Origin of the sequence: Pontibacter harenae (assembly GCF_020907245.1) — a bacterium.
Taxonomy (GTDB): domain Bacteria; phylum Bacteroidota; class Bacteroidia; order Cytophagales; family Hymenobacteraceae; genus Pontibacter; species Pontibacter harenae.
In genome coordinates, this window is record NZ_JAJJWH010000012.1 from 57,672 (window position 1) to 115,342 (window position 57,671).

The 57,671-nt window shown below is 45.1% G+C and carries 43 protein-coding genes (2 of these 43 cut by a window edge); 22 read left to right on the plus strand and 21 right to left on the minus strand.

Annotated elements, in window-relative coordinates:
- The 15 genes from LN893_RS08510 to murI form a co-directional block, all read right to left on the minus strand.
- On the minus strand, positions 1-1,019 hold the 5' portion of the coding sequence (locus LN893_RS08510; protein ID WP_229969386.1) for an amidophosphoribosyltransferase. 880 nt of this gene lie to the left of the window's left edge; 1,019 of the gene's 1,899 nt are visible here — the first part of the coding sequence; the start codon lies at positions 1,017-1,019; the stop codon falls past the left edge of the window.
- Between the two features lie 8 nt (positions 1,020-1,027).
- Positions 1,028-2,542 (minus strand): NADH-quinone oxidoreductase subunit N, encoded by a 1,515-nt coding sequence (locus LN893_RS08515; RefSeq protein ID WP_229969387.1) that lies wholly within the window; start codon positions 2,540-2,542, stop codon positions 1,028-1,030.
- 61 nt (positions 2,543-2,603) lie between these two features.
- Positions 2,604-4,349, minus strand: coding sequence for a complex I subunit 4 family protein (locus LN893_RS08520; protein WP_229969388.1), 1,746 nt, complete (start codon positions 4,347-4,349; stop codon positions 2,604-2,606).
- Between the two features lie 269 nt (positions 4,350-4,618).
- The gene (gene nuoL / locus LN893_RS08525) at positions 4,619-6,805 is read right to left on the minus strand and encodes an NADH-quinone oxidoreductase subunit L (RefSeq protein WP_229969389.1); all 2,187 of its coding nucleotides are present in this window, start codon (positions 6,803-6,805) and stop codon (positions 4,619-4,621) included.
- Positions 6,806-6,917: 112 nt separating this feature from the next.
- Entirely contained in the window at positions 6,918-7,235 is a 318-nt protein-coding gene (gene nuoK, locus LN893_RS08530) for an NADH-quinone oxidoreductase subunit NuoK (protein ID WP_255709948.1), read from the minus strand.
- Positions 7,236-7,748 (minus strand): NADH-quinone oxidoreductase subunit J family protein, encoded by a 513-nt coding sequence (locus tag LN893_RS08535; RefSeq protein WP_229969390.1) that lies wholly within the window; start codon positions 7,746-7,748, stop codon positions 7,236-7,238. It lies immediately after the preceding gene.
- Between the two features lie 188 nt (positions 7,749-7,936).
- The gene (locus LN893_RS08540) at positions 7,937-8,356 is read right to left on the minus strand and encodes a DUF1493 family protein (RefSeq protein WP_229969391.1); all 420 of its coding nucleotides are present in this window, start codon (positions 8,354-8,356) and stop codon (positions 7,937-7,939) included.
- 12 nt (positions 8,357-8,368) lie between these two features.
- The gene (locus LN893_RS08545) at positions 8,369-8,968 is read right to left on the minus strand and encodes a NuoI/complex I 23 kDa subunit family protein (RefSeq protein ID WP_229969392.1); all 600 of its coding nucleotides are present in this window, start codon (positions 8,966-8,968) and stop codon (positions 8,369-8,371) included.
- 79 nt (positions 8,969-9,047) lie between these two features.
- Positions 9,048-10,154, minus strand: coding sequence for a complex I subunit 1/NuoH family protein (locus LN893_RS08550; RefSeq protein ID WP_229969393.1), 1,107 nt, complete (start codon positions 10,152-10,154; stop codon positions 9,048-9,050).
- A 166-nt stretch (positions 10,155-10,320) separates the two neighbouring features.
- Positions 10,321-11,340 (minus strand): aldose epimerase family protein, encoded by a 1,020-nt coding sequence (locus LN893_RS08555; RefSeq protein WP_229969394.1) that lies wholly within the window; start codon positions 11,338-11,340, stop codon positions 10,321-10,323.
- An 85-nt stretch (positions 11,341-11,425) separates the two neighbouring features.
- A complete protein-coding gene (locus LN893_RS08560; RefSeq protein WP_229969395.1) occupies positions 11,426-13,024 on the minus strand; it encodes a family 43 glycosylhydrolase in 1,599 nt (532 codons plus the stop codon).
- A gap of 121 nt (positions 13,025-13,145) precedes the next feature.
- On the minus strand, positions 13,146-14,210 hold the full coding sequence (locus LN893_RS08565) for a glycoside hydrolase family 43 protein (RefSeq protein WP_229969396.1): 1,065 nt from the start codon (positions 14,208-14,210) through the stop codon (positions 13,146-13,148).
- A 200-nt stretch (positions 14,211-14,410) separates the two neighbouring features.
- A complete protein-coding gene (locus LN893_RS08570; RefSeq protein ID WP_229969397.1) occupies positions 14,411-15,592 on the minus strand; it encodes a glutathionylspermidine synthase family protein in 1,182 nt (393 codons plus the stop codon).
- Positions 15,593-15,682: 90 nt separating this feature from the next.
- Positions 15,683-16,234, minus strand: coding sequence for a Cj0371 family chemotaxis-regulating polar lipoprotein (locus LN893_RS08575; RefSeq protein WP_229969398.1), 552 nt, complete (start codon positions 16,232-16,234; stop codon positions 15,683-15,685).
- 181 nt (positions 16,235-16,415) lie between these two features.
- Positions 16,416-17,231, minus strand: coding sequence for a glutamate racemase (gene murI / locus LN893_RS08580; protein WP_229969399.1), 816 nt, complete (start codon positions 17,229-17,231; stop codon positions 16,416-16,418).
- 320 nt (positions 17,232-17,551) lie between these two features.
- Between murI and LN893_RS08585 the strand changes: the two genes are divergently transcribed.
- Positions 17,552-18,046, plus strand: a complete 495-nt coding sequence (locus tag LN893_RS08585) for an RDD family protein (protein ID WP_229969400.1) — start codon at positions 17,552-17,554, stop codon at positions 18,044-18,046.
- An 81-nt stretch (positions 18,047-18,127) separates the two neighbouring features.
- Positions 18,128-18,517 (plus strand): SPW repeat protein, encoded by a 390-nt coding sequence (locus tag LN893_RS08590; protein ID WP_229969401.1) that lies wholly within the window; start codon positions 18,128-18,130, stop codon positions 18,515-18,517.
- 92 nt (positions 18,518-18,609) lie between these two features.
- Here LN893_RS08590 and LN893_RS08595 read toward each other — a convergent pair whose 3' ends face one another.
- On the minus strand, positions 18,610-19,929 hold the full coding sequence (locus LN893_RS08595) for a peptidoglycan DD-metalloendopeptidase family protein (RefSeq protein WP_229969402.1): 1,320 nt from the start codon (positions 19,927-19,929) through the stop codon (positions 18,610-18,612).
- Positions 19,930-20,208: 279 nt separating this feature from the next.
- Here LN893_RS08595 and fabG point away from each other — a divergent pair, with 279 nt between their 5' ends.
- The 6 genes from fabG to LN893_RS08625 all read left to right on the plus strand — a co-directional run bounded on the left by fabG (position 20,209) and on the right by LN893_RS08625 (position 27,354).
- Complete coding sequence (gene fabG, locus LN893_RS08600; protein ID WP_229969403.1) at positions 20,209-20,955, plus strand: 3-oxoacyl-[acyl-carrier-protein] reductase; 747 nt, start codon at positions 20,209-20,211, stop codon at positions 20,953-20,955.
- Between the two features lie 287 nt (positions 20,956-21,242).
- Positions 21,243-23,279, plus strand: coding sequence for a vWA domain-containing protein (locus LN893_RS08605; protein ID WP_229969404.1), 2,037 nt, complete (start codon positions 21,243-21,245; stop codon positions 23,277-23,279).
- Positions 23,280-23,378: 99 nt separating this feature from the next.
- Positions 23,379-24,596, plus strand: coding sequence for a dienelactone hydrolase family protein (locus tag LN893_RS08610; RefSeq protein WP_229969405.1), 1,218 nt, complete (start codon positions 23,379-23,381; stop codon positions 24,594-24,596).
- A 103-nt stretch (positions 24,597-24,699) separates the two neighbouring features.
- Complete coding sequence (locus LN893_RS08615) at positions 24,700-25,314, plus strand: pseudouridine synthase (RefSeq protein ID WP_229969406.1); 615 nt, start codon at positions 24,700-24,702, stop codon at positions 25,312-25,314.
- A gap of 171 nt (positions 25,315-25,485) precedes the next feature.
- On the plus strand, positions 25,486-26,775 hold the full coding sequence (locus LN893_RS08620; protein WP_229969407.1) for an LVIVD repeat-containing protein: 1,290 nt from the start codon (positions 25,486-25,488) through the stop codon (positions 26,773-26,775).
- Positions 26,776-27,354, plus strand: coding sequence for a hypothetical protein (locus LN893_RS08625; protein ID WP_229969408.1), 579 nt, complete (start codon positions 26,776-26,778; stop codon positions 27,352-27,354).
- 385 nt (positions 27,355-27,739) lie between these two features.
- On the opposite strand, the gene LN893_RS08630 is transcribed toward LN893_RS08625, so the two are convergent.
- Together LN893_RS08630 and LN893_RS08635 are read right to left on the minus strand one after the other, a co-directional pair.
- Positions 27,740-28,519 carry a ThuA domain-containing protein gene (locus LN893_RS08630; RefSeq protein ID WP_229969409.1) on the minus strand — a complete coding sequence of 260 codons (780 nt, stop codon included), beginning with the start codon at positions 28,517-28,519 and terminating at the stop codon, positions 27,740-27,742.
- A gap of 187 nt (positions 28,520-28,706) precedes the next feature.
- A complete protein-coding gene (locus tag LN893_RS08635) occupies positions 28,707-30,083 on the minus strand; it encodes an HTTM domain-containing protein (protein ID WP_255709954.1) in 1,377 nt (458 codons plus the stop codon).
- A 283-nt stretch (positions 30,084-30,366) separates the two neighbouring features.
- Here LN893_RS08635 and LN893_RS08640 point away from each other — a divergent pair, with 283 nt between their 5' ends.
- The 6 genes from LN893_RS08640 to LN893_RS08665 all read left to right on the plus strand — a co-directional run bounded on the left by LN893_RS08640 (position 30,367) and on the right by LN893_RS08665 (position 42,609).
- Positions 30,367-31,593 carry an exonuclease SbcCD subunit D C-terminal domain-containing protein gene (locus tag LN893_RS08640; protein WP_229969411.1) on the plus strand — a complete coding sequence of 409 codons (1,227 nt, stop codon included), beginning with the start codon at positions 30,367-30,369 and terminating at the stop codon, positions 31,591-31,593.
- 144 nt (positions 31,594-31,737) lie between these two features.
- Positions 31,738-35,385, plus strand: coding sequence for an AAA family ATPase (locus LN893_RS08645; protein WP_229969412.1), 3,648 nt, complete (start codon positions 31,738-31,740; stop codon positions 35,383-35,385).
- Between the two features lie 165 nt (positions 35,386-35,550).
- Positions 35,551-37,578, plus strand: a complete 2,028-nt coding sequence (locus LN893_RS08650; RefSeq protein WP_229969413.1) for a tetratricopeptide repeat-containing sensor histidine kinase — start codon at positions 35,551-35,553, stop codon at positions 37,576-37,578.
- Between the two features lie 140 nt (positions 37,579-37,718).
- Complete coding sequence (locus LN893_RS08655; protein WP_229969414.1) at positions 37,719-41,144, plus strand: amidohydrolase family protein; 3,426 nt, start codon at positions 37,719-37,721, stop codon at positions 41,142-41,144.
- 166 nt (positions 41,145-41,310) lie between these two features.
- Positions 41,311-42,162, plus strand: a complete 852-nt coding sequence (locus LN893_RS08660; RefSeq protein WP_229969415.1) for a thermonuclease family protein — start codon at positions 41,311-41,313, stop codon at positions 42,160-42,162.
- 42 nt (positions 42,163-42,204) lie between these two features.
- Entirely contained in the window at positions 42,205-42,609 is a 405-nt protein-coding gene (locus LN893_RS08665) for a hypothetical protein (protein WP_229969416.1), read from the plus strand.
- A gap of 44 nt (positions 42,610-42,653) precedes the next feature.
- Here the strand turns inward: LN893_RS08665 and LN893_RS08670 are convergent, their stop codons facing one another.
- Positions 42,654-43,511: a universal stress protein gene (locus LN893_RS08670; RefSeq protein WP_229969417.1), complete on the minus strand. Its 858-nt coding sequence runs from the start codon at positions 43,509-43,511 to the stop codon at positions 42,654-42,656.
- A gap of 224 nt (positions 43,512-43,735) precedes the next feature.
- Positions 43,736-44,800, minus strand: coding sequence for a DUF6687 family protein (locus tag LN893_RS08675; protein ID WP_229969418.1), 1,065 nt, complete (start codon positions 44,798-44,800; stop codon positions 43,736-43,738).
- Positions 44,801-45,256: 456 nt separating this feature from the next.
- Between LN893_RS08675 and LN893_RS08680 the strand changes: the two genes are divergently transcribed.
- The 5 genes from LN893_RS08680 (at position 45,257) to LN893_RS08700 (ending at position 53,867) form a co-directional block, all read left to right on the plus strand.
- Entirely contained in the window at positions 45,257-49,507 is a 4,251-nt protein-coding gene (locus LN893_RS08680) for a hybrid sensor histidine kinase/response regulator (RefSeq protein ID WP_229969419.1), read from the plus strand.
- A gap of 194 nt (positions 49,508-49,701) precedes the next feature.
- Positions 49,702-51,168 carry a nicotinate phosphoribosyltransferase gene (locus LN893_RS08685; protein ID WP_229969420.1) on the plus strand — a complete coding sequence of 489 codons (1,467 nt, stop codon included), beginning with the start codon at positions 49,702-49,704 and terminating at the stop codon, positions 51,166-51,168.
- 187 nt (positions 51,169-51,355) lie between these two features.
- Positions 51,356-52,201, plus strand: a complete 846-nt coding sequence (locus LN893_RS08690; RefSeq protein WP_229969421.1) for a DUF3575 domain-containing protein — start codon at positions 51,356-51,358, stop codon at positions 52,199-52,201.
- Between the two features lie 93 nt (positions 52,202-52,294).
- Positions 52,295-52,945, plus strand: coding sequence for a hypothetical protein (locus tag LN893_RS08695; protein WP_229969422.1), 651 nt, complete (start codon positions 52,295-52,297; stop codon positions 52,943-52,945).
- 337 nt (positions 52,946-53,282) lie between these two features.
- Positions 53,283-53,867: a hypothetical protein gene (locus tag LN893_RS08700; RefSeq protein WP_229969423.1), complete on the plus strand. Its 585-nt coding sequence runs from the start codon at positions 53,283-53,285 to the stop codon at positions 53,865-53,867.
- A 52-nt stretch (positions 53,868-53,919) separates the two neighbouring features.
- Here the strand turns inward: LN893_RS08700 and LN893_RS08705 are convergent, their stop codons facing one another.
- Entirely contained in the window at positions 53,920-54,210 is a 291-nt protein-coding gene (locus LN893_RS08705; protein ID WP_229969424.1) for an HNH endonuclease family protein, read from the minus strand.
- A 136-nt stretch (positions 54,211-54,346) separates the two neighbouring features.
- On the opposite strand from LN893_RS08705, the gene LN893_RS08710 reads away from it, so the two are divergent.
- From LN893_RS08710 to LN893_RS08720, 3 genes are all read left to right on the plus strand, one after another.
- Positions 54,347-55,603, plus strand: a complete 1,257-nt coding sequence (locus LN893_RS08710) for an MFS transporter (RefSeq protein WP_229969425.1) — start codon at positions 54,347-54,349, stop codon at positions 55,601-55,603.
- A gap of 76 nt (positions 55,604-55,679) precedes the next feature.
- Positions 55,680-55,985, plus strand: coding sequence for a thioredoxin (gene trxA / locus LN893_RS08715; RefSeq protein WP_229969426.1), 306 nt, complete (start codon positions 55,680-55,682; stop codon positions 55,983-55,985).
- A 654-nt stretch (positions 55,986-56,639) separates the two neighbouring features.
- Positions 56,640-57,671, plus strand: the 5' portion of a protein-coding gene (locus LN893_RS08720; protein ID WP_229969427.1) for a M61 family metallopeptidase. It continues 843 nt past the right edge of the window; the window shows 1,032 of its 1,875 coding nt (coding positions 1-1,032); the start codon lies at positions 56,640-56,642; its stop codon lies beyond the right edge, outside the window.

Sequence of the window (57,671 nt, forward strand, 5' to 3'; positions counted from 1 at the left end):
CGCTCGTTGTAAATCTCAGGATCATTACCACGGGAGAAATAGATCCGCTCAAAGCTACATGAAGTCTTTTTACCTGCTGGCACAACTTCTTTTAAAGAAGGATTACCTGCTTTGTCAACAATAAGGGCATGACCAGGCGCTAACTCTTTTATGTCGGCTGTATAGTCTACATCAAAAGCGGTTTTAATGGCAGGTTTTTCAGAGGCTACTACGATAACCTCGTCATCAATATAATAGTAAGCAGGACGGATGCCATTCGGGTCGCGTACAACAAAAGAGGCACCATAACCAGTAAGGCCAGCCATAGTGTAGCCACCGTCAAAATCTTTACAAGCACGCTTCAACACGCGGTGCATGTCCAGATTTTCCTCAATCAGCTGCGTAATTTCCTGGTTGTTATAATTGTCGGCTTTGTAAGCATCGAACTCACGCTGGTTCTCCTCGTCCAAGAAATGGCCGAATTTTTCCAGCACTGTTATGGTGTCAGATTTCTGCTTCGGGTGCTGCCCCAACTCCACCAGCTTCTGGAACTGCTCGTCCACGTTGGTCATGTTAAAGTTACCCGCTACAGCCAAGCTTCGGCTGCGCCAGTTGTTCTCACGCACCATTGGGTGGCAATTGTCTACGCTGTTTACACCGTGTGTACCGTAACGCAGGTGGCCCAGGTATACATCGCCTAAAAATGGCATTTGCTCTCCTACCCACTTGGCATCATTCGCCTTCTCAGGATATTCTTCTTTGAGCTTTTTATACTCTTTGCCGATTTTCCCGAAGATACTGTCGATGGCGCGGGTTTTAATAGAGCGGAAACGGCTGATATACTCCATGCCTGGCCCCGCATTTACCTTGATACTGGCTACCCCAGCACCATCCTGACCACGGTTGTGCTGTTTTTGCATGAGCAGGTACAGTTTGTTTACCCCATACATGGGCGTACCATACTTCTCAGCGTAATATTCGATTGGTTTTCTCAGCCTAATTAAGGCTATACCACATTCATGCTTAATTGCTTCGCTCATGAGTTCTGCTAAAGTGTCTGTGCCAGCATTTGTTCTATCCACAACTGCAGCAGGTCTGGCTTAAAAAAGAAGACCAGCAGCGGCAAGGTAAAGAAAACTAACAGCAGCTTATTTGACAGTGAAATAACTAAATTTTCTTCACTTTGATTCCTTTTAAGGAAAAGGAAATAAGGTATCTTGATATAGTAAAATAAAGCCACTCCAGTAAGTAGAATCCCCGCACCCAGCAGCAGCAGCAGCATAGGATTTTGAGATAAGCTATAAGCCTCCCACACGTTACTAAAAATAAGCAATTTGCCCATAAAACCAGCCAACGGCGGCAGGCCTGTCAGCGAAAATAAGTATATAAGGGCCATCACCCCCAGAAAAGGATAAGCACGCCCTAATCCACTGAAGCCTGGCAGTGTTACCACCCTGAGTTCATCCTCGAATATCTGCAGAAACAGGAAAATACCAAAGTTCATGAACAGCAGTATTGTCATGTAGAAAAGCACACTGCCGCTGTAGTCGGTTCCGAAGGCTAACAAACCTGCTAGTAGAAAACCTGCATGCGATACAGAAGAGTATGCTAAGAGTCTGCGTGGCGTTTTTTGCCAGATGGCGGTAAAATTTCCGATTATCAGCGTTGCCAGTGCCGCCAACCCCAGAAACAGGTATAGATCACTGTAAAAGTCTACCATGCCAGGTTCTGCAAAAGCATTCACAAAACGTAGTATAACGATAATGCCTGCCATTTTTGGCCCCGTTGAAAACAAGGCCACCACAGGCATAGGAGCCCCTTGATACACATCGGGCACCCAGAAATGAAAAGGCACTGCCGATATTTTAAAGAAGAAGCCAGCAAAAACAAGTATAGCCGCTACGGTTACCATCAAAGTATTTGCCTGTAGCAGCGTACGCCAGAATATAACTGTGGTAAACTCCAAAGAGCCCGTAAGGCCATAGAAGAACGACATGCCGTACAGCATAACGCCAGCTGAAAGTGCGCCATACAAAATGTACTTTATACCAGCCTCTACAGAGGATTTGTTGTATTTTAGCGTAAGTGTCAGGATGTAAGAGGCAATAGAGACCGTTTCGATGGCCAAGAACAGCATGAGCAGATTGACAGACTTTGCCATGAGGTTCAGCCCCAGCACTAGCATCAGAATAAAGGCAAAATACTCCCCTCGCCCCTGCTTCAGTTGCTCTAGAGCCTTGTTGTGCAACGACAACAGGACAGTAAAAATGCCTGCAGCACTAAACAAGATGCCTCCATAGCTTGCCAACCCATCGGAGCGCAGCAGGTTCAGAAACTGCACACCGCCCGAGGTATAGCCACCGAGTATTTGTGTAACCAGAGCAGCAAAAAGCCCTGTAACAGCTATCCAGGGCAGCAAACGTTTTATTGTTTCCGATTTAAACAGATCGAGGAAAACCAGCAACAGGAAGAAGAAGGCCAGCATAAACTCGGGCAGCAGAGAGCCTGCGCCTGCTACAATAGCATCGATGGCTTCGGATAAGTATGCTGCCTGTTCGTTCACGTAATTTATATTATGAAGTAGTCTTTCCTTCTCTAATTTAGTCCTGCTATATCCGCAACTCCTACTTATTCATCATCAAGAGCACACGCCCAAGTTGCTCCTCCCCGTTCTGTAGCACCATTTCAGTAAAGCCAGTCACGGCAAATCCTGTTTTATCGAGTAACAGGTGCGGAAAAAGGCCAAACAGCAAAGCCAGTATTGCCAGCGGCACCAGCATCAGGTACTCTCTGAAGTTCAGATCCGAAAGAATGGCATCTTTACGCAAATCAGGGTAAATCCAGAACTTGCCAAAGAACATGCGCTGCAAGGCCCACAGGTAATAAGCAGCAGCCAGCAACAGGCCAAACACCGCCACAATGGTAAGCCAGCGCGGCAGCATGCCCGTAGCCTCAGGAGAACTAAACCCTCCTACCAGCACCAATAACTCAGCAATAAATCCTGAAAAACCAGGTAATCCCAAAGAGGCGAAAAAAGCCACGACCACAAAAGATGTATATACAGGCATGCGTTTAGCAAGTCCTCTAAAGTTCAGGATCATACGGTTATGAGCACGGTCGTAAATAACCCCAACAAGTAAAAAGAGCATTGCCGAGATAATACCATGACTGAACATCATGTAGATTGCCCCGTTCACGCCTTCTACCGTTAAAGAAGCCAGCCCCAGCAACACAAAGCCCATGTGCGACACCGAAGAGTAGGCTATCAGCTTTTTCAGGTCGTTCATGGCCAAGGCACAGAGCGCAGCGTAAATAATAGAAAGCACCCCTAGTCCGCCAACCAGCACCGCAAAATAAATACCTGCATCTGGAAAGATAGGGTACACTATTCGGATCAGGCCATAACCGCCGACTTTTAGCAATATTGCCGCCAGCAGCACCGAAATTGGTGTAGGAGCCTCTACGTGCGCATCAGGTAGCCACGTATGCACAGGCACCGTAGGCACCTTGATAGCGAAACCCGCGAAAAGCAGCAGAAAGGCTACAAAACGTATCGGTAAATTCCACAACTCTACCCCCGACATTACATGCAGCAAGCTATTGGGTACAAAGTTGGCAGGTTCCGTCATGGCAGGAATACTGAAAGTGTGTACCATATCGGCACTCACAATAGCATTCTGCTGTAACAACTGCCGCACCTGCTGTATCACATCAAAGTTTGCAGGCATTCCTCTTTCTAATAAGCCTAATTGCCAGGCAGTGGCTTGCGGATCCACAACAGAAGTATACAACCCGATCATAACGATCAGGATAAAAAGCGAACCTACTAATGTGTAAATAAAGAACTTAAGCGCAGCATATTCGCGTTTCGGACCGCCCCAGATACCTATAAGGAAGTACATTGGCAGGAGCATGAACTCGAAGAAGAGGTAGAATAAGAAGAAATCGAGCGCCAAAAAACACCCCATCACGCTGGTGAGCAGCAGCAGGTAGAGCAGGAAATAGCCCTTTACGTTTTGGGTGATCTTCCAGGAAGAGACAATTCCGATCACCCCCACAATCCCTGTCAGCAGCACCATACTGATACTGATGCCATCAACACCCAGGAAATACTCTATTTGGAAACGCCCAAGGCTACCGAGCGAAAGGCCGATCCAATTAAGTTTCTCAACAAACTGATACCCTCTTTGGCCATTAGCCACAGCTGCACCCTGGAAATTTAGGTACACAACTATAGCCAACACCAGTTGTGCCAGCGCCCCTAAGAGTGCAACCGCTTTTATCGGCTTCTGCAAACGGATGGGCATCACTAAAACAACCAGCGCCGCTAGCAAGGGTACAAAAATGAGGCTACTTAGTATAAGGTTCATCAAATTTTAAAGACACAAGTATCACGACACAAGACACTAGACTTTTCTTAATTATAAATTCATTATATTATACAGAATGCAGATTAATGCTTCTGAATTTCGACTTAACCTCCCTACAAACAAGATTCTTCCAGAATGACAGAAGTAGACGGTGAAGACAAGCAGGAAAGTGTATTCTATTTATTGATACACACAGCCACATCAGTACATTAAAAGCATCTCCACATTTTCAAATCTCCAAATCGTCAATCCAGATCGCGAAATTAACATCAAATCAGGAGGATATATAGTATTACTAAAATAAATCCGAAAAGAGAGTAGGCTACATACGACTGCACTTTGCCGTTTTGCAGGTTCCTCCCGAAAAGCCCCAACACCTTCGACAGCGCCCCCACCAGCCACACTGTACCGTCAACCATTAGCCTATCGAACCAGGCTACTATTTTGGATAGCACCACCAGCCATTTGCTGCCATAGTTCAGGGTAAAGTCAATCACGCGCTTATCCACACGATACAGGGCTCGAGCCAGCAGCAGCGTTGGCTTTATAAAAGTATTGCTGTAAAACTGATCCAGATAGAAATGGTTGAAAGATAGCTTTGCCAAGGCTCCTTTAGGCGCTTCCTGTAGCAAAGCTTCGCTGCTTTTGTTTTTATACATGCTGATGGCCAAACCTATACCTGCCAAACCTAGCAGCGCAGAAAGCACACCTATTACGATATGTGTTGTATGATTTGCCTCGTCCTGAGCCGCCACCAACTGCAGCATCCCTGTTGCCAACACCTTGCCCCCTTCGGCCAGTTTTTCTAAGCTGATGCCCTGCATAAGCCAGCTGCTGCCGAAGCTCAGCGGGTTGACGGAAAAGAAAATGCCCAGGGAAAGTATAGCCAGCAACAGTACAGGCAACGCCATCACCTGCTCCACCTCCTGCCTTGCCGACAGCCGCAGTGCCTGCACATCAAACGGCAACCTAAAGCTTCCGAAGAACATAAACCACAGGTGCCGCCCCATGTAGTATGCCGTGAGCAACACTACCGTAAAACCAATGATTGGAACTATAAAGTATATATAATTCCCCCTGCTGCTCATAATTTGGGCCCAGGCCCAACTGCCAGAAAGTATCGCATCTTTGGAAAGGAAACCTGAAAATAGCGGTAATCCCACCAGTGCAGCAGCTGCCAGCAAATACGTATAGAACGTCAGCGGCATGGCTTTGCGCAGGCCGCCCATGTTTCGGATATCTTGCGGATCTACATGGTGTGGTTGGTGCGTGTGGTGCAAACCCCGATGCATTGCGTGGATAATGATACCTGCGTTCAGGAAAAGAGCCGCCTTGAAAAAAGCGTGCGTGGTAAGGTGGAAAAGTGAAGCATCGTGTGCGCCTGTGCCCATACCCATCACCATATAACCTAACTGCGAAATGGTAGAGAAAGCAAGTACCGCTTTGATATCATATTGCGTAAGGGCAGCAAGGGCACCGAGCAAAGCGGTAATGGCACCAACTATAGCAATAACTGTAAGCGCATCTACGGTAAAAAAGGCATAACACCTGGCCAGCAAGTATACGCCCGCTGCCACCATCGTTGCGGCATGTATCAGCGCGGAGACTGGCGTAGGACCTTGCATGGCATCGGGTAGCCAGACCTGCAGCGGAAACTGAGCCGATTTACCCACACAACCCATAAACAGGCCTAATCCCGCCAGAGTCAACAGCACTGGACTAAGTTCCACCAGCCACAGCTGTCCGTTTAAGGTATAATCTACGGTAAAGCCAGCTGCTGCCCAATTGCCAGCACTAACCAAAGCTCGTAGCGCGGAAAGATCAAAAGTTCGGAAGTAAGTATAGAACGTGAACAGGCCGAGCAGCAACCCTATGTCTCCGACTCTATTCACCAGGAAAGCTTTTTTGTTGGCTGCTACCGCTGCTGGTCGCTGGAACCAGAAGCCGATGAGCAGGTACGAAGAAAAAGCCACCAGCTCCCAGAACATAAAGAGCAGCAGCAGGTTGTCAACCAGCACAATGCCCAACATGCTAAAAGTAAACAGCCCAAGGTAAGCGAAATAGCGGCTGTAGCCTCTGTCGCCGTGCATATAGCCCACCGAGAACAGCTGTACAAGTGTAGATATAAATGTAACGATTACCAGCATCAGCACTGCCAGGTTGTCCAACAGCACACCAGCCGTAAAATCGGCAAAAGTGCCGCTGAGGGTGTGTAGGCTAAACCAAATGGTACGGGTATGGAAGGTAGCGGTGTTCCAGGTTGAAGCAAAAAGCCAAACCGAGAGCAGAAAAGCCAACACCGTAAAAGCTATACTTAGCCAATCGCCTTTGCGTGGCAGCTTTCTACCAAAAAAGAACAAGCTCACGAAGCCCAACAGCGGCAGCAACAGCACCACCAAGGCAAGGTTGGTTTCGGCTGTACTTCCTAAGGGCTCTAAAAGTGAAGTTAACTCCAAGGTATAGATTGTCTTTTGCTCTATGCTGATGAGGTGGCAAGCATGGCCTGTACCTCTTGAGCCGCCAAAGTTACATATATTGGTTTAATTTTATAGGCATAGTTGCTGTAGCCTAACTTTTATGCTCATCCCCCACGATCTGGTTTAGGTATGCGGTTTTGAAGTGCTGGTAGACGCGCAGTACAATAGCCAAGGCTACGGCAGCTTCGGCGGCTACCACTATAATCACGAATAGCGAGAAAAGCTGACCTTGCAATAGACTTGAGTCGTGGCGGCTAAAAGCGACCAGGTTAAGGTTAGCAGCGTTGAAGATAAGTTCTATACCCATCAGCACCACCACCGCATGGCGTTTGGTAATTACAGCCAATATACCTAAGCTGAAAAGAACAGCGCTCAGGATTAGGATATGTTCTAACGGAATCTGCTCCATTTATACTTTCGGTTTATCGGTGGCAATATAAGCGGCTCCCATCAAAGCGATCAGCAACAGCAACGAAGCCACTTCAAAAGGCAACACAAAGTCAGTCATTAGTTTGATGCCAATACTTTGAACGGTGCTTTTCTGTAGCCCCAGCACATCATCCGCATTACCTTGCAGCCAGGGTAAGGTATTGAAACTCGTTTGCCCAATACTATAAACTAGCCCCACCAATAGCAGCAGCGCAATGGAAATTCCCCAGCCTTTATTAACACTTTCAGACAATACCGACTTATCGTGCACCCGACTGCTGAGCATGATGCCGAATAAAATTAGCACCAACACGCCTCCCACATATACCATCAGTTGCACCACCGCCACAAAATCTGCGAACAGCAACACATAAATGCCCGCCACGCTCAGCAAAGTAACCAACAGCGAAAAACCTGCATATAACAAGTTGCGCGTCAACACCAGGTAAGCGGCAGAAAGTATAGCGAGTAAGGCGAATATGTAAAAAAGCATTATTTTAGGTTAATTACTCTCTTCAATAATTTATGGATACTACACCTATAAGAAGATACAGTTCCCAGGTTTTGTCTTCCTGAAAGTATTTTGTGGTCTAGTAGTATCTGCTTAACCTTCTTTCTACCAAAATTCTTCTAGAAGAACAATTCTTCTTTTCCAATTCAGAAGGCAAAGAGCAAATAAACCTATCTTGTATATTTACAAATAAGCAAAACCCCTAGCCCTAATAATAAAACACCTGATATTATCAGGTTAATCAGGAGGTGATATCGTCTTTCAGGAATATGATGCGCTGGATAATCAATTTTCCACTTCGTATTAGCAGCAAAAACAGCCAATAATTCAGGTGTTACAGGAATCCGTTTTACTCTAGCATATGGAGGTTCGAAAAACATTCCTCCCAAACTTATTCCTTCCTCATCACCATGAAAATACCATAGATACTCAGACATATCTACTTCATATTTTTGGGCATAGACATGTATGAAATCATGAAAGTCATCTCCCACTAAGTGTAAATCATCATAAATATCGGTGTCCGCCTTAACTTCCTTTACAGAAGTATAATCAATGACAAATTCGATCATATCATCAATTTGGCTCATCCATGTCAGCTTTTATGCCTTCTTCCTGGCTGCCAGCGCTGCTGCTTTAGCCGCTGCCATTTCCTCCTGCTGCTTTTCGAACAGCAGTTGCTTTTCCTGGGCCTGCTCTGGCGAGAGATCGGAGAAGTGATAGATCATGTTTTTGATGTTCACTTCGCTGAAATCATACACAGGTGTCATGGTAAGGCAATCAGTTGGGCAAACAGTGGTGCATAAGCCGCAGTAGCAGCATTTAGCCATATCGATATCGAACACAGGCGCATAGAGGCGCTTCTTGGTACCGTCTGATGTCACACCAATATCCTCCGTTGCCTTAACCGACTCGATGGTTATGCAGTTGACAGGACATATTTTGGCGCAAAGGTCGCAGACAATACAGTCTTCAATTTCGTTGTGCAGGCGGTAACGACCGTTGTCGGGCACAGGTATGGCTTCGTACGGATACTTGAGCGTTGCCATTCCATCGGGCTGCTTAAAGTAATCTTCAGCTGCAACGTGGCTCGGCCTGCGTCGATTCTTGGCGCTCAACAAGTGCTGCCAGGTTAAGCGCGCACCACTCACCAGCGACTTCACCACATCCCAAAAACCGTGTTTATATTTTACTACTTCCATTCTTTTCAGTTAGAGGGTTAGAGCGTTTAGGAGTTAGAGAGTTGCTGACTTTTAACGCTCTAACTCCTAAACGCTCTAACTACATTAATAGTCTCCAAATTCCTGCCAGCAGTACAACTCCTAAAGCAATAGGCGTTAATACTTTCCAGCAGAGGTACATCAGTTGGTCTACGCGCAGGCGCGGGTACGTCCAGCGGGCCCACAGTTGCACAAACAGCAGCACCAGTGTTTTTGAGATCAGCCAAAAGCCTCCCCAAAGTATAGCCGTCCAACTGCCGATTGTTCCTGTGGTCCAATCAGCGAGGCGCAATGGTCCGAGGTTTGGCAGCGCTGTATTCCAACTTCCAAGGAACAAGATTACCGCCACCAAGCAAACCAGCACCATCATGGCATATTCTGCCAAAAAGAACACAGCAAACCGAAAGCCTGAATACTCTACGTGGAAGCCTGCCACCAGCTCCGACTCCGCCTCAGGTATATCGAACGGAGCACGGTTACACTCGGCCAAGGAGGCGATAAAATAGATGATAAAGGCAACGAACATAATCGGCACTCTGAAAATATTCCAGGTGGTGACACCGCCAATATAAGTTGTATTTATACCTAAAGCCTCGATGCCGAAAAGCCAGTTGCTTTCCCGCTCCAACCCCAGAAATTGGTTCATCAACACACCTTGCTGGTAACTTATCTCCTGGAAATCCAGTGACTGACACACCATCACCACAGCCAGTATAGCTAGCCCTGCAGGTATCTCATACGACACAATCTGTGCTACAGAGCGCATGGCACCTAGCATGGCATACTTGTTATTCGAACCCCAGCCTGCCATCAGCAGCCCGATTACATCCAGAGAAATAATGGCCAACAGGTAGAAAACGCCTATACCGATACCCGCAGGCACCAAAGTAGGTGATAAAGGTACCACAGCAAAACCTGCAAAAACGGCCGCAAAAATAAGAATGGGTGCTATGGCAAAAAGCTTTTTATCGGCAGCTGTGGGAATAATGTCTTCTTTCTGCAAAAGCTTGAGCACATCCAGCATCGGCTGCAGCGTTCCTTCTGGCCCTGCTTCTGTAGGCCCTAGGCGGTCCTGCATAAAGGCCGCCACCTTGCGCTCGGCATACACCACCACTATTACAAGCAGTAGCATGAGCATTAGCGTAAGCACAAAAGCAAGTAAGGCCATTTGTTAGCAGGTTGTTATGAAAAGGCAAAGTTAGAATTTAATTTGGAGATTTGAAGTTGAGGATGTTTGAATACTTTCTGAGCAAGAAAAGACCTTAGGTACCTAAACAAAAATACCACACCCTTTCACCAGGGCGTGGTATCTCAGAATTCACAATACTGATACACTACTGTTGTGCCTGCGCTTTTCCTTCTCTTACTGAGAATTTATAAATTGTGGTTGATTCATACATCTCACCAATTTCCAGTATAGTAGACGGAAATTTTGGCTGATTTGGAGAGTCAGGAAAATGTTGTGTTTCTAACGCAATGCCATAGTTCTTTTTAAAGGTCTTTCCGCCGCTGCCTGTAATGGTGCCATCCAAGAAGTTGCCTGAGTAGAACTGTACCCCAGGTTCTGTGGTAACCACCTCCATTACGCGGCCGCTTGTTGGCTCATACACCGTAGCTGCCTGCTTCAACTCGCCTTCGCTACCGTTTAGCACATAGTTGTGGTCGTAGCCGCCACCATCTACCTGGTTTACACCTGCGCCAATAGTTTGTGGCTCCGTAAAGTCTATTACCGTACCTGACACGTCGCGCAGCTCACCTGTAGGTATCAGCGATTCGTCCACCACAGTATATTTATCAGCGTTCAGCGTAAGCACATGGCTCAAAGCATACTCAGCCTGACCAGCAGACAAGTTAAAGTAGCTGTGGTTAGTTAGGTTTACAGGCGTAGCTTTATTGGTAGTTGCTTGATAGTCGATCCTGATTTCATTATCGTTGGTTAAGGTATAGGTTACATGCGAAGTCAGTTTACCAGGATAACCTTCTTCACCATCTGCACTAACATACGTAAAACGCACAGCATTCTGATCTGGCAGTGGCTCTGCCTGCCAAACCACTTTATCGAAGCCTTTGTTACCGCCATGCAGGTAATTCCCGCCATTGTTAGTGGCGAGCGTGTACTCCTGGCCATTCAAAGTAAATTTACCATTTGCAATCCTGTTGCCGTAGCGACCAACAATGGCTCCAAAGTAAGGTCCACTTTTTAGATATTCTTTGCTCTGGTAACCTGCAAGGCTATCAAAACCGAACACAACGTTACCCATTTTTCCGTTTTTATCAGGAGTTAATAAAGATGTAATGGTGGCACCCATACACCCAATTAAGGAAAGCAGAAGCAGATTCTTACTCAACGCCATTCTTTTCATGCTACGGATAAGTGGCAATTGTTTTGAAATGATTTCACACAGAAAAATAAATCAATAAAGTTAGCTTGATGGCTGGTTAGTCTTTCACGCGGAACCAATCGAAGGCAGCAGTAGCATTGGCTGGACCTTTAGCATTTAGCCCCACGCGCACCCCTCTATCCCATGGCGGCAGGTACGAGGCATCAACAGCCTGGCCGTTGTTCAGCGTGTTCCAGTTAGTCCCGTCGGTACTCCAGGCAAACTGCATCTGGTCCCCATCCTGTGTCTTTAACTGCAACTGTACTGTTTCGCCAGTTGGAGCCGCAGCTTTGTCTATCGTTTTCATGGTGCCTCCACGCACAGACCATAACACAATCTCGTTGTTGCTTAGGGCTACACCCACGGCATTGTCAGGATCTCCGATTGCTGTTAACCCTGCCATGGCACCCTGCGCCAAACCAGACGTGTTAAGCGCAGTAGTTGCAGTATAGTTTGCCTGCTCGGTCCGTTTGCCCAACACTGTACCTAATTTTTCTGGAGAAGCCTGAAGTTTGAGTTGCCCGTTGTTGCTACTGTTTAAAGTATAGCTTGTCTGCTGGCCTACAGGCCATTGCCATGTATTTGAGAGTTCGCCTGTGTTAAACTCTTCGTTTGCGTTAAGGTCTGCACTGCCATTGCCCGTTGGCACTTGTGCGGTAATGGCTGGGGAGTGATTCTCGAAATGCGGCCAGCCATCTTCTCCCCAGTTAATCTTATCTAGCAAACCTTGTCTGCCAGGGTAAACAAAGCTTTTGGTGTTGTAGGCATGGTACAGAAAATAATCGTTGCCGTTCTGGTCTGTCACCACAGTTCCATGTCCAGGACACTTCCACTCCTCGTTTTGCATCATGATGGGGTTATTTTCATATTTCTCCCAAGGCCCTCGCAGGCTCTTAGCACGAGCCACTCCTACTCCGTAAGTACATTCACGACCGCAGCATTTATCGCCAGCATAAAATGTATAAAAGTAGTCGCCACGTTTTACGATGGCAGGGCCTTCTACCAAACCACCTTCCCAAGTACCAGGATCGTTTCGGAACATCTCAAACATTTCGCCTGTCAGCGCTGTGCGCTCCTCATTCATGCGCTGCGCCCAGATAGGCGTTGGTAACCCTTTACTGTTTCCGTCTTCTTTCCATACTAGGTACAAATCGCCGTTTTCGTCCCTTACCTCAAAACCATCTATAGAACCAACCTCCTGGCATACCAGCGGACCATGATCTGTATAAGGTCCAGTAGGACTAGAAGCACTGGCAACGCCTACACAAAGGTTGCCTCCTTTCTTTTTGGCTGTGTAATAAATATAATACCTGCCATCTTCATAGGCTATTTCAGGAGCCCAAAAGTGTGCCTCCGCCCAATCAGGCAATTTGTCAGGAAACACATGCCCTACCGTCTCCCAATCTACCAGGTTAGTTGAGTGTAGGATCGGGTACAGCGGCGCCCACTCCGATGAGGTAGCCGTAGCCCAATAATCGTTTCCCACCCTCACAACCGACGGATCGGCATAATCTCCAGGTAGTACAGGGTTAGTATAACTTATCGTCCGAGTTGCAGCAGGCTCAATGGTTTCGGTATTCTGGCTAGTAGTGGTATTGCTGCTGCAAGAAAAAGCGATAAAGCCAATAAAGCCAAAGAGTAGTGCTTGTATTTTCATATAGACTTATTTTATAGTAGAGATGTAGGTGTTTAGCTAGTATGTTTTAGAATTTTCTAGGATTACATGAGATAATATGTTTAGCATCTTATACTCATTTTTCATGGTTTCTGGCCCAGAATTATTTTTCCTCTCCCGATGGCACTTTGATCGGGACACCAGCAGGAATGGGTTCACCAAAGTCAGTAGAACCGTCTGCATGCCAGGTAAACTCTTGCAACCTGATATCTCTGTTCCATCCAGGAGCCGTGGATTTTTTGGTGTGGTACGCAATCCAATCTTCAGTGCCGTCAGGAGATTTTGTAAAGCTACAGTGCCCGACACCAAACACTTGGTCATTCCCCTGAAAAACTGGCCCAGACTTTACCCAACTGGCAGGCTCCATAGGGCTCAGCGTGGTGTCAGACAACGCAAGCTGTCCTAAACGATACTCTTTTAGCCACGACTCGCGTGTTGAGTAAATAATAAACACTTTACCCTGATGCTTCAGCACCTGCGGTCCCTCATTCAAATCTAATTCCCCGCCTGTTTCCCATGGTTCTGTAGGCGACGAAATCCGTACCCTATTGCTGCTGATAGTCCAGGGGTTGCTCATGCGGGCTATGTACAGGTGTTGCTTCGTCCTATCCGTTTCCGCATTATTCTCCCAACCAGACCAGAGTGCGTAAAGTTGCCCATTCAGACTGAGTGGTGTCAGATCTATGGCCCATTTCACAGAGGAGGTATCCTGTATGTTATCACCTGTATACACCCTGCCCTTATCTAAGTAAGCACCAAATGGATCTTCGGAAGCAGACTCTAACACACCAGACTGCTGATAGAGAAACGGACCACCAGCCTTTTTGGCTGCAGCATAATAGATATACCACTTGCCGTTAAAGAAATGCAGCTCTGGAGCCCAGATGTTATGACTGTTCCAGCTTTCCGCAGGCGGCCTCCACACTACTACCCGCTCCCCTGGTTCTGTTAGCTTCCTTGATTTGGAAATATAAATGCCTCCCATGCCAGAACCACAGTAATAGTAATAGCCATCTTTTTTAATTACCCAAGGGTCTGCACCATCTGTAATCGGATTGGTGAAATAAACATTGGCCGTTGCTGGACTAGAACCTTTTTCAACCGCGCTTGTTGTGCAACCCAGGAAAAAAAAAGTATAAACCATTAATACAGATAAGCCTTTTCTCATTTTCTGAAAGAATGATAAGCGTTGATTGTATAAACAGCTGAACTTGCAAAATCTCACCTTTACCTTTTGCGGAAGAGGGAAAAAAGGCTTTATGTTTTATTCAAATAGAGGAGATTTGAAGAAATGATTGCTAGCAGTAGCGACTGACTAAGCGCAACATGTTCTAATTAGAAATGTAAATGATCTTTAGATACTATCAGCTACTCTACTAAATGCGGTACAAACTGAGATAGGTTTGTAATGATGCCTTTTTCACGGCGGAAACCGATCGCACAGCCTTCTCCTGCCCAAAAAACACCAGCCTGATAAGCATAGCCTTTATTGTCTTCGGGTAAGTCGCACCAGCGTTGGTATACCTGCTGCTGATGGTCATATTCTCCCTCCATTTTGGTGATAGGCACTTTATCTACTACTTCTACACTTTGCCCTTCTCGCCCAAAGTATGGCTTGCGGATATATTTGCCTTGCAAAGGCTCCAGATCAGCTTCTAATAAGAGTGGGTGGTATGGGTAAGCCTTCCAGAGCCAGGCCAGCATACCTTTACTTTGAAATAGCAAAGCATAAGCAGGATTTGCGATAACCACGGTGCGGGTTCTGGACAGTTGCGTCAGACTTTGCAACAGCTCTGGTTCTTCCCAGGCAATCTGCTCCCAAGGCAGTAGCTTAAACAAGAATGGAAATTGTTGCCATTGTTCGGCCCCTACCTGCGCCCAAACGCCTTTTTCGTTTCCTTCTGTTGATACACTTATATCTTCTACAGGGCAAAGGTGGGCATCGAAACCAGCTTCTGTAGCAGCCTGCGCTAGTACAGCACAGTTTGTCTGGTCTTCGGCACTTTCGCCCAGGTAAGTTAGCAGCAACGCTGGCGGCAGATCATCGTTGAGCATACGCCAGGTCTTCAGTTGTTCTACCAATGCCTCGTAAAGCCCCGAATATTGATTGGCATCTTTTTTACCAGCCGCCGCCAAACTTGCCCACTGCACCACAGCTGTTTCAGGTATAGAAGTGGCAGTGTCGGCATTAAATTCAAGCAACTTTGGCCCTTCTGTTGTCTGTACCAAGTCGAATCGGCCATAAATGTGCCAATGCTTGTCATTGTTCCAAGACTGGCGCACCAGGGCCCAAAGGTTCTCGGGTATACCTAGCACCTGCAGAAAAGCATCAGGCAACTCGTCTGGCACTGCCTGCACCATCATGTTATACAAAGTATCTGTGGCCTCCAGCAAAGCATCGGCTTCTGTTTCAGAGATGACCACAGCTTCGCCAGGTACATAGTTCGCACAACCATCTTCTACACACCAATCCCAGCCCAAGCCACGTAAAGCGGTTTCTACATCTCCTGCATGAGGCTCCAGTTGTACACTTTTTTTATTGCTGCTCATTTTTATTTAGCACAAGTATTAAAACACAAGACAATGGGCTTAGCAGTTTTCCAGCCCCTGCTATAAAGTAGAATAGATTTAAGACAGGGCTTAGGCACCAGCACCACCGCTTCGGCCTCTGAAGAAACCGCTACGGCCAGAGCTCGGAGCTGCACTACGCTGGCGATAGGTTTGCACATTTTGGCGCCAAGCCTGGTTGCGGTTAATCAGGTTAGGGTTAGCATAATAAGCAGCCCTGGGCCCTGACATACGCCCAGCCATAAACCCTAATCCACTCCACCACAATACACTCCCCAAGCCATAACCACCCTGGTTATAACGACTCTGGTTATTAGCCACATCTTGCATGCGGTTTTGCAGTTCCAGCCCTTGCAGTGTGTCTATGCGGCCATCGTTGTACTTAAGGATAGCCATACTTTGCCCTGGTGCCGTGGTGCGCTCATCCGTGATTTTCCATTCATCAGGAGCTTCTTCAGTCATTTCTGTAATGATGCCATCAGGCACGGCCACTTCTTCATCCGAATTCCAATCGTTGTTGGTTCGGGTAGTGTTGTCGCAGCCTGTCAGCCCCATACAAGCAGCGGCTGCCATAATAAAGGCATTCCGTTTAAAATCGCCAATTGTAAGGTATTTCTTCTTCATATGCTCGCTGTGCTATAAGGTTAAAGGTATTTGCTTTACGGAAAAGCCTCTGTTTATGGTCTAAACAATACTTATTTGGGCTAATAAGAAGATTAAAAACTATCTGCCACTCTTTTACCACAAAGGATAAAACAACTTTTTATCTTTTTAACCCTCTAACTCTCTAACTTCAAAAGCTTTCTTATTCCCACAAAGGATAATGCTCCAGGTATACCTGACGCTTAAAAAAGATGCGGGTACTTTCTTCAAAAGAGCGGGTGAAATCGGACACGTAAAATTTATGATCGCCCAGCAGTCGCTCCGACGCTAGGTTATTTTCGTCTAAAAAAGCCTTCACATACTCTGCCACAATCTGGCTGGCATCCAGCACATCTACTTTCCCCTCATAGTATTGCTCTATTTGCTTTTTGATCAGTGGGTAATGCGTACAGCCCAAAATCAGCGCTTCAATTCCCTGCAGACTATCATTAGAAAGATAAGCTTCGATGACGCTCTCCGAAATGGAGTCGTTGAAAAAGCCTTCCTCAATCATATCAGCCAGCAAAGGTGTCGCATGCGATTTTAACTGAATATCTAACTCCAGGTCGTCTACCTTTTTCTTGTAAACATTGGAGTTTACGGTTTGTTTGGTACCGATCAGGCCAATGGTTTGGCTTGGATAAGTTTGCCCGATGTACTGAATAGTAGGATCAATTACATTCAGCACTTTGGCCTTGCTACCTACATATTCCTTTACCAGTTCGTAAGCAGCCGCCGAAGCCGAGTTGCAGGCAATAAGAATAACCTTACACTGCTGCTTTATGAGCAGATCGCAAATTTTAACGGCATAAGCCTGAATAGCAGCCGTTGATTTATCACCATAAGGTAAGTGTGCAGTATCGCCGAAATAAACAATACGCTCATTAGGCAATACATTTATAATAGCTTTTGCAACTGTAAGTCCGCCAATGCCGCTATCAAATATACCGATTGGCTGCGTTTTTTTGTCCTGTACCATGTGCGGCTAAATTAGGGCAAATTGTCAACATTAACATACTCCATCCTGAAAACAATACGCTCATGCCACCTGTGGCTTGACCGCGAAAAAAATTAAATATTTTCCTCATATAATTAATTCATATTTTTATATATTTAGCAAAACATATGTAATTAATTATAAATTTTGTTACTTTAAAACAAAAGCATAACTTTAGAAACGGCTCCACAATTGGCTACAAAGCTATAGCCAACCTTTACAGGAGATACTTGTGCATTTTGTGACGAAGAACAGGAATTATAAAACCCTGTTAAGACTGAAAACAACTTATTTGAACCCTTATGCTAACCACAGTATCTGCACATGTATTTCAAAAAACCTCCCATTACGGTAGTTTAAACAGCCGATTGATTTCTCTGTTGGTCGATACCACCATTATTGTTTTCTGCTACTCTATTATCTTTTATTCTGCAACAGAAGAAGATGCAAAGCTTTTAAATTGGAAGCAGATGGTCCAAAACGGCTTTACGTGGCAGGAAATCCTTTTTGTTGGAAAGGCACTCTTCTATAACCCCTACTTCCTTATTATGCACTGGCTTTATTATACGCTGCTAGAGGCTTCGCCAAGACAAGCTACTATCGGTAAATTTACGTTGGGCCTACGGGTATGTGATGTAAAGCGCAGGCGAATAAAATTTGCACAGGCAAATGCACGCTATTTTGCAAAGGTCCTCTCTCTTGCTACACTTGGGCTTGGCTTTTTATTGGTACACTCTACCAAACGAAACCAAGCGCTGCACGACTACCTTTCAGGAACCCTGGTGGTATCGGAATAATAAAAAAATTGTACAGTTTTTTAGATCATATTGATTCTACCTCGTATAAGGAGCATATAACCAAACGAAAGGAGGATTATTATGAGATTTATTCCGACCCGTTTTCACGGGATATTAGACTATATAGTAGGTATTGTTGTAATTGCATCGCCTTGGCTATTTAACTTCTCTGATGTAACGTATGCTACATGGGTAATGGTAATAGCTGGTATTGTAGTTTTACTACAAACTATTATGACAGATTTTGAGGTAGGTGTGGTAAAGAAAGTGCCAATGCCGACTCACTTAATGATGGACTTTGGTATAGGTGTTATTGTAGCACTGTCGCCATGGATGTTCGGCTTTGCCGATGAAGTTTACTCGCCACATCTTATTTTTGGTGTGTTTTCTATCTTGGCTTCGCTTACAACACATCGTTATCCAAGCGAGTCTTACCGCTCTAGAACTACAAGTAGCGAGACAGTAAGATAATATTGCATTTTCTAGCTTTTTAAGAGCTACCATAAATACAAAGGCTGCGAAGGTTTTCCTCGCAGCCTTTGTATTTATGGTTATGATGATTTTTATGCGCCTGCTGGCTCTTTCTGCTCTCCTGTTGCTAACAGACCCTGCTTTGCACTTTTCACGTCAATGGCATTAAACTGGTTTATGGTCTGCTCTTTCAACGCAGCAAATTCCTCCTGGTGCTTTTTTTCTACAGGGTTAGCTGATGGTAATTTCACCCCAAGGGCATCTACCTGCTTTCCGTTCTTCCAAAAGCGGTAGCAAAGGTGTGGGCCTGTTGCCAAACCAGTACTACCTACGTAGCCTATGGTTTGGCCTTGCTTTACACGGGCTCCCGCTTTAATACCTTTAGCAAACTTAGACATATGCAGGTATTGTGTAGTGTAGGTCTTATTGTGTTTTACTTTAACATAGTAGCCGTTTCCACGGGTGTATCTTGCCTCTAACACCACTCCGTCTCCAACTGTTCTGATGGGAGTTCCGCGTGGGGCTGCAAAATCGGTACCCAGGTGCGGCTTATAACGCTTCTGCACGGGGTGGTAGCGGTTCATTGTGTAGCGAGAGCTGATGCGACTATACTCCAGGGGCTCTCTCAGGAAAGCTTTTTTAAGGCTTTGGCCTTTCTGGTCAAAGTAGCCTAAGCCGTTGCCCTCGTCGAAACCGATAGCATAAATAGAATCTCCCTGATGTTCGAAGAAAGCGGCTTTCAACTGGCCAAAGCCGATGGTGGTACCGTTTACCTCTTTCTCCTCATAAATTAATTTAAACTTATCGCCAGGCTGAATGCGGTTCAGGTCGAGACGCCAGGCATAAATGTCTGCAAACTTGTTCACCAACTGCGGAGAACCACCCGCATCTACGATAGACTGAAACAAGGAATGCTTTATTTCACCAGCCAGCGCACGTTCAGAAACCTTTACCTCACGCTTTTCAAGTGTTACATTTAAGTCGCCTCGCAAATCGTAAATAACATACTCTACATTATTTGGCTCATAAATAAAGTACTGGGCTGTTTGAGCTGAGTCGCGAAGATGCAGGATAGTATAAGGGCGATTAGCAGAAATGCGCCTTACGTTGTAAATGTCTTTTGATTTACTTGCCAACAAGCTGACAGTTGTTGGAGAGATGTTGTAACTGGACAGAATTTCCGATAATGTCTCGCCTCTTTCTATCACAGTCTCCACTATTTCGAAGGAATCTGTTGCGATACCATAAACAATGGGGGCAGGCATTTTAACTTCTTCTACCACCTCTGGTTGAGTGGTTTCTTCTGGCTCTGTAAACCGATCTGTGTTAAAGTGTAGCGTTTGTGCTGCCGTAATAAAAATAAACAACGACAGAGCGATCAGGATGGCTAGTCCTTTACTGCTTTTGAACATTACTAAGTGGCTTTGGTTGAAAATCGTCACGAAAATAGGCTTTAACCCATAGAAATAAAAATTAAAGTTTACACAATAATCAGACTATAAACAGGTTACAATCATTTTATAAAAATATTATCATAGCACAAATACTATTTTTAGGCTGAAACAAATGCTACTACTCCTTTACCTTTTGCCACTTAACTTCCTAAACAGTAGAAATTTCGGCCGCTCAGCAAGCCACAACTCTGCACCTGTATCAGCGGCATATAAAAAACTTTTATAACTTTGGCACCTATGAAAGCACTAGAAGGAAAAGTAGCTCTGGTAACTGGAGCATCAAAAGGAATAGGCCGCGCCATTGCACAGAAATTTGTGGAAATGGGAGCCCAGGTAGCGTTCACCTACCTGTCGAGTGTAGAAAAAGGCCAAGCATTGGAGCAGGAACTGTCGGCCAACGACGGCAAAGCCAAAGGCTACCGCTCCGATGCAGCCGACACAGCTCAAGCCGATAAACTGATTGAGGATGTGATAGCAGATTTCGGAAAAATAGACATCCTGGTAAACAACGCAGGTATTACACGCGACGGTTTGCTCATGCGTATGACTGAAGACCAGTGGGATGCTGTAATCAACACCAACCTGAAGTCAGTTTTTAACCTGACCAAAGGCGCTACCAAGCACATGATGCGTGCCAAGAGCGGTTCTATCATCAACATTACTTCTGTAGTTGGTATAAAAGGCAACGCGGGCCAAGCAAACTATGCAGCTTCTAAGGCTGGTATTATCGGCTTCACAAAATCAGTTGCTTTAGAGTTAGGTTCTCGCAACATCCGTAGCAATGCTGTTGCCCCAGGTTTTATAGAAACAGAAATGACTGGTGAACTAGACCAGAAAGTGGTGGACGAGTGGCGCAAGGCAATTCCGCTGAAGCGTGGCGGCACGCCTGAGGATGTGGCAAACGCAGCTGTATTCCTTGCCTCCGAGCAATCGGCTTATATTTCTGGTCAGGTACTACAGGTAGACGGCGGCATGCTTACTTAATTACGAATTAATAATTACGAATTACAAATGGTGTAAATTGTAGCTCTATAACATATAATTAGTTTTTAAAGACCAATGCTACAACTTTTGCGTTAGTAGCATTGGTCTTTTTGTTTTATATTTAAGTATCTGTGTGTTTGGGAGCAGCGCTGAAAAGCTCAGCACCTGCATTGCCTATAAGAAACTGCAAACAGTTTCCAACCCACAGCCAATTCGTAATTATTAATTCTTAATTGATATAAGTGTCTTCGTTCCGACTGATAACTGCTACATCACCCTGGCTAATTTTGGCTTGTATTGCTGCTGGCATACTTTATGCCTGGCTGCTGTATAGCAAGCGCACGCCCTGGCCAAAGTCTATCAACTATTGCCTTGCCTTTTTGCGGTTTCTGGTAGTTAGTATCCTGAGCTTCCTGCTGCTGGGTCCGTTAGTTCGCTACATCAACAACACCTCGCAAGAGCCTACCATTGTTTTTGCGCTTGATAATTCACAGTCTGTTTCGCTTTTTACTGATTCTGTGCAGCTGCAGCAAACGAAGGAAGGTCTGCGGAACCTTCTTTCTGCTTTGCAGGATAAAGGCTACCATACCGATGTTCGGCTTTTAGCCTCAGAGCAGACACCACAAGAAATTTCACAGGTACAGTTTACAGCCCAAACCTCTAACTTAAGCCAATTATTGAAAGACGTTCAGCAAGATTATGCTGATCAGAACCTGGCAGGTGTGGTATTGCTATCCGATGGCATTGTAAACCAAGGTATGTCCCCTACCTATGCTAACTATAATTTTACTTTGTATCCAGTGGCCGTTGGTGATACCGTACCCAAAAAAGATGTTATCCTCACGTCGTTGCGCTACAACAAAGTAAACTATAGCGGCAACCGCTTTCCGCTACAAGTAGAGTTGCAACAGGAAGGTTTCGGAGGCGCTTCTGCAACCATCCTTCTAAAAGAAAACGGCAGAACGATAGACAGGAAAACCGTTAACCTGAAACCAAACCAGCCTGTGCAGCAAGTGCCTTTCCAGATAATGGCGGGTGGCCTTGGAAAGCGCCATTACGAGGTGCAGGTTGTCCCGCTTCAAGGGGAGTTCACAGAGCTTAATAACACCAAGCATGCTTATATAGATATCGTAAAAGGCAAAATAAAGGTGTTGGTGGCTGCCGCGTCACCGCATCCAGATATAAAAGCCTTGCGGGCTGCCATAGAATCGAACGAAAACTATGAAACAGATCTTTTTATACCTGGCCTAACTCAGCTAAAGCAGCAGGATTACGATGTGGCGGTGCTGCACCAGTTGCCAGGCAGGGTGTCGGGTGGTGAGGCAGCCATGAACCTAGTACGCCAGAAAAACCTGCCAGCCTTGTTTATACTTGGTCCTCAAAGCGACCTTGCTGATTTCAATCGACTAGGTGTAGGCATCACCGTAAATGCTTCAGGACAGACAGATGAAGTTACCAGCACCACCAACCCTAGCTTCAGCAATTTTCAGCTGCCCGAAGAAGCACTGGAGCGACTACAGCAGTACCCGCCCGCGCAGGTGCCGTACGGCGACTATCGTTTAGCCCCTAACACACAAGCTGTTTTATACCAGCAGGTGGGCCGCGTGCGCACGAATAAACCGCTGTTGGCTGTACAAACTGCTGGCGATAATCGCAATGCAACGCTCCTGGCCTCTGGCACCTGGCAGTGGCGCATTACCGAGGCCGCCAACCATGAGCAGCCAGCCGTATATGATAAACTCATCACAAATCTGATTCAGTTACTGAGCGCACCACGAAACAAGAAGCGCCTGAATGTATATCCATCCCAGGAAGAGTATACCAGTGCCGAAGAGATACGCTTTGTGTCTGAGACGTATAACGAGGCGCTTGAGCCAATTTATGGGCAAAACATAAGCTTAAAAATTGCAGGCGAAGACAGCATCAGCAGAAACTTTAACTTTGCTAATGGTGAGAACCAGACGGGGGTAAACATCGGCAGCTTGCCTGGCGGGCGTTATACCTATACTGCCTCCGCCAGAATTGATGGACGCTTACAGCAGGATAAAGGAGAATTTGTGGTAGAGGAGCTACAATTGGAGGCATTAAATGCAGTGGCCGACCACAACCTGCTTTTCCAGCTGGCAAACAACACGGGCTCTAAGCTATACTTCCCAAACCAGTTGCAGCAGCTACAGGAGGATGTACTAAACGCAGAGCACAAGAGTGTAATCTATAGTTCAGAAGAACTGAGCGACCTGGTGGATATGAAATGGCTGTTCTTCCTGATTCTGGGCCTGATCTGTATTGAATGGTCTGTGCGGAAGTATAATGGGAGTTATTAGATCACAGCTCAAGTAAAAACACTTTTGCCGAACCAGCTTCAACAGAAAACAGCATTTTGCTAACTTAGCTTCCGAAACTTATTTTCAGTATATCTATAAATGAAAGCATTTCAGAAGCTTCCGCTTTTTCTTCTATTCTTACTCCTTACTCACACTGTTTCTGCCCAGGTTGTAAAGGAACTGCAGCAGTGGTTGGCGCTAGAGCGAGAAGCAAGACCTGCTTTAGCCGATCAGCCTTTCGCCACCAAATCCATCAGCAAAAAAGAGGCGCAACAAGCTATGCTTTTGCTTACCCAAGACAGAGATAAATACATCAGGGAAAATTGGGCGGATGATTGGCAAAATAAAACCTTTACCGACGACACCTATACTTTCAAATTTGATTATAAAACCTTTGGTGAGAAACCTGCTGATGGCCATAGTTTATACATTTCGCTGCACGGCGGTGGAGGCACCACCAAAGAAGTTAACGACCAGCAGTGGCGCAACCAGATTGGTTTGTACCAACCCGCCGAAGGCATATATGTAGCACCGCGCGCGCCCACAGATTCGTGGAATATGTGGCACCAGGAGCACATTGACCATTTTTTGGAAAAGCTTATACAAGCCGCTGTGGTGTTTGAAGATGTTAACCCGAACAAGGTATACATAATGGGTTACTCGGCTGGCGGCGACGGTACTTTTCAGCTGGCCCCGCGCATGGCAGACCACTGGGCTGCCGCTGCTATGATGGCTGGTCACCCAGGCGATGCCAGTGCTGCCAACCTCCGCAACATTGGCTTTACAATACACATGGGAGGAAAAGACGCAGCTTACAAGCGCAACGAGCTGGCACAGGTGTGGGAAGGTTTACTAGATAGCCTGAAAGCCAGCGATCCCAAAGGTTATGCGCACGAGGTACAGATACACGAAAACCTGCCACACTGGATGAACCGACGAGACACTGTGGCTGTCCCCTGGATGGCCAAATTCACCAGAAATCCGCTTCCTGAAAAAGTAGTGTGGCAGCAAGACGATGTACTGAAGGAAAGTTTCTACTGGTTAGCCGTACCCCAGTCTGCTATGGAACGAGGCAAAAAACTAACCGCCACCCATCAGCTTGGTGAAATCAACATACTAGAAAGCGACTACGATACTGTGCTCATCAACCTGAACGACACAATGCTTGACCTTAACAAGAAGCTGACAGTGAAGTACCAGGGAAAAGAGATATTTAAGGGCAAAGTTAAAAGAAGCATCCTCCCAATCTGGCAATCGTTAGAGGCCAAAGGCGACAAGTACCTGCTGTTCAGCGCACAGCTTAAGGTTGTTAATTGAAAGCATGTAGTGCAATCTGAAAACCATTTGGTTAATTAACTCAAACTGCAAAACCCCAAAGAGCTCTCATTTATAATTCAGCATTCAAAATTCATTATTCAATTTGACTTACATCATCCTAAATAAACCATACGAGGTGCTCACGCAGTTTACAGACGAGACAGGCCGTGCCACCTTGAAAGACTATGTGAAAGTGCCCAATATTTACCCCGTCGGTCGCCTCGACTACGACAGCGAAGGACTTGTTTTGCTGACCGATGACAAAGCGCTGCAGCACCGCCTCTCCGATCCGAAGTTCAAGATTGAGAAGACTTATTGGGTGCAGGTAGATGGCATACCTACAGATGAAGCACTAGAAGAATTGCGCCGTGGGGTGTACATCAAAAACATAAAAACAGCCCCTGCCAAGGTACGGCTGCTGCCAGAAGAGCCACAGGTTTGGGAGCGTTCCAAACCGATCCGTTTCCGCAAAAACATACCTGTTTCATGGGTCGAGATCAAGATATCGCAGGGTATGAACCGACAGGTGCGCCGCATGACAGCTGCAGCGGGCTACCCCACGCTCCGACTTATCCGCCCCGCTATCGGGCCGCTTACTTTAGCAGCATTACAACCTGGCGAGTACAGAGAACTTACCCCAGATGAAGTAGCTAAGTTAAAGGGACTAACTGCAGGAGGAACCAACAGAAGCTTTGTTGGGAAGAAAAGAAGATTTTAGCGGTAGAGGTAAATATTATCAAACCAAAACAGCTTATTAAGTTGCTACAAATTTATTTTCAAGCCCTTACAACCTTTCCTACCTTTTTGGGGTCATCAGAGCAGAAGGCAATAACAGTAAGCACCATAAAAGCTGCTGCACTTTGTACTAGTAACCATTAAAACTATTTGTATGGAAAAGAAGGCTCTACTCCTGTTAAGGTTCATCTTAAGTTTTTTGTTTCTCGTGCCACTTCTGATGCTGAACGCCTGCACAGATGAATGCGAGACTACTATTACCTATAACGTGCAGGAGCCAGTATACATGATGCGGGCAGCGCTCCGAAATGCTGTACAGGTAAAACCCGCCCGTACACTTACAGAACCAGGTAAGATCTATGCAAAGGACCATTTCTTGTTCATCAATGAGATAGACAAAGGCATTCACATCATAGATAATTCAAACCCAAGCTCTCCTCAACCTGTCAGTTTTATAGAAATACCAGGCAATGTGGACATGGCTGTTAAAGGCAACATCCTTTATGCTGATAGCTACATTGATTTAGTGGCTTTGGATATAAGCAACCCACAGGATGTGCAACTGGTGAAACGAATAGAAAATATTTTCCCCACCAATGGCATGCTGGTAAATGATACGGCTAGCGTTTTTGTGGCTTCTTACGAAACCAGAACTGTTACACATGCTGTAGAATCTGATTGCAATGGCAATGTGCGTAACCCCTCTCCCGTGTTTAATGATGCAGGCAGTTTCGTTCGCCAGTCTAACACGGCAGGCAGACCTGGCAATGCAGCTGGCAAAGGAGGGTCCATGGCAAGATTTAGTATCGTAGGAGATCAGCTTTATACCGTCAGTATTTCTGATATGCAGCTGTTCGATATCAGCAATGCAGCCGAACCACGGGAAGGAGCGAAAATTAGTTTAGGCTGGGGCATAGAAACCATTTTCCCTTACGAAGACAAGCTTTTTATCGGTTCTACCACAGGTATGCACATCTACGACAACAGCAACCCCACTAGCCCTGTGCACCTATCCAGCTACGCCCACGTCAGAAGCTGCGACCCTGTAGTAGTGGAAGGTGACTTGGCTTGGGTTACACTCCGCTCTGGCAATGCCTGTGCAGGCTTCACAAACCAACTGGATGTCATTAACATAAGCAACCCAAGAAACCCACAGCTGGTAAAAACTTACCCTATGCAGAACCCACACGGTTTAGGTATTGATAACTCAGCCTTATTTCTGTGCGAGGGCGAGTACGGTTTAAAAGTTTTCGATGTGAAAGACCACCTGAAGGTAAGTGAAAATCTAAAAGCGCATATGAAGGAGCATGATGCTTACGATGTCATTCCGTTAGGAAATACGTTGCTTATGATTGGTAAAGATGGCTTATACCAGTATGATTACAGTGATCTTAACCAAATAAAGCTCCTCAGCAAAATTCCTGTCATACGCCAAATCAGCTAAATGAAGAAGCTACTACCCCTGCTCATTACCATACTGTTTATAAAAAACGCATTTGCCCAAGATGCTACTACTCTACAAAAATCCGAAGCTACAGGTACATCTCATTATAGAGGCATAATAGAATTCGGGTACTTGTACGGTAAAAGCAGTAGCAACGGATTCAACTCATATGCTGCTACTCCTACGGTGCAAGTTTTTAACGGCTATCAATTCCATAGAGCCTTTGCTTTGGGGGCAACCATAGGAGCCGACTTTTATAACAATGTGTTGATAACTCCCATAGCTTTGGGTATTCGGGGCGAGCTTCTGAAAACCAGAGTCAGCCCCTTTTACAGCTTAGATGCTGGCTACGGCTCCGCTGCATTTAGCAATGAGGGTAACCAACGAGACAATGAAGGAGGATGGATGTTTAGCCCAGCAGTAGGCATGCGCGTAAGTACAGGTACTAGTACAGCCTTTGCATTTAGCATTGGCTACAAAACGCAGCGGGTAAGAACACAAGACATCTTCTGGGGTACCACTTTGGAGCAAAAAATAAACTATAAACGCCTCACATTACGCATGGGGTTCATGTTCTAAAGGACGAAGTATTTTTATTATAATCATCAAGTACCTAGGCATGTATTGTACAACGTTCTGTACAAATCTGCAAGTCCCTCTGCAACTGGTGAAGTACACTGCTCTCTGCTGGCTTTTCGCCTCGCCAGCGGGGCCTTACTTTTCTCCTTGATGAGAAAAGTAAGCAAAAGAATCAAGACAATTTTGAACTCGCTGAACGCTCAAACAAAAAATCGTCCTTTTGTGCACTTGGCAGAAGTTTATTGTCCTATAGCAGGAATAGAAAATCGCACTAATTATAATGATATGAAAGCAACTAAACATTAGCTATACATTATTTAGCTGCTTCTCTTTTAAACAGAAAAAGCAGGCTTGCAGCCTGCTTTTTCTGTTTAAAAGAGAAGTCTTATTTCCCCATGGCATATTCAATTCCGCCCCACAGATGTTTCAGAAACAGAGAATCGCTGTAGCTTTCATGTGTGTGCCCAAGGCCTGTATAGAACGCCTTACCGCCATCAAACTCATGGTACCAAGCTATAGGATGGTTATCAGCGTTGGCTCCTCCTTTGTAGCTTGTCTCATCCAGCCTCGCCACCACAGTTACGTTAGGGTTTAAGTCCTTGTAGTTGTACCACTCATCGGTATGCTCCCATCGGTCGGGCAAGTGGCTGGTAGAAGCATGGCTTTTATCTACTACATCAATGGCAGCTTTCTGGATTTCAGGGTGGCTTAAAAAGTAAGCTCCTACCAATTGGTTATACCATGGCCAATCATATTCTGTATCAGCAGCAGCATGTATACCCACGTAGCCACCTCCCCCACGAATATACTCCTCAAAAGCAGTTTCTTGTTCTGAGTTTAGCACATCTTGTGTAGTGCTCAAGAAAATAACAGCTTTGTAGTTTTTCAGCGTATCTGCCACAAACATTGTAGAATCTTCAGTGGCTCTAACCTGAACCCCATTTTGCTGCCCCAACCGCTGCAATGCCGCTATACCCTCTTCTATGGATTGATGGCGATAGCCGTTGGTGTTCGAATAGACAAGTATTCGGTCGGCAGCTGTTGCTTCTGCTTCCGCTGTTCTAGTCGCAGTAGCTTCTCCTCCCTGAGTGGAGGCTTGGTTACAAGCTGAAAAACCGCAGGTGGCGAAGAGCGCTAAAGCACAGAAAAGGTGATTTTTTTTCATGATTTTATAGTTAGTCATTAAAGGCAAACCTAAATATAGCCTTTTTAGGGTATAAATTGGCATTCGCTGGCCTTTTTTTGTTTATTGGAATACTAGTTGCTGTTAACAAATGAGGAATGAAATAATAAAAGCCTTCCCTTTGCATCCTATAGCACATTTACTAGCCAGCGCCAATTCATCTGTTCTTCTAATTTTTTATTTCTGAAGCGTTTGTACTTAAGCGTTTAGACCAAGGCCACCCATCAGCCTCTGGCCTGGGAGTAACCCAGAGCTTAGCACCCCAGGCATAAGACACATCAGCCAAATTTACAGATTCGTCCACAATGGAATGGCGAGGATACCCGTTTAAACTTAGACTGGAATGGGCATATACCTCTGGGTTATCAATTCCTTTTTGCTGATACTCTTCCTTAAGAACCTGTGCAAACTGCCAGATCATATCGGGGTGTTTTGCCAGTTCTCTCCGCTGATCTGGCGTTAGATAATCATCTAACCACACCACATGCTCTTCTTGGATTACAGGATCTATTACTCTGTAGTACATAGAGCCAGATTTCGTGCGCAGCATCATACGCCACGAAAAGCGGTGGCCCTCTTCGGTCCAGTTTACATCGCCTGGTATAAAGAAATGTCGCAGCGGAAAGGTCAGTTGAAAGAAAAGGTAAATCCAGAAGAAGTTAGCAGCCAATTGGCGCTGTGGCATCGGTACCCGTATGTCAGCAATAGCTACAGCCCTAGTATCTATTTTTTGACGAAAGAACCACCTGGCTATTTGCTCTGGCGCGAAGAACAATACATTAGCCGCTATCATAAAGTACGGAAACACGCCCACATGAAACACTGCCGAATTGAAGATATGAAAGGCAAAGGCTACCCAAAAAGCGACCATACGAGTGCGTGGCCACAACAAAGCAAAGCCAATCGTTAAGTCAAACAGAACACCGCCCCAGCACACCAGCCAGATCATTAAATCGGTATTCAGATAAGGCCCTATCACATAAAAATGGGTTTTATGCGACATCCAGATGCTCATAGATTTTGTTGCCAGCCAATCGGGCTGTATTTTGGCAATGCCTGCATAAAAGTATACAATCAGGAGCTGCACCCTAAACAGCCACAGCGTCCATTGCGGCGCTACATCAATTTCCAGGTCTGGTTTCCGCCGCACATCCAACGAGAGCTTGCGGTGGGCAGGCAGTAGTACCATTAAGCCACTGATTAGGAATATCAGGTAATGATGGTTCAGGTAATGCGTTTTCTCGCAGAAAAAACTGTAGCCGAAAGCCAGGAAGAACAGAAAAGAGGTAATTTTATACCGCCAGCCAACCATAATACAGAAACCCAGCAGCGCCATCAGTAGGTACAGATACACCATACCGTAGCCAGGCAAAGGTTTTATCCATTCCAGCCCGATGTAGCCGAAGTTATACTTTGTTTCTATATAATGCTCCTGCACCCATCCAATAAGCACCGCACCGACTCCTTCGCAAAACATAAGTAAGCCAAAGAGAATTCGAAAGTATATAAGCGGGTAAATTGAGATTGGTTTGAAAAGTTGTCGCATGCTCTTATCGGATTAGCCTTGCTCCATGAAGGCTTCTATGAATCAGGTAAATTCTATATATAAATATCAGCTTTTCCTATCAACGCTCAAGTTAATAAATTAACTAACGACACTATCATTAAAAAATCAGCAAACTTTGCAATCAACAGTACTCATTTACAAGACCTTGCTACTTTAGTAACAAAGATTTCGTAAGCCTGTTCTCCTTAAATTTATATAAGTAGTTTGCAGTATAGTGAGGCAATAATGTAACTTAGGGCAGTAAAGGAGAAAGGACTGGGACATGCGCATATTACACACTTCAGATTGGCACCTCGGCCAGCGACTCGTTAACCTCGAACGAACAGAAGAACATCAGTTTTTTTTTGATTGGCTCCTGCAAACAATAGAGCAAGAGCAGGTAGACGTGCTGCTAATGGCAGGTGACGTTTTCGACAACGGTGCCCCTTCCAACACAGCCCTGAAGCAATATTACAACTTCCTGACAAAGGTTTGCGCCACTTGCTGCCGCCATATTATTATTACAGGCGGTAACCATGATTCTGTTTCCACGCTTAACGCCCCCAAAGAACTACTAGATTGCTTTAATATAAAAGTAGTGGGTGGTGCCAGCACGAACCCACTAGACGAGCTGCTGGAACTACGCAACAAGCAGGGCGAACTGGAAATGATTGTATGTGCCGTACCCTTCCTCCGCGACCGCGACGTTCGGCTTTCGGTGGCAGGTGAAACCTCTGAAGCACGGGAAGCTCGCATAAAGGAGGGTATAGCTGCGCATTACGAAGCCTTTGTACCGCACGTGCAGCCATACAAAGAGCAAAATATACCTGTAGTAGCCACAGGTCATTTGTTTGCCGCTGGTGGTTCTGCCTCCGAAAGCGAAAAAGAAATTCATGTTGGCAACCTCGGTCAAATCGGAGCCGATCAGTTTCCGAAGGAGTTTGATTACGTGGCGCTAGGGCACCTGCACCGTCCGCAAAAAGTAAACAACTGCCACCACATCCGCTACTCTGGCTCTCCCATTCCGCTTAGCTTTAGCGAGGTAACAGACAAAAAAGTAGTTTTTAAACTTGATTTCGAAAACGGAAAACTGGCCAACCTGCAGGAGTTGGAAATACCGTGCAGCCGCAAACTGGTTAGGTTTAAAGGGACACTGGAGAAAGTAAAGCAGCAAATAGCAGCATTCGATAACAGCAGCTATAAACTAACTGCCTGGGCCGAGGTACAGGTAGAACTGGAAGCTCCCCTCCCCGACTTGAACCAGCAGTTAGAAGAAGTAGAGGCCCTAAAGCCTGAAATCCAGGTGCTCATACATCGTCCCCCAATAGTTAAAACTGCCAGGCAAACGCTGGAGCAACAGGTACAGGAAGAAGTAGACCTGCACGCACTTCGAGAGAAAGATGTGTTTCTGAAGCGCTGCGAGAGCGCTTTTCCAGAGAGTGACCACTTGGAGCTACTGGCAACTTTTTCGGAACTACTGGAGCTGATGGAACAAGGCGAGGAAAGTTGAAAAGAGTCTAAAAAGTAGAAAGTCAAAGATGGCGGCATGCCCCACAGTGTCTTTCGGAACTGTGAGTGTCTTATGTGCTACAAAGGAGCTACAATACTACATGGCCTTTTTAGAAATAGAGATAGCTATCAAAACAACAATAATATGAAAATCCTGTCTGTACGTTTCCAGAACCTGAACTCGCTGAAAGGCGAGCATGAGATTCGCTTCGACCAGAGCCCTTTGGCGGAGGCGGGCTTGTTTGCTATTACGGGCCAGACAGGTGCAGGCAAAACCACTATTTTAGATGCAATAACAGTAGGTCTATACGGTTTAGTGCACCGCCACAACAACCAAAAGCCGCTAGAACTGATGACGCGCCACACTGCTGAGAGTTATGCAGAAGTAGAATTTGAGGCAAACGCCCAACGCTACCGTTCTAAATGGCAAATTCGTCGTAGCCGTGGCAAAATTGATGGCAATATCCAACCCATCCACATGGAGCTTTACAGCTTTGCGGAGGACTCGCTTTTTGATTTGAAACCGAGCCAGGTACCTGACAAAGTAGCGGAGTTGTGCGGCTTAGACTACAGTCAATTTCTGCGTTCCGTCATGCTCTCGCAAGGAGATTTCGCCCGCTTCCTAAAAGCTGATCCGAACGAACGCAGCAGTCTTCTGGAGAAAATAACTGATACAGGCATTTATTCTGATATTTCTCGATTTGCCTACGAAAAAGCAAAAACCGAGCGACTGAAAAAAGAGGAACTTGAACACAGACTTCAAGATAGCAAGCTACTGCCAGAAGAGCAGCGGCTGGCTTACCAAGAAAAGATAAAAGAGCTGACAGCGCAGGAAGCGCTACTTCAAAAAGAAGCCAACACACTACAAGAGCAGGTGCAATGGCTACAGCAGCTAACTCTACTTCAGCAGAAGCAAGAACAGCAACAAAAAGCGTTAGCAGAGCAGGAAACAAAACTAGCGCAGCTTCAGCCTGATTTTCAGAAGCTGGAACAGCACGAACAGGCACGCCAGTACGAAGGCCAGCTGACAAGAATAGAACTAGCCAATGGGCAACTAGTACAGGTGCAAACGCAACTGGAAACGCTCGTGAAGCAAGTACCGCTTTTAGAGGCTGAGTTAGAAGCCGCTGGATTTATGGCTACGGAGGCAGGCAAGGCACATCAGCAGCAGGAAGAGACTGTTCAGAAGCTAGAGCCCCTGCTAGATAAAGTTATAAAGCTAGACCAACAGAAAGCTTCGGTGCGGGAGCAGTACCTAAAAGGCAAAGCGGCTTATGTGCAGTTTGATGAGGCGCTAAAGCAAGAACAGGCGCAGTTGCAACAAAAGCAGGAAGAGCTGAACGCCCTCACCCAAAAAGCTAACCTGCACAAAGACTGGCTACAGCAAAACCAGCGGCTACAGGACCTGCCCGAAAACCTGTACATTTTTAGACAGGCAGTTAAAGATCTAAACGATGCCGAACAAAGTATAAAAAAACTGCAGCAGGAGCAGCAAGCTATACAGGGGCAACTGCAGCAGGATGCACAGCAATCTAAGGAGCATCGGCAACAGCAGGAGCAATTACTAAAGCAGCAGGAAAACACAGAACAGCAGAAAAAAGAAAAGCTGGCGCAGTTACAAGCTGTTTTAGCTGATAAATCTATGGAGCAGTTAGAAGCTGCCGCCCAGGAACAACCTCATTTGCTTAGTCGCTACGAAAAGCTACTAGATCTTGCACAACAACATCATACACAACATAAAAAGCAGGAACAGCTCAGTACACAGCTAACGCAGCAGGAACAAGAAGCAGCTCATAAAAAGAAACAACAACAGGAGATTCAGCAGAAATATGCTGAGGGTACTGTACGACTGGAGGAGCTTCAAAAGCTGGTCCTATTGCAGCAACGCATACAGGAATATGAGCTGGCGCGCCTGAACTTGCAGCCACACCAGCCGTGCCCACTCTGCGGTTCTGAGCACCACCCTTATGTAGATGGCGACTATACCTCTACCTTATCCGAGGATGAGCGGAAATGCGACCAGCAGCAAAAGCTTGTAAAAGAACTTGAAGTAGGTGTAAACACTTTGAATTTAGAGCTACACAGACTACAACATCAGCTCGAGACAACGGCACAACAAAAAAAGGAAACAGCCCTGGAACTAGAGCGCCTACAGCAGTTTTACACACAACAATCTGCAGGCATAAACTTTACCATTTTAGACTTAGAACAACTCGCACAGCAACTGCAGGCACAGAAAGAGAAGGCAGGAGTGCTGGACAACATCCTTAGCCAGGCTCGCTCCTGCAGCAAAGAGTTGGAAGGCCTAAACCAGCAGCTTCAGCTTTATCGGGAGGAAAACCTGAAACAAGAGGCAAAGCTAAACCAGCTAACACAGTCTGAAAAGCATTGGCAGGCACAGCTTTCTAAAGTAGAGTTTCAGCTACAGGACCTGCAGGAGCAACAGCTAGCGCACACCGAAACACTTGAATCGTTTGCTGCCAGTTATGGTTTGAAGTATAGTGCCGAAACACGCCAGGAAAACTTAAGAAAGCTGGAAGATTTGGCAGCTACTTATCAGCAGAAGCAGCAGGCGCTAGACCAAATGCGTGACGCATACATCAATCTGAATGCTGAAGTAAAAAACCTGGATATTAAAGTAAAGGAAAAGCAAAAGGAGCAGCAAGAGCGTCAGCAGATGCTGAAGGAAGAGCACCAGCAGCTTACCCAACTAAAGGAAGAGCGTGCACAACTTTTCGGTGATAAAGACCCACAACAGGAGCGGCAGCTGGCCCAGCAAGAGTTAAGAGCTAAAGCTACCCAAGCCGAAACAGCCAGAGCCAAATTACAGCAAAAGCAACAGGAGCTACGCGAAAGCCAACAGCGCCAGCAACAATGTAAGGAAACGCACCAACAGCATAAATCCGCTTTAGACGAGCTGCGCGATGGATTACTGCAGGTGTTACGGCAACAGGGCATCGATACAATTGAGGCACTAAGCTTGATGCTGCTTCAGAAAGACGAAGCAAACCGACTGGCAAACCTTAAATCGCAGACAGAAAAGAGCCTGACTGAAATGCGCAGGAGCCTTACTGATGTGCAGCAGGAGCTGGCACAAACCCAGGCGAAAAAGCTGACAGAGGAAAGCATAGATGTTTTAGTAGAACAGCAGCAGCAGAAAACGCAGCAAAAGCGTGTTTTGATAGAAGAACAAACGCGCTGCAAGCAGCTTTTGGAACAGGATGAAGTGGAACGAGAGAAAAATCGTTCTCTGGCGGAGCAACTTAAAACGCAGCAGCAGGTGTGCCAGCGCTGGGCACAACTATCGGACCTGATTGGCTCATCCAGCGGTGATAAGTTTAGTCGTTTTGCGCAGGGACTTACACTGGCAAGGCTGGTGGAACTGGCTAACCGCCACCTGCAAAAACTAAACGACCGCTACCGCATCCTGAAGTCTTCTGAAGATGATTTGGAACTGCTGATTGTAGATACGTATCAGGCAGAAGCTATCAGGCCAATGAATTCCTTATCGGGTGGCGAAAGCTTTCTGGTAAGCCTGGCATTGGCACTGGGCCTTTCCGACCTAGCTGGCCGCCGTACGCAAATAAATTCTTTGTTTATAGACGAAGGCTTCGGAACACTGGATGCAGAGACACTGGATGCCGCTATTTCGACCTTAGAGAACCTGCAGGCCAACGGCAAAATGATTGGCATTATTTCACACGTAGAAGCCCTGAAAGAACGTATTGGCACGCAAATAAAAGTACAAAAAGTGGCAGGCGGAGTGAGTAAGATAATGGTTGTCGGTTGGTAAAGAAAAAGGCCTGGGCGTGTTTTAAACAAAAAAATAGCATTACTTCTATATATTTTACTTAAACCTGTTTTCTTTTAGAGAAAAAGTACTATTTTGCATCTATATTCGAACCAATGCTAAAAAACTGTGGCTTTTGCTTTATTTTAAACTTTCAGTAACGCCTCTATGAACATCCTGGCGCTCATTTTTTCTTTGTTTGTTTCCGTTGCAGCAGTTTTGCAAGATGAAGCCAGAGTTGAAGAACTAGAGGCTAAATTAGCACAACCTCCTACCGATGAAGAAAGAGCCGCTACGCTTGCAGAACTCAGTAAAACCTTCTGGACAAACAATCCAAAAACCTCTATCAATTATGGTAAGCAAGCCATTGAATTAGCCCAAAAAACGAAGAATAAAAATATTTTAGCCGAGGCAATCAACAACACGGGTGGGGGCTACTACTTTTTAGGTGATTATGAGAATGCGGCCAATTATTTTTACCAGTCGCTGAGGCTAAGAGAACAGCTAAAAGACACTGTAGGTATAAGCCAGATTTATAATAATATCGGCAATCTTTTTAGCGTTCAGAACAACCACTCCCAGGCTTTTAAACTATACAATCAATCGCTGGAGCTGTCTGTATCAGTTAAAGACACTTTTAATACGAGCCGCACATTGAATAACATTGGCTTTACTTTTCAGCAATTAGATAGCCTGGACTTATCGCTGAAATACTTTTTCCAGTCACTTGAACTAAAGGAGGCAATCAACCATCAAATAGGCATCGCCAATACCTTTAATTACATAGGCAATACTTATCTCAAGAAAAAAGATTATAAGCAGGCGAACTCGTACTTCAATCAAGCTTTAACTCTTAGCGAGCAGATAGACCGCGCTCAGAGTAAAACAATAGCCTTACGAGGGCTTGCCGAAACGCATTTGCAAACAGGAGAAGCTATCACTGCCTTAACCTATGGTAAAAAAGCTCTGGAAGTAGCAACTAAAACTCAGGCAAAGGATGAAATTAGATTAACGGCAGAGGTTCTAAGTAAAATATACACCCAGCTAGGTAACTTTGAACAGGCGCATCACTTCTTAAGCGTTTTCACAGCCTACAGCGACACCATTCGGAACGAACAAGCCGAGCATCGCATAACAGAGATGCAGGTAAAGTATGATATTCAGAAAAAAGAAACTGAGAACATACAGCTTAAAGCCGAGCGAGATTTGCAGGCAAAGGAATTAGCCTATAGAAACATAAGCCAGTACTTAACGGCTACACTATTAATTTCTGTTGTCGTTATAGCTATTATCTTTTTTAAGGGCAGAAAACATTTGCAAAAAGTGAATGCTATGCTTTTGCAGAAGAACAAAGAAATTACGCAGAGCAGCCTAGTGCTGGAAGAACAGAAAGAGGCGCTGGCAGCGCAAGCCGAAGCGCTGAATAACCAAAAAGACGAGCTTGAGCGAATCAATAACCTAAAGGACAAGCTTTTTTCTGTTGTAGCGCATGACCTTCGCGGGCCTTTTGTCTCTTTGAAATCTATCGTGCAGCTTATGCTATCTGGTGCCTTGCCTGAAAATAAGAAGGTTCACTTTTTACGCATTGTAGAAGCCGATCAGCAGAACGCTTTGTGGCTGCTGGAAAACTTATTGACTTGGGCCAAGGCTCAGATGAAAGGTATGGAAGTGCTACCTGTGGTGGTGGATATTCATAAACTTACAGAGGAAAACATGAAGCTACTGCGTGCTCAGGCTGACCAGAAAAAGGTAACATTGGAGAACAGTGTTGCTCCATTTACTTATGCTGTGGCAGACAAAGAGATGATAAAACTCGTGTTCAGGAACCTCATCTCCAATGCCATTAAGTTTTGCAAAGCTGGGGATAATGTAACCATAGCTGCTTCGGAGCACAAAAGTGATGTGACCATTGCTGTAAAAGACACAGGTATAGGCATGAGTCCAGAGCAACTAAATCAGCTCTTTAGCGACAAGAACTTTACGAGCCGTGGTACCGCCAATGAAAAAGGTAGCGGGCTTGGCCTACAACTCTGCAAAGACTTTGTAGAGCTGAACGGTGGCATGATTTGGGTAGAAAGCACTCCTGGCTACGGAAGCGAGTTTAAGTTTACGCTGCCTTGCACAAAAGCAGCTGCCTCCAGCCTAGAGCAGGAACAACCTTTATCATGGCAAAATAAAGCAGCCCTTGTAAGCTAACGTATTACCCCAAGCCTTCTGAAGTTCGCCTCAGTTATACCGAATTTATATCCCCGTTAACAATTCCCTCCTCTGCTGCTCAAGCAGATTGATTTTTTTGTATTTTAGCATCATCCTAATCAAACTACCTAATTTACTAAATGAAAAAATCACCTAATGGCAATGGTGGCTACTGGAAAAAGCCACTGTTATTGCTGTGTTCGCTTGGTATGCTGCAAGTACCAGCCTTAGCACAGGATGCCCCCAAAGTCACAAAAACCGACGCTAAAAAGGAGGAAAAGAAAAAAGATCTTCCTCTTGAGGCTGATCGAACTATAAAAATCAAGACAAACGAAGGTTCTTGGTTAGCACTTGATGTAAGCCCTGACGGGCAGAAAATTATCTTCAGTATGCTGGGCGACCTGTACCTGTTGCCTATAACAGGAGGTAAGGCAGAGCAGCTGACAGAGGGAATGGCCTTGGATGTGCAGCCGCGCTTTAGCCCAGATGGTAAGTCTATTCTTTTCCTTTCTGATAGAGACGGTGCCGATAACCTCTGGACGATGGACCTGAGCACCAAAAAGCCAAAGCAAATCAGCAAAAGCAAAAATGAGAATTTCCAGGGTGCTGAATGGACACCAGACGGAGAGTACATTGTAGCGGCAAAAGGCCGTCGCAACCTGAAGCTGCACCTGTACCACAGGGAGAGTGGCAGTGGTGCAGACCTGATCAGCAAGCCTGATAACCTGAAAACAGTAGAACCAGCCTTTGGTAAAGACAGCCGTTACATCTGGTTTTCGAAGCGCAACGGTGCCTGGAACTATAACGCCCAGTTACCGCAGTACCAATTAGCTACTTTCGACCGCGAAACAGGCGAAACTGATACCAGAACCTCTCGCTATGGCTCTGCCTTCAGCCCTACCCTTTCGCCTGACGGAAACTGGCTTGTATACGGCACACGCTACAACAATAACACAGGCCTTATTGCTCAGAACCTGAAAACGGGTGAAGAAAAATGGCTGGCTTACCCAGTGCAGCGCGACGAGCAGGAATCTATTGCTCCGCTAGGCGTATTGCCTGCTATGTCTTTCACACCAGACAGTAAAGAGCTAGTAGCTTCTTACGGTGGTAAGATTTACCGCATTCCAGTGGCAGGTGGGCAAGCAAAGGAAATTCCGTTTGAAGTAGAAACAGAGATTGCTATCGGTCCTCAGCTTGAGTTTAAGTACCCGATAAAGGACGATAAGACAATGACGATTACGCAGATCAGAGATGCTGCCGTATCGCCAGACGGAAAGCGCGTTGCTTTTACAGCGCTGGACCGTCTGTACCTGATGGACTATCCGAACGGAACACCTAAGCGTGTAACGACAAATGAGTTTACAGAAGCACAACCAGACTGGTCGCCAGACGGTAAGAATCTGGCTTTCGTAACCTGGCACGAGAAAACAGGTGGTGCTATCTATAAAGTATCTGCCAACGGCAAAGGTAAGCCTGTAAAGCTAACCGTAGAAAATGCTGTATTCCAGGAGCCAGTATGGTCGCCAAATGCAGATAAAATTGTCTTCGTAAAAGGTTCTTCCCAGACCTACCGTGAGTCAGCAGGGCCTAGTGCTTTTGACTCCCGACAGACTATAAACTGGGTTTCTTCTAAAGGCGGCGAAAGTACTTTTGTAACTAAAGCCAACCTTGGCGCTAACCCACACTTTGTACAGGGCGATGATCGCATTTACCTGTATAGTTCTTCTGATGGTCTCATCTCTATTCGTTGGGATGGTACCGACAAAAAGCCATATGTTAAGGTAAAAGGCATCACCACATTCGGTTCTTATGCCGATATGCTGGAGGAGGAAATGAGCCACAACCTACACTTAAACGAGCGTGAGCCTCAGCAGCAGCCTACTACTGCCACCACAGTTATTAAGGCTCCAAAGGGCGACAAAGCACTGGCACTTATCAATAATGAGATTTATGTAGTAACCATTCCTTTTGTGGGAGGCGAAACACCTACAATTTCAGTGGCTGATGTTGCTAGCTCCCAATTTCCAAGCTGGAAGCTAACGGAGATTGGTGGTCAGTTCCCAAGCTGGTCTGCCGATGGCAATACAGTTTACTGGAGCATCGGTAACGGTTTTTTTGCTTATAACCTAAACGATGCCTTCACCAAGAAAAAAGAACAAGACCTGGCTGAGGAGAAGAAAAAAGAAAGCAAATCAGAAGGCACTGAAGCTAAAGCAGACAGCACAGGAGCTAAAGAAGCCGTAAAAATCGACGGCTATAAACCTGCCGAAACTAAAATCGTCATTCAGGCTCCGCGCGATATCCCGCAAGGAACTATACTCTTGAAAGGTGCTCGGATTATTACCATGAACGGTGATGAGGTAATTGAGCAAGGTGATATCCTGATTGAGAATAACCGCATTAAGGCTGTTGGGGCTACAGGTACACTAACCGTTCCGCAAGGTGCCAATGTGGTAGACGTAAAAGGTAAAACCATTACGCCTGGCTTTATAGATACCCACGCACACATGTGGCCACGTTGGGGCGTACACTCAAACCAAGTATGGATTTATGCTGCTAACCTGGCTTACGGAGTAACCACCACCCGTGACCCACAAACAGGCACTACCGATGTGCTTACCTACAGCGACATGGTAGAGAGCGGAAAAATGTTGGGGCCACGTGTATACTCTACAGGCCCTGGTGTTGGCTACTGGTCTTATAACCTGAAAAGCCTTGACCATGCCAAGAGTGTGCTGAAACAATACTCAGAATACTACAACACCAAAACCATTAAAATGTACCTGGTGGGTAACCGCCAGCACAGGCAATGGATTATCATGGCTGCTAAAGAGCAGGGACTGATGTCAACTACTGAAGGTGGATTAGACTTCAAACTGAACCTGACGGAAGTACTGGACGGCTACCCTGGGCATGAGCATTCTTATCCAATCTACCCGCTTTACAAAGACGTAATCGATTTTGTATCGCAGTCGCAAATTGCCTACACTCCTACACTGTTAGTTGCTTATGGCGGACCTTGGGCGGAGAACTATTACTATGCTACAGAAGATGTAGCTGGCGATAAAAAGCTGAACTACTTTACTCCAAAGATGGAGCTAGACGAGAAAATCAGACGCCGTGAAGGTTGGTTCATGAAGGAAGAGCACATTTTTGAGCGCCATGCTGAATTTGTGAACAACCTAGTGAAAGCAGGTGGCTTGGCAGGCGTAGGTTCTCACGGACAGTTACAAGGCCTTGGCTACCATTGGGAGCTTTGGTCTATACAGTCTGGTGGCATGAAAAACCTGGATGCGTTGAAGGTAGCCACTATACTTGGCGCCAAATCGCTGGGCTTAGATGGCGACTTAGGCTCTATCCAAAACGGTAAACTAGCCGACCTGGTGATTATGGACCAGAACCCGCTGGAGAACATCCGTAACACTAATACAATTAAATATGTGATGCGCAACGGCCGTTTGTACGATGCCAACACATTGGATGAAATGGCTCCTACTAAGCGCAAAGCCCCAGAATTTGACTGGCACAGTGCTATGCCAGTTGGCGTACCAGGAATTCAGAATTAAGATTCGATATAAGTGGCACGACTTGTATTACGCTACTTTCGTTAATTTCAAAATGCCTCGCCTCAGTGGGGCATTTTGCTTTATAGTTTAGCAATTTTGCGAAGGAAGTGTAGTATCATTGCAGCGTCAGAACTACAAATCACAGAATATCCCTGTACAGAAAATCATGAGGAACATCTTTATTTACCTACTTTTTATACTTACACTTTTCGCTGGGATTTCCTGTAACCAAGATAAGAATAGGGCAAGAGAAGAGTTTCGAGAACGGCAGGCGGCAACAAGGCGGGAGTCTACTGTTCCCGAAGTAGCCCAAGAAACATCTGAAATTGAAACTGCTCCTGCTACTCCCTCAGAAGCAGAGGAAGAACGCCCTACCACCACCGCGAGTGATAAAGTAATTGGTGTAAAAGATGGAGACACGATGGAACTACTGCAGAATGGCCAATCTGTTACAGTTAGGTTATACGGTGTGGACGCACCCGAAAAAAATCAGGATTATGGGCAGAGAGCCAAACAATTCGCCTCTGACTTAGTGTTCGGCAAGGAGGTGCAGCTAATTGTCCATAACAAAGACCGCTACGGCCGCACCGTAGGCACTATTAAGCTTTTAGATGGGCGCAGCTTAAATGAAGAACTGGTAAAGAACGGCTTTGCCTGGCACTATAAAGCTTACTCAAAAGATAAAAACCTCGAGAACCTCGAAGCTGATGCCAGACGCTTTAAGCGAGGCTTGTGGCAGGACCCAAACCCTACCCCACCCTGGGATTTCAGGAAAGGAAAACGCGACGGCACGACCACAAACGAAGCACCAGCTGCCACCGCTGAGGCCACTGTTTTACCGAGAAACGCTAAAAAGACACAGGTATATATTTGCAACAGTTCTGGCTCCACTGTATACCACACCACAAAAGATTGCTTTGTGTTGAACCGCTGCAAAGCAGAAGTGTTAGCCTTAACTGAAGCAGCTGCTATACAAGAGCACGGCAGAAGAATGGATAAGGCCTGTACTCCAAAATAAAATTACTTTATTAACTTTAGGGAAGAATTAGCCAAAGTATAGATGAAGAACTCACTAACCCTGCTAAAGGGACTTAAGCTTAGTACGCTTGTGCTGTTTATGGGCCTCACGGCAGCATGCCAGGAAACAGAAAACAACACAGCAAACGCAACAGAAGAGGTAGCAGCTACAGAGGAGGTTGCCGCAGCAGATACTGTAGCACGAAGGCCACCGCCAGAGTGGCATAACATCCCCCCGCACATGGTTGGCACACGCGTATATGTATGCGATGATGCAAGCTCCGATATCTTTCACGTAAAGTATGACTGTTCTGTACTTCAGAACTGTAAATCAACTAAAAGAAATACAACTATAGTTAGAGCTGTTGAAGACCATGGGCGCTACAACTGTGAAACCTGTAGCGCAGAATTTGCCAGCATTTTTGATGATGAATCGGTAAGACATTAATAATCAAAAAGTCCCTGCCACCTAAAATGGCAGGGACTTTTTGATTATGGCCTTTTGCCATGCAAAACTAATAGCGGCACTTCTGCCTCGTGGGTCATGCGTTCTGCAAGGCTCTGCGAAAAAAGCTCTGCAAAAAAGCCCTTGTCTTTGCGCAACATAGCCAGCATACTGCCATTGGCCTCACGATAATAGCGTCGCAAACCATCTGCGCGATGAGCGCTTACCACCTCCTGGAAACGCATAGGCACGCCTGAAAAATGTTGCTGTAACTCGTTCCAAAATTGTTCTGCTTTCGCGCTACCTTCCTGCGTCTGCTCTTTCACCACATGCACTACATTAACTGGTGCCCCAAACAAACGCCCCAGTTCTACCACCTCATCTAATGCCGTTCTGTCTTCAGGCATATAGTCTGATGCATAAACAATATTTTTAATCTGTGGAGTTGGCGCAGAGGCTGGCACGGATAAAACAGGACATTTTACTTCCTCAATCACCGCCTCGGTGTTGCTACCAACCAAAATTTCTTCCAAAGTACTGTTTACACCTGTAGTGCCCATCACTATCAAATCAAATCCTTCCAGATTGGTCAGGTCCTTGACAATATCTGTTAAAAGTGCCTCTTTCACTATGTAGTCGCAAGTAAAGCCTCCTGCCTGCTGATTTGCACCGTGCTGCGCTTCTATGAATTGGCATAGTTTAACCAGTCGTTCTTTGGAATCCTGCAGCTGCTCATTTAGCAACTCTCCTGCCACCAACGCCATCTCAGAGGTATCCACTATCGGCAGATGTATTACATGCAGAAGCGTGAGGTGGGCACCAGCCTGTTTGGCAATCAACACAGCATACTCCAGAGCTTTGTTAGCTGTATCGGAAAAGTCGGTAGGGCAAAGAATCTTTTTCATGTTTGGTAGCGTTCGTGCTTATATTTCAATGCTGCTATGTATACGTGAGCCTGCAACAGAAAGGGGAACAAAGTTTGCAGAAACTGATAACAATCATCCAGCAAAGAGAAGGGCAAAACATCTATATGAGATGTTTTGCCCTTAACTAGAAAGCTTCAATACAATTGTGCTTTCTAATACTCGACTACCTTTAATCTGCAGCAATAGTTAATATTTTTTGCCAACTAGTAGGTTTTAGAATTCAGTTCCTTTACTTCTTTCCAGCTCCAGTTATACTTTGGAAAAATGCTGGCATAGGCACTTCTATAATGTTCTACCACCACCTGCTTTAGTTCAGCCACTGGTATTGTAGAAGTATAAATGGTGCGGGCTGTCGGGTTGTCGTAAGCTTCCAGGCGAGTCAGGGTGTTACCATTAAGCCGTAGCAACGGACCTGTATCCGTAATGCTATCATGGGTCCAGGTATGGCCACTTTGTTCAAGTTTATTTAGCTTTTCAGCAAGAGGAGCCATGTTTAAACGAGGTAATGTTGGTCGTGTGGCTATATCTACCCATGTTGTATACTTATACTCTAGTTCGTATCGGTTTTGGTCATAGCAGGCCAGCACCATGTCAAACCCTTGTGTGCGGCTGAAAAGGGCATAATAATGCACTGGGTGCGGGGTTTCTATAATTACCAGCCCAATTTCTGGAAAGCGTGAAATTTTCGTATCTGGTTTGTAAAGCTCTCTATAGCCTAATAGCACCTCTCCTACCTCCTCTTCCCAAACGCCTTTATCCCAATCGGGGTCTTGCAGCACGCGCCCAAAATCTTTCAGAAAATAAGCAAACTTTTTAGGGCACAGCGTTACTTCGGGTTCTGGCAGTTCCTCGGCTCCGAAAGGCGGATAGAAGAGCTCTCTTTCACGGGCATTTATCCAGCACACCAGTTTCAGTGCCTCACCTGCCAACGGATGATTCAGGTCTAATTCTCTAAAGTCACCGATGAGTGCCACTTGGCGCAACAGCTCTTCATTTTCCAATGCTTCATCTGGGTTAAGCAGACTCCACACGCCAACCAGTCCGTCTATATCAAAATGGTTGGCGGTAACAAAAGGTAAATCCAATTCAGGAATCTGAGTACGCAAGGCATTTAGTACAATAGCTGCACTGGTATCGTCTTTAATAGATGCAGGTGTTAGCGCACCGCGCCAATGCGAAAGCATAAAGCCGTTTGGGTGAGTGCTATCAACAACTATTGCCTGTTTATCCTTTAGTTCAGAGAAAGGTACAAATTCTCGTTTCTTCATGGGCTAAAGGTAGTCAAAACTCGCCTTTTTATTAAGTGTATGCGGCAATACAATGAGTTCTAAAAGTAAGTTATTCCTTTCCCAACACCTCCTTCAGGATTTATAGAGCTAGGAAAAGTTTTCTACTTGCAAGCACTAATAGCAGAGACAGCAAAACTTTGCCACACTATTAATTTAACACAAAACCAAGTATTAGTATAAGCCAATAAATGAACTAAAAACAAATTATAAGTTCAGGGACGATTAAGCTAAAAAAACAAGTATAAACTGTTCTACTATTAGGATTAATTCTCCTACTTTTGATATGCTTTTAGATAAAAATAGAAGCAAAAACAGTACAAATCACAAATGTTTCAACATCGAAAAAATATAATTTCAAGCATGGGCTTCCTTCTTTTTTTACCCGCTACCATATGTGGTAAAACATATGTGGTTTTAGTTCCTTAACTGCCCCATATGCAAAAGTTTGTTTTAACATTTGCCTTGTGCATTTTATATGCTGTTTATGCATTTGCTCAACAGTCTGAATTGAAGTTTACAAGGTTAACCAATTTAGATGGTCTGTCTCAGAGCACTGTTCCTTGTATAATCAAAGATAGGTATGGCTACATGTGGTTTGGCACCCACGATGGCTTAAACAGATATGATGGTTATAAGTTTAAAGTCTTCCGTCATAGAGCTTCTGACTCTACTAGCCTTAGTGCAAACAATATAAAAGCACTTTATGAAGATAAGCAAGGTCGAATTTGGATAGGCACCCTAGATGGAGGCTTAAACATGTACGATCATAGCAAAGAGACTTTTATACAGGTTAAAGCTGATGCTAATAATCCAGAGGGGTTAAGCAACAATGGCATAACGGCTATTAACGGAGACAGTGAGGGGAACATTTGGGTTGGCACTTACTGGGGCCTTAACAGGCTTAACCCCTCAACTATGAAGTTTGAGCGCTTTTTGTCTATTCCGGATGATATCTCTAGCCTAAGCCACAGTACCGTTCATGCTATTAAAACTGACAGCAAAGGCAACTTATGGGTAGGTACCGAAGGTGGACTGAATCTTTTCGTACCTAAAACAAAAACCTTCAAAAGCTACGTTCATGACAAAAACAAGCCTACAAGCATTAGTGGCAATCATATCAGAGCTATACAGGAAGATGTCAGTGGCAATCTTTGGATAGGAACAAACGACGGGCTGAATCTATTCGACTACCAGAAAGGTACTTTTACACACTACGGCACAGATCCAGGAAACCCAACCTCTATTAGCAGCAACGAAGTAAGTTCTATTGCCGATGGCGGCAACGGTCGGTTATGGGTTGGAACAGCACAAGGCCTTAACCTACTGGATGTACAAAAGAAGAAATTCAAAAACTTTAAACACATACCCGAAGACGAAGGGAGCTTGGGCAATGGTTCTGTTACCGCTCTTTTGTTTGATAATACAGGCATTTTGTGGATTGGAACCTACTCTGGCGGCGTAAACAAATACGACCAGAATTTAACCAAATTTAAATTATTTAGACACAACAGCTCTAACTACGAAACCCTAAGCATGAATGTGGTTACTTCTTTTGCAGAAAGCAGTGATGGCAATATATGGTTAGGAACAGACGGCGGCAGCTTAAACCTTTTTAACAGAACTACTCAGAAGTTTACCAGGTTTTTTCCAAATCCTGAGGATAAAAACAGCATTGCCAGTTGGTCTGTACTGGCTTTGTTAAACAGCAAAAAAGATAATACCCTCTGGATTGGTACCTACGGCTCAGGTGTAGAGCACTATGACCCAAAGACAAACATTTTTAAACATTATACCCAAGGCGATGCGCCTACACAGCTAAATAATAGTGCGGTGTATGCCCTTATGGAAGATAGAAGGGGGAATGTGTGGATGGGCACAAACGGCGGCGGTGTAAATATTCTGGATGTAAAAACGCAACTTATTTCTAAGCTTCGCCATGATACGAACAACCCTAACAGCCTTAGCAACGATTATGTAAGGGCTTTTTATGAAGACAAGCAGGGCAATGTGTGGGTTGGCACTGTGGGAGGGATAGCCATTTACAACCCATCCACGCAAAATTTCACACGTTTAGATAAAGACAACAGCAAGCTGAGCAGCAACTTTGTGCTCTTCATTTTTGAAGACAGTAAATCAAACATCTGGGTAGGCACTTTGGGAGGTGGGCTTAACCGTTACATGCCCAAAAGCAAAAGTTTTAGTCAGCACGGTGATGGACTTGGGCTAAACAACACCACCATTAACTACATTACCGAAGATGAGCAGGGCTACCTGTGGTTGAGTTCCAACAACGGCGTTACCAGATTAAACCCACAAACAAAAGAAGTAAAAAAGTATAACCTCTTTAACGGACTTCAGAGTTTTGAATTTATAACAGGCGCTGGCTTACGAGCTAAAGATGGTGAGATTTTTTTGGGTGGTATAAACGGCTTCAACATTATAGACACAAAAGCACTTGTAGAAAACAACAATTTGCCACTTGTTGCTATTACAGGTTTTATGTTGGCCAATAAACCAGTACAGATAGGTGCTGAAGACTCACCGCTTCAACAGGCAATTGGGCAAACTAAAGAGATAACTTTAAACTACGACCAATCTGTTATCACCTTCGAATATACAGCTTTCAGCTACACAGTACCTGAGCAAAACCAGTATGCTTATATGCTGGATGGCTTTGATACCCAATGGAACTACGTAGGCAACAAACAAAGCGCAACCTACACCAACTTAGACCCAGGTGAATATACCTTCCGCGTTAAGGCATCAAACAACGATGGTGTGTGGAACGAACAGGAGGCCACTATAAAACTTATTATCACTCCTCCTTACTGGATGACCTGGTGGTTCAGAGGAATTATACTGGCTGTGGTGGTTGGCAGCTTTGTCGCATTTTACCTTTACAGAATAAGGGCGATAAAGAAACAAAAGCTTTTGCTTGAGCAACAGGTACAGGAGCGCACAAGTGAGGTAGTGTCGCAAAAAGAAGAAATACAGCATAAGGCCGCACGTTTAACCCAACTGAACCTGGAACTGCTGGCACAGAAAGCACAAGAACACGAGGCAAGAAAAGAGGCTGAAAACGCACGTAAAGAAGCAGAAAAGGCAAATCAGGCAAAAAGTGTGTTCCTGGCTACCATGAGCCACGAGATCAGAACCCCATTAAACGGTGTAATCGGCATGACCTCGCTTCTTGCCGAGACGAAGCTAGATCCTGAGCAGCGTAAGTTTACCCAGATCATCACAGCATCTGGTAAAAACCTGCTTTCTGTTATCAATGACATTCTGGACTTTTCTAAAATAGAGTCAGGCAAGATGGAGTTGGACCAGCATACCTTTAACCTCAGAGAAAGCATTGAAGAAGTACTGGATATGTTTGCGGGTAAGGCCGCGGAGCAGAATCTGGACCTGATGTATCAGTTAGAACACAACATACCACTACAGGTAATAGGTGATAGCACACGCTTAAAGCAAATACTCATCAACTTGGTTGGTAACGCTCTAAAGTTTACCTCAAGTGGAGAAATATTTGTGGGCGTAAAAATGCTGCGGTCGCTTGAAAACAACCAGCTCGAACTCGGTTTTGAAGTAAGAGACACAGGTATTGGTATTCCGTCTGAAAAAGCACAGCATCTTTTTACAGCATTCTCACAGGTCGATTCCTCCACAACCAGAAAATATGGCGGCACGGGCTTAGGATTGGCTATATGTAAGCGACTAGTAACCATGATGGGTGGGCAGATAAAGGTAGAAAGTGTACCAGGTGAAGGCACATCGTTTCTTTTCACCATTGTTACGCAGGCAAGTTCTGAGCCCTACAAAACGTATGTGCACAGCAACATCAGTTATTTAGAAGGTAAAAGAGTTTTAGTTGTAGATGACAACGAAACAAACCGAAGCATACTTGAAGGGCAATTATTGCAGTGGAAATACAGGCCTCAGTTGGTAGCATCTGGAGAGGAGGCACTGCAACTGTTACAAGACCAGCCATTCGATCTTGTGGTTTCTGATATGCAAATGCCAGAAATGGATGGCGTAGAGTTGGCAAAACGTATAAAAGAACATCATCCTGAACTGCCAGTTGTTTTGCTTAGTTCTATGGGTAATGAGCTTAAGCCCGAGCAAAGAGCATTGTTCTATGTTGTGCTAACAAAACCCGTGAAACAACTGGAACTTTACAAATATGTAACTGATGCCCTAAAGCAGGCGCGGAAAACAGACGTAACGGAGCAGCCTGAATTGCAACCTGTGGAGCCTCAAAACAAAAAACTATCAACCACTTTTGCAGCTGCTTACCCACTACAGATTTTGGTGGCTGAAGACTACCCGATTAACCAACTGTTTGCCGAAATGGTACTCGAAAAATTAGGGTATCAGTTCGAACTCGCTGAAAACGGCTTGCAGGTACTGGAAGCTCTGAACAGGAAAACATATGACGTTATTCTGATGGACGTCCAGATGCCAGAGATGGATGGTTTGGAGGCAACGCGGCTTATCAGAGCGAAAGCAGGACGACAGCCTTACATAGTAGCTACCACTGCAAACGTGATTCAGGAAGATGTGCAGGCGTGCATCAATGCTGGCATGGACAACTACATAAGCAAACCCATAGACCTGGATGAGCTTATGAAAATTTTAGAGAGAGCAGCAGAGCTTGTTTCTAAACCAACACCAGAAGTGACTGTTTAGCCCTGCCGCTGTGGCACTACAACCACAGTTAACAGGTATATTTTATGGTAAAGACACAAATTACTGGAGTTTCGATAGCAGGTGAGTTTGCTACCGAAACTCCATATTGTGCTGCTGCACCATAGCTGCCTACATACATTTATTCTATCTTTAGGCTCCAAATACGTAATGCTTATTCACAGCAAGCCTAACCTATGAGACTAACCAAAGACGTTTACGCTACTTCTCTAACGCTACTCACCGACCTCTACCAATTAACCATGGCCTATGGCTACTGGAAAGAAGGCAAAGCCGAACAAGAGGCTGTTTTTCATTTATACTTCCGCAAAAACCCTTTTGCTGGTGGCTACACAGTAGCCGCTGGTTTGGAATATGTAGTGGAGTATTTGCAGCAGCTCCAGTTTACAGAAGAAGATCTTGCATATCTGGCAGACCTGAAGGGAAGCCAACAAACGCCTCTTTTTGAAAAAGAATTTATTCAGTACTTACGGGACATGAAGTTTACATGCGATGTAGAAGCCATTCCGGAAGGTACAGTTGTGTTTCCCAACGAGCCTCTGGTTCGTGTTAAAGGCCCCTTGCTACAGGCTCAGCTCATTGAAACCCCGCTACTAACCATCATTAACTTTCAGACACTGATTGCGACCAAGGCCGCACGCATTGCCGATGCTGTAAAAGGAGACCAGTTGATGGAGTTCGGTATGCGTAGAGCGCAAGGTATAGACGGAGCTTTGTCTGCCACACGGGCAGCGTACATAGGCGGCGCAGACGCTACCTCTAACCTATTGGCAGGAAAGCTATTCAATATTCCTGTGAGAGGCACGCATGCTCACAGTTGGGTGCAGGCTTTTGATACCGAAGAAGAATCTTTTGCTGCTTACGGTAAGGCTTTCCCACAAGACTCGGTGTTTCTAGTGGATACCTACGATACACTGGAAGGTGTGAAAAAAGCCGTTGAAACCGCAAAAAAACTAGAGCACCTCAACTTTAAGCTTAGCGGCATTCGCCTTGACTCTGGCGACCTTACTTATTTAAGTGTAGAGGCACGAAAGATTTTAGATGAGGCTGGCTTTACGGATACAAACATTGTTGCTAGCAACGACCTGGACGAGCACTTAATAACAAGTCTGAAACAGGAAGGCGCAAAAATTAATGTTTGGGGCATCGGCACCAAAATGGTTACCGCTTACGATCAGCCTGCTCTCGGTGGTGTTTACAAACTGGCCGCACTACGCAATGCAGATGGAAACTGGGAGTATAAAATCAAGCTTTCGGAGCAATTGGCTAAAACCTCAACTCCTGGTGTGCTACAGGTACGGCGCTTTATAGACGGCAACAAATACATAGCAGACATGATCTACAATAAACTTGACGCAATTCCTGACGAGGCATTGATTGTAGACCCGCTGGACACCACCCGCAGAAAGCATATTGATGCTGGCACGGCTTATAAAGACCTGCTGGTGCCAGTGTTTTCTAATGGAGAGCTTGTTTATAACTTGCCAGCCTTAAAAGACATAAAAGCAAAAGTAAAAGAAGAGCTTAACCACCTGCACGAAAGTATCCGACGCTACCTAAACCCGCACAGCTACCCTGCTGGTTTAGAAGAAGGTTTGCACAACTATAAAATAGCTTTGATTCTAAAGCTAAGAGAGGAATAGAACACACCTGTTATAACACCTGTTGTAGAAATTGTGCATTACAGCAGCATTTTTAAAACAGTACAAATTTAAGCTTGCACTGTTGTACAATATAATGCTTTAGAATACAACTATAGAGGGAAATACCCATATGTAGGTATTCCCTCTATCGCAAAAAGAGAGTAAATTTGAAAAAATTTTTCTCTTTATGAAGTTACTTTTATCGCTTACCTTATTTTTTTCGATTAGCTACTGTGTAGCACAACCGACCATAGGAGCTGCAAACTTTGCCTTAGCTTCTGCCAATTCGAACTCCAACGTTTCCTCGTCTGCTGCTTACGCTGATGGAGACAGTGAAACCTATAAAAAGAACAACGTCAAGATTAACCTTTCGTCGCTGGCGCTAAACAATTATAGCCTGAGCTACGAGCGTTCTCTTACACGCAAGATTTCTTTTGTGGCTGGGTACAGATTTATGCCCGAAAAATCAGCTAACGACCTATGGCTGACACAGCAAGTAACTAAACGCTTTCTGGAGGACGTCGATGACCTGTCGGAAGACCTGGAAAATGTGGAGCTTTCTAACAATGCCGTTACTGGAGAATTACGTTTCTACACAGGTAGCAAGCCAGGAGCCAGAGGTTTTTACTTGTCTTTGTACGGTAGGTACACCAACATGAAAGGCACCTATACTTTTGACCACGATACCGAAACCGAAACTTACACTATTCCGCTGCAAGCTGATTTGAAAGGAATTGGTGGTGGTCTTATGCTAGGTTCTCAGTGGCTGATTGCAAAAACGATTACTTTAGACTGGTATTTGATAGGCGCTCATTACGGTAAACTTAAAGGAGACTTGAATGCCGTAACAGATTTAAGTACCATGTCAGCTGACGAAAAAGCAGATCTGGAACAGAAAATAGAAACCGCTATAGTTGTCGGAGACAAACAATACATAGAGGCAACCGTTACGGACAGAGGAGTAAATGGCAAATCAGATAGCCCTTTTATAGGTATAAGAGGATTAGGCTTTAGTTTAGGTATTGCGTTTTAATACATCAAAACAGAACCGCTCTCTACGCTGCCAGTGATAACTATCTAGAAACTAAAAGCGTACAATTTTATTTTCCTCTTTAACCTATAAATCATGAAAAAAGCCTCTTACACTTTCAGAACTCTTCTTTGTCTTTTATTAGCAGGTTTCACATTCGTTTCCTGCTCTAAAGACGATGATGAAGATACAACTCCTTCGCTAAACAATCAGATTGAATATAACGGCACCACTTATAATATCCAAACTGGCATAATAGAAGACTGGGGTAGCGTAGGACTTTCAGATGGAGATGAAGACTTATATATCTCAAATGATAACGTTACGCATTACAACTACGATGTTTCTATAACAGACGGAACACTGCAGGCAAACAGCGATGGAGAACTAGAAAATGTAGGAGCTACTGTTTTTGTTTATGCAGAACTATTATCGCCAGGAACAACCAATTTCACAACTGGCACATTCAGTTACATTGAGTACGAAGATGATCTTACACAAGAGCAAATAGACGCGAAATATAACAACAAGTCATTTTTCGAAGACGCCTACATTGTAATAGATGCGAACGGCAACGGCACTCTCGATGCCTCTGATGCAAGTTCTATAGCTTATGCCACAGGTGGTACTATCACTGTGTCAGGTTCTAACAATAACTACACTGTAGACTACAATTTAACGCTGGACAACGGTAGAACGATAGTCGGCAGTTATTCTGGCGACTTCCAATACTTTGATCAGCAATAACCTTCTTTTACATTGTAAGAATAATGAAAACGCCATGCGAAATTAAAAGTATGGCGTTTTCATTTTATAGGGATTTGATTTAAACAAAGTCGTAATTAGCAACCACTGTAGAAAATTTTTATTCATATCAGTAGCAAATAATTTAAGCTTACTGCTCTATAACGTAGCGATGAATTTTGTTCATAAACGTATAAACACATAGATATCAGACAGGTATAGCTACTCAGAAGATAAGGCACAAGCAACCTTTATTGGCTGTAAGTCTTCTTGGCGTTAGTAGCATAAGAATGTTTTTTACTTCAACACTTTTACCAACTATTCACTTAACCTCAATTTTATGAACAGGTTTTACAGTGCTTTCAGATCTCTCACATTTGTTCTTTTAGCAGGATTTGCTCTTGCTTCTTGCTCTGACGACGATGATGACAATGCCACTCCATCTCTCGATGATAAAGTTGAATACGACGGCCAAACGTATAACCTTCGAACAGGCGTTGTTGAAGACTATGGTACAGGCGACGTAGAAGGGCATTACAACTACGACTTCTATGTTACTGACGGCACACTGGTAGTAGAAGACGATGAAGCAGCATCTCTCGAGAACGCCAAAATCTTGGTATATACCGAACTTTTTTCATCAGGAGAAGCTGCATTTACAACTGGTACATTCACTTTTGTGCAGGATGCGGAATCTAGCCAGGCTAATGGAAAGCATGTGTTTGAAAATGCAGAGGTTATTGTAGATTCAAACAATGACAACATACTGGATGAGAACGATGACGTTTTTGAAGCTACTGGCGGCACAGTTACTGTTTCTGGCTCAAACAACAACTACACTCTTGATTTTAACCTCACGCTTAATAACGGTAAAACGGCCAGAGGCAACTACTCCGGTAACTTCCGATATTTTGATGAACGCTAGAACTTCTGTTCTTTAGGCCCAGATTCATTTTAGCATAACCATCACTCCTGCTCTACCCTCTCTTCCCCCTCCTATTCGAGATGCGCTCTACCCGTTTATTTTGCACCCATTTCAGGTACTTTTGTAGTGGCTCGGCTCCCTTTAATGCGGGAATTGTGTTATACAAAACAGCGAGCTCTTTGTTGCTGAAAGTTAAGTGTACCGTACTGTGGCAAGGTTGGCAAAGCTCAGCAGTAGCTCCGTAGCGTCCACCCTCCTCACGTGGAACCAGGTGGTGCCGCGACAGGCTTCGCACATCACGGCCGCATAATTCGCAAATAAGTTCTTCCTGCTTGTTAGACATTTATCTTAATCTTTGCCTTTCGTACTATAGCTAAACAAGAAAAAGTGTGCCAGAGTTTAGCAGCAGGTTTAACATTCAAATAAATAAAAAGAGCCTAAACCTGCTTAACTTGCACCCGCTACTTACTGCACATTTTATGAAAGAAACCGCCGAAAACAAACATAAAACTGCTTCTGTCACCGACTCCGACGACCTAGTCCCTAAAAAGGAAATCCGAGAAGGGCTCCTCATTTTTGTACTGGCCACCATCCAGTTCACACACATGATGGACTTCGTGATTATGATGCCACTAGGCCCGCAGTTGATGCGTGTGTTCAATATTTCGCCTAGCCAGTTCGGGTTGCTGGTGTCGGCTTATACCTTTAGTGCCGCTGTTGCTGGTTTTTTTAGTGCTCTGTTCATAGATAGGTTTGATCGAAAACATGCCCTGCTGGCGCTATACCTAGGTTTTGCTGTTGGTACATTAGCCTGTGCATTGGCACCAACTTTTGCTTTGCTTTTAGCTGCCCGCGTGGTAGCAGGAGCATTTGGAGGTGTGTTAGGAGCCTTAATCTTAGCTGTTATCGGCGATGCCATACCTGAACAAAGACGTGGTGCTGCAGCGGGCAAAGTGATGGCGGCCTTTTCTGTCGCTTCTATTGCAGGAATACCAGTCGGACTATACCTGGCAAGCGTTACCAGCTGGCATGCTCCTTTTTACCTGCTGGCTGCACTCAGCACTTTAGTGCTTATTTTTGCCTTTTTCTCGCTTCCAAACATGCGGGGCCATTTAAGTAGCGTAAGCAAGACAAATCCGTTTCTTGTGCTACAACAAATGCTCTTGCAGCGCAACCTGCAGTGGGCTACTGCTCTAACCGTTACGCTAACCGTAGCTGGCTTTCTGGTGGTGCCTTTCATAAGTCCTTACATGGTAGCTAACGTGGGTTTTACAGAGGCAGAGCTTAGCTATATTTATCTTTTTGGAGGTTTGGCCACTGTATTTACTTCGCAATGGGCAGGCCGATTGGCGGACAAGCATGGGAAAAAGCGTATTTTCACTTTTGCAGCCTTACTTTCTATGGCTTCTATTCTGGCTATAACAACGTTACCACCAGTACCTCATTTTGTGGCGCTTATTGTTACCACCATTTTCTTTATCTTTTTTGGTGCCCGCTTTGCACCCGCCATGGCCCTGGTTACTTCTAGCGTAGAACCCAGACTAAGAGGAAGCTATATGAGCATTAATTCGTCTTTTCAGCAATTGGGGGCAGGTCTGGCAGCCTTTGCTTCTGGGTTGATTGTTCAGGAAACCTCTAACGGAACCTTGCAGAACTTTGGTTGGGTTGGGTTGCTATCTTGTGGAGTTACAATATTAACCGTGATTGTTGTTAAAAAACTGAAGCAGGTAAGTTAGCTGTTTTGTTTTGCCGTTATTCTGTAACCATCTTGCAAAGCAACAGCGTAACTATAATGTATAAAGCAAAACAAATATGGCCAAAAAGTCTTTTTCCGATTTAATTGCTAGCCCTGATACGCCTGTGCTGGTAGATTTTTATGCAGATTGGTGCGGACCATGCAAAACCATGAATCCAATTGTGCAGCAGATAGCAAGTGAGTTTTCAGGCAAGCTAAAGGTGATTAAAATAAACGTAGATCATAACCAGGCTGCCGCCGCGCAATATCGGGTGCAAGGTGTGCCAACGTTTATACTTTTCAAGAACGGACAGATTGCCTGGAAACAGGCGGGTGCTGTTCCCGCGCATCAGCTAACGCAGGTTATAAAGCAGAACCTTTAGATCGATTATCAGTTCCAAGCTAATACGACCTCACAGTATCTTCCTGTGAGTGCCTTGATTGCTATTCTTGGGCTGTTACCCTGCATTCAATTCACACTTTACTCTTGGCCTTCTCATCCTGATAACCCACCGCTTTTACCCGTAATGTCGGTTCCTGTTTATAAGCTTCAACAGCGTTGTTCAACAAGGTTAGAAGAACCTGCTCCTGCCACTCAGGGTCAACCCTATCTTCACCTGTTCGTCTGGCAGGTACATCGCCAGTTTTACCTTTTTGTCATCCATCCCCCTTTGGCTGCATCAGGGTGTGCACCTCCTTCAGCAATTTCCTAACCTGAGCAGACCTTTAAACAGCAGTAGGAATACCCATCAGGCGGTAAAAGCAGCCTCTACAGACCTCCTGAAAGCAATTCGATTAAAAATATAGAATTGGTTTTTGTGGAGCAGGCTAAGCTTGCCCTTCTCTGTGCCAATCATCTTATTGCTATTGTTAAAAATGGCAGACTTGTTGCTAATCATTAACTTTACAGCTGGTGAAATACCTAACTCTGTGGTGCAAAACTATAGTTTCTTCTAATGCTTCTTTTTAGAATAGAACGTAGACTACACCTAAAGCAATTGCTGTTTGTTAATTAACGCTACACATAAAAATTGATCATGACTTTAAAAAAATCATTACTGCTGCTGGGGTTAGGTCTGAGCCTGAGCACGACATCTATGGCTATTGAGTTGCAACAAGAGGTGGCTCCAAAATATAATGTTACCATAGATCTCACAAATGTGCAGGATGACAAGGTACAGGTTACCATGCAGGCTCCAACCATTACGCAGAATGAGATAATATACAACATGCCGAAGATTGTGCCTGGCACCTACTCCATTTCAGACTTCGGTAAGTTTGTGGCAGATTTAAAAGCTTTCGATAAGCAAGGAAAAGAGCTGAAGGTAGAAAAGCTGGATACGAACCGCTGGAAGATTCAGAATGCAACTAAACTGGACAAAATATCTTACTGGATAAACGACACCTTTGACGCAGAGAAGCGTGAAGACGTAGTGTTTGAGCCAGGCGGCACTAACATAGAGGAGAATAAGAATTTCCTTCTCAATACCTTTGGTATTGTAGGTTATTTTGAGGACATGAAGCAGTTGCCTTACGAGCTAAACATTACAAAACCAGAAGGCTTCTATGGCTCCACTCCTTTAAAAGCAGTCAACACAACAGCAACGTCAGATACTTATCAACTTGCTAACTACATGGATCTGGCTGATTCGCCGCTGATGTATAACCGCCCCGACACGACCGTGTTAAATCTTGGTGGTACAGAAGTACTGGTATCAGTATACTCACCAACTGGCAATGTAACTTCTGCTCCGATAGCGGCTAACGTGAAGGATATTCTGGAGGCACAGCGCAATTATTTAGGGGGCAAGTTACCTGTAGAGAAGTATGCTTTTCTGATTTACGTGCCTCAGAAAGCAGGCAAGTCTGGTTCTTACGGTGCTTTGGAACACTCTTATTCTTCTGTGTACTTTTTACCGGAAATGCCAGCCAAGCAGTTTAGCTCTACTATCCGCGATGTGGCTGCCCATGAGTTCTTCCATATTGTAACGCCGCTTTCTATCCACTCAGAAGAAATAGGCAACTTCAATTTTATAAACCCTAAAATGTCGAAGCACCTGTGGATGTAC

What these genes read in the sequence shown, in the direction of transcription:
- LN893_RS08520 (WP_229969388.1), bottom strand. Translation starts at nt 4,349, where the DNA reads ATGAACCTTATACTAAGTAGCCTCATTTTTGTACCCTTGCTAGCGGCG.
- nuoK (WP_255709948.1), bottom strand. Translation starts at nt 7,235, where the DNA reads ATGGAGCAGATTCCGTTAGAACATATCCTAATCCTGAGCGCTGTTCTT.
- LN893_RS08535 (WP_229969390.1), bottom strand. Translation starts at nt 7,748, where the DNA reads ATGCTTTTTTACATATTCGCCTTACTCGCTATACTTTCTGCCGCTTAC.
- LN893_RS08540 (WP_229969391.1), bottom strand. Translation starts at nt 8,356, where the DNA reads ATGAGCCAAATTGATGATATGATCGAATTTGTCATTGATTATACTTCT.
- LN893_RS08545 (WP_229969392.1), bottom strand. Translation starts at nt 8,968, where the DNA reads ATGGAAGTAGTAAAATATAAACACGGTTTTTGGGATGTGGTGAAGTCG.
- LN893_RS08550 (WP_229969393.1), bottom strand. Translation starts at nt 10,154, where the DNA reads ATGGCCTTACTTGCTTTTGTGCTTACGCTAATGCTCATGCTACTGCTT.
- LN893_RS08555 (WP_229969394.1), bottom strand. Translation starts at nt 11,340, where the DNA reads ATGGCGTTGAGTAAGAATCTGCTTCTGCTTTCCTTAATTGGGTGTATG.
- LN893_RS08560 (WP_229969395.1), bottom strand. Translation starts at nt 13,024, where the DNA reads ATGAAAATACAAGCACTACTCTTTGGCTTTATTGGCTTTATCGCTTTT.
- LN893_RS08565 (WP_229969396.1), bottom strand. Translation starts at nt 14,210, where the DNA reads ATGAGAAAAGGCTTATCTGTATTAATGGTTTATACTTTTTTTTTCCTG.
- LN893_RS08570 (WP_229969397.1), bottom strand. Translation starts at nt 15,592, where the DNA reads ATGAGCAGCAATAAAAAAAGTGTACAACTGGAGCCTCATGCAGGAGAT.
- LN893_RS08575 (WP_229969398.1), bottom strand. Translation starts at nt 16,234, where the DNA reads ATGAAGAAGAAATACCTTACAATTGGCGATTTTAAACGGAATGCCTTT.
- murI (WP_229969399.1), bottom strand. Translation starts at nt 17,231, where the DNA reads ATGGTACAGGACAAAAAAACGCAGCCAATCGGTATATTTGATAGCGGC.
- LN893_RS08585 (WP_229969400.1), top strand. Translation starts at nt 17,552, where the DNA reads ATGCTAACCACAGTATCTGCACATGTATTTCAAAAAACCTCCCATTAC.
- LN893_RS08590 (WP_229969401.1), top strand. Translation starts at nt 18,128, where the DNA reads ATGAGATTTATTCCGACCCGTTTTCACGGGATATTAGACTATATAGTA.
- LN893_RS08595 (WP_229969402.1), bottom strand. Translation starts at nt 19,929, where the DNA reads ATGTTCAAAAGCAGTAAAGGACTAGCCATCCTGATCGCTCTGTCGTTG.
- fabG (WP_229969403.1), top strand. Translation starts at nt 20,209, where the DNA reads ATGAAAGCACTAGAAGGAAAAGTAGCTCTGGTAACTGGAGCATCAAAA.
- LN893_RS08610 (WP_229969405.1), top strand. Translation starts at nt 23,379, where the DNA reads ATGAAAGCATTTCAGAAGCTTCCGCTTTTTCTTCTATTCTTACTCCTT.
- LN893_RS08620 (WP_229969407.1), top strand. Translation starts at nt 25,486, where the DNA reads ATGGAAAAGAAGGCTCTACTCCTGTTAAGGTTCATCTTAAGTTTTTTG.
- LN893_RS08625 (WP_229969408.1), top strand. Translation starts at nt 26,776, where the DNA reads ATGAAGAAGCTACTACCCCTGCTCATTACCATACTGTTTATAAAAAAC.
- LN893_RS08630 (WP_229969409.1), bottom strand. Translation starts at nt 28,519, where the DNA reads ATGAAAAAAAATCACCTTTTCTGTGCTTTAGCGCTCTTCGCCACCTGC.
- LN893_RS08635 (WP_255709954.1), bottom strand. Translation starts at nt 30,083, where the DNA reads ATGCGACAACTTTTCAAACCAATCTCAATTTACCCGCTTATATACTTT.
- LN893_RS08640 (WP_229969411.1), top strand. Translation starts at nt 30,367, where the DNA reads ATGCGCATATTACACACTTCAGATTGGCACCTCGGCCAGCGACTCGTT.
- LN893_RS08645 (WP_229969412.1), top strand. Translation starts at nt 31,738, where the DNA reads ATGAAAATCCTGTCTGTACGTTTCCAGAACCTGAACTCGCTGAAAGGC.
- LN893_RS08650 (WP_229969413.1), top strand. Translation starts at nt 35,551, where the DNA reads ATGAACATCCTGGCGCTCATTTTTTCTTTGTTTGTTTCCGTTGCAGCA.
- LN893_RS08655 (WP_229969414.1), top strand. Translation starts at nt 37,719, where the DNA reads ATGAAAAAATCACCTAATGGCAATGGTGGCTACTGGAAAAAGCCACTG.
- LN893_RS08660 (WP_229969415.1), top strand. Translation starts at nt 41,311, where the DNA reads ATGAGGAACATCTTTATTTACCTACTTTTTATACTTACACTTTTCGCT.
- LN893_RS08665 (WP_229969416.1), top strand. Translation starts at nt 42,205, where the DNA reads ATGAAGAACTCACTAACCCTGCTAAAGGGACTTAAGCTTAGTACGCTT.
- LN893_RS08670 (WP_229969417.1), bottom strand. Translation starts at nt 43,511, where the DNA reads ATGAAAAAGATTCTTTGCCCTACCGACTTTTCCGATACAGCTAACAAA.
- LN893_RS08675 (WP_229969418.1), bottom strand. Translation starts at nt 44,800, where the DNA reads ATGAAGAAACGAGAATTTGTACCTTTCTCTGAACTAAAGGATAAACAG.
- LN893_RS08680 (WP_229969419.1), top strand. Translation starts at nt 45,257, where the DNA reads ATGCAAAAGTTTGTTTTAACATTTGCCTTGTGCATTTTATATGCTGTT.
- LN893_RS08685 (WP_229969420.1), top strand. Translation starts at nt 49,702, where the DNA reads ATGAGACTAACCAAAGACGTTTACGCTACTTCTCTAACGCTACTCACC.
- LN893_RS08690 (WP_229969421.1), top strand. Translation starts at nt 51,356, where the DNA reads ATGAAGTTACTTTTATCGCTTACCTTATTTTTTTCGATTAGCTACTGT.
- LN893_RS08695 (WP_229969422.1), top strand. Translation starts at nt 52,295, where the DNA reads ATGAAAAAAGCCTCTTACACTTTCAGAACTCTTCTTTGTCTTTTATTA.
- LN893_RS08700 (WP_229969423.1), top strand. Translation starts at nt 53,283, where the DNA reads ATGAACAGGTTTTACAGTGCTTTCAGATCTCTCACATTTGTTCTTTTA.
- LN893_RS08705 (WP_229969424.1), bottom strand. Translation starts at nt 54,210, where the DNA reads ATGTCTAACAAGCAGGAAGAACTTATTTGCGAATTATGCGGCCGTGAT.
- LN893_RS08710 (WP_229969425.1), top strand. Translation starts at nt 54,347, where the DNA reads ATGAAAGAAACCGCCGAAAACAAACATAAAACTGCTTCTGTCACCGAC.
- trxA (WP_229969426.1), top strand. Translation starts at nt 55,680, where the DNA reads ATGGCCAAAAAGTCTTTTTCCGATTTAATTGCTAGCCCTGATACGCCT.